Annotated in this window: 45 protein-coding genes; 16 read left to right on the forward strand and 29 right to left on the reverse strand. The window is 47.4% G+C overall.

Annotated features, from left to right (window positions below; genetic code table 11):
* The 13 genes from VIM72_RS02650 to VIM72_RS02710 form a co-directional block, all read right to left on the reverse strand.
* On the reverse strand, positions 1 to 1,523 hold a 1,523-nt coding region (locus VIM72_RS02650), incomplete at its 3' end, for a SusC/RagA family TonB-linked outer membrane protein (RefSeq protein ID WP_332001320.1).
* Positions 1,524 to 1,724: 201 nt separating this feature from the next.
* On the reverse strand, positions 1,725 to 2,921 hold the full coding sequence (locus tag VIM72_RS02655; RefSeq protein ID WP_332001321.1) for a FecR family protein: 1,197 nt from the start codon (positions 2,919 to 2,921) through the stop codon (positions 1,725 to 1,727).
* Positions 2,922 to 3,004: 83 nt separating this feature from the next.
* Entirely contained in the window at positions 3,005 to 3,598 is a 594-nt protein-coding gene (locus VIM72_RS02660) for an RNA polymerase sigma factor (protein WP_332001322.1), read from the reverse strand.
* Positions 3,599 to 3,691: 93 nt separating this feature from the next.
* Positions 3,692 to 4,099, reverse strand: coding sequence for an L-rhamnose mutarotase (locus VIM72_RS02665; protein WP_332001323.1), 408 nt, complete (start codon positions 4,097 to 4,099; stop codon positions 3,692 to 3,694).
* Positions 4,100 to 4,194: 95 nt separating this feature from the next.
* Positions 4,195 to 4,791 (reverse strand): RNA polymerase sigma factor, encoded by a 597-nt coding sequence (locus tag VIM72_RS02670; RefSeq protein WP_332001324.1) that lies wholly within the window; start codon positions 4,789 to 4,791, stop codon positions 4,195 to 4,197.
* Positions 4,792 to 4,920: 129 nt separating this feature from the next.
* Complete coding sequence (locus VIM72_RS02675; protein ID WP_332001325.1) at positions 4,921 to 6,522, reverse strand: SusD/RagB family nutrient-binding outer membrane lipoprotein; 1,602 nt, start codon at positions 6,520 to 6,522, stop codon at positions 4,921 to 4,923.
* A 37-nt stretch (positions 6,523 to 6,559) separates the two neighbouring features.
* Positions 6,560 to 10,297 (reverse strand): SusC/RagA family TonB-linked outer membrane protein, encoded by a 3,738-nt coding sequence (locus VIM72_RS02680; RefSeq protein WP_332001326.1) that lies wholly within the window; start codon positions 10,295 to 10,297, stop codon positions 6,560 to 6,562.
* 196 nt (positions 10,298 to 10,493) lie between these two features.
* Complete coding sequence (locus tag VIM72_RS02685) at positions 10,494 to 11,573, reverse strand: FecR family protein (RefSeq protein ID WP_332001327.1); 1,080 nt, start codon at positions 11,571 to 11,573, stop codon at positions 10,494 to 10,496.
* Positions 11,574 to 11,704: 131 nt separating this feature from the next.
* Positions 11,705 to 12,316, reverse strand: coding sequence for a sigma-70 family RNA polymerase sigma factor (locus tag VIM72_RS02690; protein ID WP_332001328.1), 612 nt, complete (start codon positions 12,314 to 12,316; stop codon positions 11,705 to 11,707).
* A 246-nt stretch (positions 12,317 to 12,562) separates the two neighbouring features.
* Positions 12,563 to 13,459, reverse strand: coding sequence for a DUF5017 domain-containing protein (locus tag VIM72_RS02695; protein ID WP_332001329.1), 897 nt, complete (start codon positions 13,457 to 13,459; stop codon positions 12,563 to 12,565).
* A gap of 17 nt (positions 13,460 to 13,476) precedes the next feature.
* Complete coding sequence (locus tag VIM72_RS02700; protein WP_332001330.1) at positions 13,477 to 15,042, reverse strand: RagB/SusD family nutrient uptake outer membrane protein; 1,566 nt, start codon at positions 15,040 to 15,042, stop codon at positions 13,477 to 13,479.
* A gap of 15 nt (positions 15,043 to 15,057) precedes the next feature.
* A complete protein-coding gene (locus tag VIM72_RS02705; protein WP_332001331.1) occupies positions 15,058 to 18,465 on the reverse strand; it encodes a TonB-dependent receptor in 3,408 nt (1,135 codons plus the stop codon).
* Positions 18,466 to 18,588: 123 nt separating this feature from the next.
* Positions 18,589 to 19,563 carry a FecR family protein gene (locus VIM72_RS02710; protein ID WP_332001332.1) on the reverse strand — a complete coding sequence of 325 codons (975 nt, stop codon included), beginning with the start codon at positions 19,561 to 19,563 and terminating at the stop codon, positions 18,589 to 18,591.
* 109 nt (positions 19,564 to 19,672) lie between these two features.
* Between VIM72_RS02710 and VIM72_RS02715 the strand changes: the two genes are divergently transcribed.
* Both VIM72_RS02715 and VIM72_RS02720 read left to right on the forward strand, forming a co-directional pair.
* The gene (locus VIM72_RS02715) at positions 19,673 to 20,191 is read left to right on the forward strand and encodes an RNA polymerase sigma factor (protein ID WP_332001333.1); all 519 of its coding nucleotides are present in this window, start codon (positions 19,673 to 19,675) and stop codon (positions 20,189 to 20,191) included.
* Positions 20,192 to 20,275: 84 nt separating this feature from the next.
* The gene (locus tag VIM72_RS02720; RefSeq protein ID WP_332001334.1) at positions 20,276 to 22,072 is read left to right on the forward strand and encodes a long-chain fatty acid--CoA ligase; all 1,797 of its coding nucleotides are present in this window, start codon (positions 20,276 to 20,278) and stop codon (positions 22,070 to 22,072) included.
* Here the strand turns inward: VIM72_RS02720 and VIM72_RS02725 are convergent.
* The gene (locus VIM72_RS02725) at positions 22,069 to 22,665 is read right to left on the reverse strand and encodes a VTT domain-containing protein (RefSeq protein WP_332001335.1); all 597 of its coding nucleotides are present in this window, start codon (positions 22,663 to 22,665) and stop codon (positions 22,069 to 22,071) included. The two genes, VIM72_RS02720 and VIM72_RS02725, sit on opposite strands and share 4 nt — an antisense overlap.
* A gap of 249 nt (positions 22,666 to 22,914) precedes the next feature.
* Here VIM72_RS02725 and VIM72_RS02730 point away from each other — a divergent pair, with 249 nt between their 5' ends.
* Positions 22,915 to 24,270, forward strand: a complete 1,356-nt coding sequence (locus VIM72_RS02730) for a vanadium-dependent haloperoxidase (RefSeq protein ID WP_332001336.1) — start codon at positions 22,915 to 22,917, stop codon at positions 24,268 to 24,270.
* A 117-nt stretch (positions 24,271 to 24,387) separates the two neighbouring features.
* Here VIM72_RS02730 and VIM72_RS02735 read toward each other — a convergent pair whose 3' ends face one another.
* Genes VIM72_RS02735 through VIM72_RS02765 form a run of 7 tightly spaced genes read right to left on the reverse strand, consistent with a single transcriptional unit; the run spans position 24,388 to position 28,394 of the window.
* Positions 24,388 to 24,957: a DUF6620 family protein gene (locus VIM72_RS02735; protein WP_332001337.1), complete on the reverse strand. Its 570-nt coding sequence runs from the start codon at positions 24,955 to 24,957 to the stop codon at positions 24,388 to 24,390.
* Positions 24,958 to 24,968: 11 nt separating this feature from the next.
* Positions 24,969 to 25,796, reverse strand: coding sequence for a hypothetical protein (locus tag VIM72_RS02740; protein ID WP_332001338.1), 828 nt, complete (start codon positions 25,794 to 25,796; stop codon positions 24,969 to 24,971).
* A 3-nt stretch (positions 25,797 to 25,799) separates the two neighbouring features.
* The gene (locus tag VIM72_RS02745; RefSeq protein ID WP_332001339.1) at positions 25,800 to 26,045 is read right to left on the reverse strand and encodes a hypothetical protein; all 246 of its coding nucleotides are present in this window, start codon (positions 26,043 to 26,045) and stop codon (positions 25,800 to 25,802) included.
* Between the two features lie 19 nt (positions 26,046 to 26,064).
* A complete protein-coding gene (locus VIM72_RS02750) occupies positions 26,065 to 27,027 on the reverse strand; it encodes an SPFH domain-containing protein (protein WP_332001340.1) in 963 nt (320 codons plus the stop codon).
* A 10-nt stretch (positions 27,028 to 27,037) separates the two neighbouring features.
* The gene (locus VIM72_RS02755) at positions 27,038 to 27,538 is read right to left on the reverse strand and encodes a hypothetical protein (RefSeq protein ID WP_332001341.1); all 501 of its coding nucleotides are present in this window, start codon (positions 27,536 to 27,538) and stop codon (positions 27,038 to 27,040) included.
* A 10-nt stretch (positions 27,539 to 27,548) separates the two neighbouring features.
* Entirely contained in the window at positions 27,549 to 28,022 is a 474-nt protein-coding gene (locus VIM72_RS02760) for a hypothetical protein (RefSeq protein WP_332001342.1), read from the reverse strand.
* 48 nt (positions 28,023 to 28,070) lie between these two features.
* A complete protein-coding gene (locus VIM72_RS02765; protein WP_332001343.1) occupies positions 28,071 to 28,394 on the reverse strand; it encodes a DUF4870 domain-containing protein in 324 nt (107 codons plus the stop codon).
* Between the two features lie 275 nt (positions 28,395 to 28,669).
* On the opposite strand from VIM72_RS02765, the gene VIM72_RS02770 reads away from it, so the two are divergent.
* The 7 genes from VIM72_RS02770 to VIM72_RS02800 all read left to right on the forward strand — a co-directional run bounded on the left by VIM72_RS02770 (position 28,670) and on the right by VIM72_RS02800 (position 35,358).
* A complete protein-coding gene (locus VIM72_RS02770) occupies positions 28,670 to 30,490 on the forward strand; it encodes a hypothetical protein (RefSeq protein WP_332001344.1) in 1,821 nt (606 codons plus the stop codon).
* Between the two features lie 93 nt (positions 30,491 to 30,583).
* Positions 30,584 to 31,378, forward strand: a complete 795-nt coding sequence (locus VIM72_RS02775) for an SDR family oxidoreductase (RefSeq protein WP_332001345.1) — start codon at positions 30,584 to 30,586, stop codon at positions 31,376 to 31,378.
* 17 nt (positions 31,379 to 31,395) lie between these two features.
* Positions 31,396 to 32,310, forward strand: coding sequence for a helix-turn-helix transcriptional regulator (locus VIM72_RS02780; RefSeq protein WP_332001346.1), 915 nt, complete (start codon positions 31,396 to 31,398; stop codon positions 32,308 to 32,310).
* Between the two features lie 71 nt (positions 32,311 to 32,381).
* A complete protein-coding gene (locus VIM72_RS02785) occupies positions 32,382 to 32,786 on the forward strand; it encodes a hypothetical protein (RefSeq protein ID WP_332001347.1) in 405 nt (134 codons plus the stop codon).
* A 79-nt stretch (positions 32,787 to 32,865) separates the two neighbouring features.
* Positions 32,866 to 33,744, forward strand: a complete 879-nt coding sequence (locus tag VIM72_RS02790) for a helix-turn-helix transcriptional regulator (protein ID WP_332001348.1) — start codon at positions 32,866 to 32,868, stop codon at positions 33,742 to 33,744.
* Between the two features lie 152 nt (positions 33,745 to 33,896).
* A complete protein-coding gene (locus tag VIM72_RS02795) occupies positions 33,897 to 34,955 on the forward strand; it encodes an NAD(P)-dependent alcohol dehydrogenase (protein ID WP_332001349.1) in 1,059 nt (352 codons plus the stop codon).
* A 1-nt stretch (position 34,956) separates the two neighbouring features.
* Positions 34,957 to 35,358: a (R)-mandelonitrile lyase gene (locus tag VIM72_RS02800; protein ID WP_332001350.1), complete on the forward strand. Its 402-nt coding sequence runs from the start codon at positions 34,957 to 34,959 to the stop codon at positions 35,356 to 35,358.
* Positions 35,359 to 35,399: 41 nt separating this feature from the next.
* Here the strand turns inward: VIM72_RS02800 and VIM72_RS02805 are convergent, their stop codons facing one another.
* The 5 genes from VIM72_RS02805 to VIM72_RS02825 form a co-directional block, all read right to left on the reverse strand.
* Complete coding sequence (locus VIM72_RS02805) at positions 35,400 to 36,038, reverse strand: class I SAM-dependent methyltransferase (protein ID WP_332001351.1); 639 nt, start codon at positions 36,036 to 36,038, stop codon at positions 35,400 to 35,402.
* A 21-nt stretch (positions 36,039 to 36,059) separates the two neighbouring features.
* Positions 36,060 to 36,785, reverse strand: coding sequence for a hypothetical protein (locus VIM72_RS02810; protein WP_332001352.1), 726 nt, complete (start codon positions 36,783 to 36,785; stop codon positions 36,060 to 36,062).
* A gap of 70 nt (positions 36,786 to 36,855) precedes the next feature.
* On the reverse strand, positions 36,856 to 37,449 hold the full coding sequence (locus VIM72_RS02815) for a Crp/Fnr family transcriptional regulator (RefSeq protein ID WP_332001353.1): 594 nt from the start codon (positions 37,447 to 37,449) through the stop codon (positions 36,856 to 36,858).
* Between the two features lie 17 nt (positions 37,450 to 37,466).
* Complete coding sequence (locus tag VIM72_RS02820; RefSeq protein ID WP_332001354.1) at positions 37,467 to 37,853, reverse strand: VOC family protein; 387 nt, start codon at positions 37,851 to 37,853, stop codon at positions 37,467 to 37,469.
* A 28-nt stretch (positions 37,854 to 37,881) separates the two neighbouring features.
* The gene (locus VIM72_RS02825; protein ID WP_332001355.1) at positions 37,882 to 38,163 is read right to left on the reverse strand and encodes a hypothetical protein; all 282 of its coding nucleotides are present in this window, start codon (positions 38,161 to 38,163) and stop codon (positions 37,882 to 37,884) included.
* Here VIM72_RS02825 and VIM72_RS02830 point away from each other — a divergent pair.
* Positions 38,138 to 39,115, forward strand: coding sequence for a hypothetical protein (locus VIM72_RS02830; RefSeq protein ID WP_332001356.1), 978 nt, complete (start codon positions 38,138 to 38,140; stop codon positions 39,113 to 39,115). The two genes, VIM72_RS02825 and VIM72_RS02830, sit on opposite strands and share 26 nt — an antisense overlap.
* 54 nt (positions 39,116 to 39,169) lie before the next feature.
* Here the strand turns inward: VIM72_RS02830 and VIM72_RS02835 are convergent, their stop codons facing one another.
* Positions 39,170 to 40,474 carry a hypothetical protein gene (locus VIM72_RS02835; protein WP_332001357.1) on the reverse strand — a complete coding sequence of 435 codons (1,305 nt, stop codon included), beginning with the start codon at positions 40,472 to 40,474 and terminating at the stop codon, positions 39,170 to 39,172.
* A gap of 167 nt (positions 40,475 to 40,641) precedes the next feature.
* Between VIM72_RS02835 and VIM72_RS02840 the strand changes: the two genes are divergently transcribed.
* Together VIM72_RS02840 and VIM72_RS02845 are read left to right on the forward strand one after the other, a co-directional pair.
* Complete coding sequence (locus tag VIM72_RS02840) at positions 40,642 to 40,863, forward strand: alpha/beta hydrolase (protein WP_332001358.1); 222 nt, start codon at positions 40,642 to 40,644, stop codon at positions 40,861 to 40,863.
* Complete coding sequence (locus tag VIM72_RS02845) at positions 40,814 to 41,248, forward strand: alpha/beta hydrolase (RefSeq protein WP_332001359.1); 435 nt, start codon at positions 40,814 to 40,816, stop codon at positions 41,246 to 41,248. The genes VIM72_RS02840 and VIM72_RS02845 overlap by 50 nt, the downstream gene beginning before the upstream one ends.
* 16 nt (positions 41,249 to 41,264) lie before the next feature.
* Here VIM72_RS02845 and VIM72_RS02850 read toward each other — a convergent pair whose 3' ends face one another.
* Positions 41,265 to 41,615: a nuclear transport factor 2 family protein gene (locus tag VIM72_RS02850; protein ID WP_332001360.1), complete on the reverse strand. Its 351-nt coding sequence runs from the start codon at positions 41,613 to 41,615 to the stop codon at positions 41,265 to 41,267.
* Positions 41,616 to 41,785: 170 nt separating this feature from the next.
* Between VIM72_RS02850 and VIM72_RS02855 the strand changes: the two genes are divergently transcribed.
* The 3 genes from VIM72_RS02855 (at position 41,786) to VIM72_RS02865 (ending at position 44,354) form a co-directional block, all read left to right on the forward strand.
* Positions 41,786 to 42,520, forward strand: a complete 735-nt coding sequence (locus VIM72_RS02855; protein ID WP_332001361.1) for a helix-turn-helix transcriptional regulator — start codon at positions 41,786 to 41,788, stop codon at positions 42,518 to 42,520.
* Positions 42,521 to 42,586: 66 nt separating this feature from the next.
* Entirely contained in the window at positions 42,587 to 43,129 is a 543-nt protein-coding gene (locus tag VIM72_RS02860) for a dihydrofolate reductase family protein (RefSeq protein WP_332001362.1), read from the forward strand.
* Positions 43,130 to 43,340: 211 nt separating this feature from the next.
* Positions 43,341 to 44,354 (forward strand): alpha/beta hydrolase family protein, encoded by a 1,014-nt coding sequence (locus VIM72_RS02865; protein ID WP_332001363.1) that lies wholly within the window; start codon positions 43,341 to 43,343, stop codon positions 44,352 to 44,354.
* 119 nt (positions 44,355 to 44,473) lie between these two features.
* Here the strand turns inward: VIM72_RS02865 and VIM72_RS02870 are convergent, their stop codons facing one another.
* Positions 44,474 to 45,208: a type 1 glutamine amidotransferase domain-containing protein gene (locus VIM72_RS02870; protein WP_332001364.1), complete on the reverse strand. Its 735-nt coding sequence runs from the start codon at positions 45,206 to 45,208 to the stop codon at positions 44,474 to 44,476.
* Positions 45,209 to 45,405: the final 197 nt, after the last annotated feature.

Below are 45,405 nucleotides of genomic sequence, written 5' to 3' on the forward strand. Positions count from 1 at the left end.
TCCATATACTGTTGCGGGTTAATGGCATTGGGGCTTTCATCATCTGTATTCCTGCCGCCATAGCGGGTGACGCCGTCTTTGGTCATAGTAGGCGTTACGCCGGGCACGGAGTTCGCGCTGTAATACAACAGGGTGGTTACATCAAAAGGCTCATTCACCTTGTTCCAGTAGGAAGTGAGGATGGCCCCGATCTTTACCTTATCACTGATCTTATGATCCATATTCAGGCGCAATGAATATTTGGTATTGTCTGTTGACTCCATGATACCTTTGTTATAGAGATATCCCATAGAGAGATAGTAATCTGTTTTTTCATTGCCCCCGCTGACAGAGAGGTTATGCCGGGTGATGATGCCCTGTTTGAAGATCACATCCATCCAGTTGGTATTGGGAAACAATACCGGGTCTTTGGCATTCTTCCAGGCTTCTATGGTGGCCGGTTTGAAGAGATCTGTATTATCGGGGTTATCCGCTTTCTGGATGCGGTTCATCAGCTGCATATAGGTAACATAATCCGTTACCGGTTCAAAGAGATGAGTGGCTTTTTGCACGCCGGCAGACCCGTTGTAGTTGATCACGGTTTTTCCTTTCTTCCCTCTTTTGGTAGTAACGAGAATAACGCCGTTGGCGGCGCGGGAACCGTAAATTGCTGCGGAGGCGGCATCTTTCAGTATGGAGATGCTGGCCACGTCGTTAGGGTTCAGGTTATTCAGCGATCCCACGATGCCGTCGATAAGCACCAGCGGGTCTGAATTGTTGAGCGTACCTACCCCGCGGATGCGCAGTACGGCCCCATCGCGGCCGGGTTGCCCGGAAGTTTGCGATACAGAGATGCCCGATGCAGCGCCGGACAGTGCCTGGGATACATCTGTAATGGCGCGGTTCTGCATCTGCTGATCGTAGTTAATGGAAGATACGGAACCGGAAAGATCTTCTTTTCGTTGCGTACCATATCCCACTACTATCACTTCGTTCAGGCCGGTATTGGAAGGAGAAAGGGCCACATTTACCGTAGTTTGCCCTGCCAGTGATATTTCTTTCTTTATATAACCCAGGTAAGAAAATACCAGGACGGCATTATCCGGCGCGCTCAGGCTGTAGTGGCCTTTTTCATCCGTTGCAATACCGGAGGAAGTCCCTTTTACCTGGATGCTAACGCCAGGCAGTGGTTTCCCGGTAACAGCATCGGTAACGGTGCCGGTTACACTGACTACAACCGGTAGTACAGGCGCTTTCGGTTTTACAATAATTATTTTTTCCAGGATGGAATAATCCAGCGGCTGACGGGCGAAGCAGATGTCCAGCACATCGCGGAGCGCTGCATTCTTTACATCCAGTGTTACAGGTACAACGTGTTGCAGGTCTTCGTTGGTGTAAATAAAATTGTAGCCGGTCTGGCTCCTGATCTCAGTAAAGATCTCCTTTAGTGATACATCTTTGCCGGATATGGTTACCTTTTGTGCACGGGCTGTGGCACATACCTGCAGACATGCGGCGAGCAATACAATAGCGGTGAGTTGCATAACCTTTGCAGTTGTGGAAATGAGATGGCACAGGACTCCTCTGCCTTTGAAATAAGCATTCAAATACATACATTTGATTTGGGATAAAAGATTACGGTTACCAGAAAGAATTGTTTTCTTTTGCCTTACTGACCGGGAGCATTAGGCCGCTTCCGGTTTTTTTGGCGCTTGTTACAGTCAGGTGCTCATAACTAACATGTTTTAAGGTGTGACAATTATTTTTCCATTGTTCATTGTAAAGTGCACTCCGCCTGTTTTCTGTAATACTTCAAGAACGGTTGATACATTCACATCGCGTGGAATGGAGCCGGTAAAATGACGTTGGATATTACCCCGGATCTCCACTTCTATATTGTATTCTCTTGACAATTGCCGCATGACGGTATGGATATCATCCTGCTCAAACCAGAACAGACGGTTCTTCCAGGCCATTACTGCACGTATATCTGCTTTCTTTGCCACCCGGATATTTCCCTGCTGCCCCAGCTGCGCCTGTTCCCCGGGTTTCAACAGCGTGGTGGTATTAGCGCCTGTCAGGCTTACAGCGCCTTCCAGCAGCGTAGTATTGATGGTCTTTTCGTCCTTATAGGCCATGATATTGAAACTGGTGCCAAGCACAGTAACACGCAGGCTATCCACTACCACCACGAAAGGCTTTTCTGTATTGACAGCTGCTTCGAAATAGGCTTCCCCGGTTAATGTCACCTGCCTGTTGGCCCCGGTGAACGATGCGGGGAAACGCAGTGTGGAAGAGGCATTCAGCCATACCTTTGTGCCGTCGGACAGTGTTACCTGGTATTGTACGCCCTTTGGCGTCATGATGGAATTGTACAGCGGCTCAGCGGAAGCCCCTGCAGTGGAGGAATACACCAGGTTGCCGGCGGCAGGTTGGATCACCTGTGCCTGTCCCTGTTGGGCAAGCAGGCCATTGGCAGCGCTGTCCAGGGCTATAGCTGTGCCGTTTGCCAGGATCAGAACGGCCTTATTTCCGGCTGCAGCGGTATCATTCATTGGCGTATGTGCCGCTACATTAAGCGCGGGCGTTGGGGTATGCGAACGGGAATACCAGCGCCAAACGCCCCCTGCCAGCAGCAGTAGCGCCACTGCCGCCGCTACGCGGTAAGGCAGCCACCTGCGCACCGCTTTTCCCGGGGCAGGTACCGGTGGTGTGATCTGTGTGCTTACCTCATCAATTACGTCTTTATGCATGGCGTACAGCGATTCTTCCTCCGGGTGGTCTTCAGCAACCGCATGGCTTATCATCCCGGAAAATAAATCCCGGTATTCTTCTTTTTCTGCATACGTCATCAACAGGCGGATCTCCTCTTCGCTGCAGCGGTTCTCCAGGAACCTGGCAAATAATTCTTTTAAAAAAGATGCATCGGGATCTTGGTTCATACAGCTAATACGAATGAAGGGAGATATACATTTACCCGGAAGAAAAAAAATTTCTAACCGGCTTCCGCCATAAATAAGAGAAGTTAATGAAGGATGAGGTAAGCCAGCAGGATACCGGCAACATCCCGGTTGGCCATCAGCTTTTTTTGTATGGCGCTGGTAGCTTTCACGATCTGGCTGTTGACTGTAGCGGGTGAAATGCCCAGCAGCTGGCTCACCTCTTTATAGGTCTTGTTTTCCAGCTTGCAAAGCGTAAAGATGATCTTACGTTGCGGAGGAAGCTCGTCGATGGCTTCCTGTATCAGGTGCCTGGTTTCTTTTTCGTGCAGCCATTCTTCTGTATGCAGGTAATATTCCTGTGCAGCAGCAAGCAGCTTGTCCATTAAAAGCTTGTCACGCTTTACTTTCCGGTAAAAGTCGACCACCAGGTTATTAGCGGTGGCAAACAGGTAGGAACGGAAGGATTTCTCCGGGTCGATAGTGCTGTGCCGGAGCCAGATGTTTACAAATACCTGCTGCAACAGCTCCTGCGCCAGGTCGGCCGACTTTACCAGTTTCAATAAATTGCTGTAGATACGTGGACTGTAATGATAATAGAGGGCATGAAACGCCTTTTCATCTCCGCCGGCAACGCCGGCCAGAAGCTCTTTTTCATTGTATAACTGAACGAATGACAAACGTACCGGTTTGATTACAGGGTATAAATTTAATCAAAAACCGGTATGGGGTGTATTAATTTTGTGTTTCAGCAAAATGGCTGCACCCATCGTTTACTCCACGTGAAAAACCTCTTCCATACCTGACCAGGTTTCTCCTTTCGCCGCAGCATCCGGCAAAGGCAGCTGGCAGGGCGCTGTTACTTTCCACCACTGTTGAGTGATACTGTCCTTCTTCATCTTCTCCATATCTCCATTAAAATCTTTACCGGTATATTCAAAATAACTGAACAGGTACCAGCGCTCATCTATATTTTTCAGGTAGATGGAATAATTGTGGATATGACAGGCTTCAATCGTTTTCAGGACCTCCGGCCATACTTTAGCATGCAATGATTTGTACTCGTCTATTTTTTCAGGCCGGAGGCCGGTAACCATTCCGTACCGGATGCCCTGGTGCGGCGCATCTTTACAGGAAAACAACAACAGCCATGAAAACAGCAACAGGTGATGGTACTTCATAATCGTGGTTTGAACAACGAAGGTAGCAGGCAGGCAGTAATGTTAACCTTACTTCCTTGACTTATTTCAGCACAATATTGACAATTTAAAAACATTCAGCGGGTGAGCAACCACACCACCACGGCGGGAAAGAGGTGCCCTGATAATTCCAGTTGCTTCCGGATAAACTGCAGCGATCTTACCAGGGAGTTTTTAACCGTGCCGGGCGCAATGGACAGCTCGCGGGCGATCTCCGGTATTTTAAGCCCTTTCTCCCTGCTCAGAAGATAAATGCGCTTTGCCTGGGGCGGCAGCTGCGCTACTGCGGCGCCTACCTGTTTCATCATGGCATTGTATACCATCGTTTCTTCCGTATTGCTGGCTGGCTCGTCAGACGTATAACGGGAAGTAATGGTATCAATGGCTTTGTGATGCACTACCTGTTTGCGCAACCAGGAGAAGGAAAGATGGAAAACGATCCGCAGCAGCCAGGAACGGGGCATGTCTATTTCAGGCAGTTTATCGCGGCTGATCCACAGCCGGAGAAATGTTTCCTGGATAATATCATCTGTAACAGCAGCAGTTTTGGTAAGATGCAGGATAAGTGGGCGCAGCTCCGGAACATACCGCCGGAAAAGCATCCGGAAAGCGGTTTCATCGCCTTCCGAAATCAGCCGGAATAGTTCTTTATCGTCATATAGCTGCGCATGCATAGGAAGTGGCCCCCTGCTAATGTAGCAAAATTTAATTGCGAATTAATATTTTCCTGCAGGCGGTACCATAAAGAAGCCCCGGGGAGATGACGTCCCCGGGGCTGTTATTATTCATCTAAATTCACAGTATTATTTCATCCACCAAACCTTCACGGTGTTGGAATTACCACCCATCTTGTCTGATTGGGCCTGGTAATTGGCAGTATTATTAACCGATTCCTGTGTTGGATATTGCAGCCTGTTAAAGTTCACATAAGTCGCAGGATTGCCATCGCGGGGAGTGCGGCCGGTTCTTCTCCATAAATTGTAAGCGAGCCAGGGCTGACGGAAAAACGATAACCATTCCTGTGCATAAATCTTATCCAGCTTCTGGTCGTCCGTACCGGTGAAGGCTACTTTCGGGTTGGCAAGGAAAGCGGCCATCTGTGCAGGGGTTGGACTGGGAGGCGCTACGGTGGACCATGCATCGTTAGTTACATTGGTAGTGTGCGCAATGAAATACCAGAAATTCACCGCAGAGGTGATGCCTGCTGTATACTCTGTAGCCGCTGTTGCCATGTTCTTAGCCACACCAAGACCACGCGCATACGCTTCCGCTTTCAGGAAACGTACTTCCGCAGCTGTCATAAATAACTCTGGCTGGTAGTAAATATCCCGGACGATGTAATAATTGAACGGAGAAAATTTACAGTTGTCCTTGTTGGCAAAATCCGCATCCCGCTTATCCTGGTATGGGTTGGTGTTATCGCTTGCAGTGCTGCCCGGCTGTAACGGGGCCCACTGGCCTGCCTGGTTGGTTTCAAAGAACAGCACGGCCCGGGGATCAAAGATCTGCGCGGTATTGGTACCATCTGCCATCATGTTCCAGCAGGTAGTGCTTAAGCGCACAAATTTATGCGAAGTGAAAGACCAGAAGCGGCTGTCGTTCAGCACATAGCCACCCAGTTTGCCAGGCCACATACCGGCATCTTCCCCTTCTCCTATCAGCGGGATACCGCTCAGGGCGTATTGCAGGTAAGGCGTAGCAGTAGCCGCATCTTTCTCTACTATCTGCATGGCATAACGCAGCAGCAGGGAGTTACCAAACTTCTGCCACATGGAGATGTTGTTGGCAAACAGTGTTTCGGAAGCACCGAGCGACTGGTAAGGTTGTCCGCCTGGTGTTGTTGCAGCCGTGGTAAGATGCTGCGACGCCCATTTCAGCTGCTCCAGCAAACTTTTGTAGATGCTTTCCTGGGAATCGTATTTTGGACGGTAATTAGCCGTGTTATAGGTGTAGGCAAGACCCGCCTGTGAGTAAGGAATATCTCCGAACTGGTCGGTGATACGCAGCGTTTTATAGGCGCGTAAAATGTAGGTGATGGATTGTATGTTATCCATTTCCGCTTTATCGCCGGTATACGCATTGATCTTATCCTGGATCTGGTTCAGGTTCTGCAGGGTGGAATAATAATCATTCCAGATATCCAGCGCGCCATTCTGTACCAGGTAACCGGAACTGCCGCTGATGGTAGCCAGCTGGGTTGCCGGGTAGTAATATTCATTATGAATAGCGGCCTGCTCCTGTCCTTTCAGGAACAGGGTACTGATCACCCCGTTGACCATTGGCGGTATGGTGGTGCTGGTAGGCAATCCCGGCGTGGTATTGATCTCCTGGAAATCTTTGGTGCACGCGCCAAGTGTTACGGAAATACCGGCTATATAGAGAAATATTTTCTTTGCGTTCTTCATGTTTTGCACGTTTTAATCGGTGAGATGATCTGTTCCTTTAAAAAGAAACCCTTACCTGGAAACCTAAGGAGCGGAAACTTGGCATAGACATAAATTCCAGCCCCTGGGCATTACCTGCACCGTTTACACCTTCCGGATTGATATGATCCGGCAAAGTAGTGTAGAGGTAGAACAGATCCCTTCCTACAAGCGAGAGGGAAGCTGCCTGGAACACTTTTGTTTTCCTGATAAAGCTCTGCGGCACCTGGTAGTTCACAGAGATCTCTCTCATCTTCACCCAGGTATTTTCAAGCACAGCGCCTCTGTTGATCCAGTCGCTTCCTTTCACACCGGAACCCAGGTCGGTACTGCTCCATACGCCATAAGGCATGTATTTGTAATAGTAATGCACTACATTATCATTCACCTTCCCATCAGGGAACACACCGGGCAATATTACGCCCCAGTTGGTTTTTGTACCATCGGGTGTAGTATAGGGTAAGCCGCCGCCATTTCTTTCTTTCAGCGTTTCAGGCGCTTGTCCCTGTTGCATGATAGTGGCATAGGTGCCCGACCAGATGTCGCCGCCGATCTTTGCATCAATGAGAGTGCTTACAGAAATACCGCCTTTGAACCTGAAGGTGTTGGTGATACCGCCGGTTAATTTAGGGGTGGCATTACCCAATGGCACCAAACCGTCTGTAGCCTGGTACAGGGTACCATTCATAGCTGGGTTGCCAAAAGGATCCTTTACCATCAGTGGCAGGCCGGTAGTTTTATCGTATTTATAATCATAGCCGTAAATAGTACCGAACTGGTCGCCTACATGTGCGGATATAACCGGGCCATGCGCGCCGCCATCATTCCAGGCGCTCGCCATATCTACGCGGTCGGTACCGTCTGACAACGACAACAGTTTATTATTACTGTGCGCCAGGTTAAGCGACACATCCCATCCGAAGTCTTTACTGTCAATCACTTTAGCACGCAGGATCAGTTCCAGTCCTGAATTTTCCAGCACGCCGGTATTCACTACAATGCTGCTTACACCGGAGCTCATCGGCAAAGGAGAGCTGAGTATCTGGTTCCTGGATTTTCCTTTGTAATACCTGAAATCGGCATTCAAACGGTTGTTGAGAAAACCGAGCACCAGTCCGAAGTCGGCGGTGGTATTAATAGCCGGTTTGAAATTACTGGCCGGTAATGAGCCTGGCAACATGGTAGCCGCCTGGCCTGCAAATGTTACACCGGAATAGTTGTAGTTGATCTGGTAAGGCGCGGGGTCTACTGCAGCCTGTGCCCATGCTACCCTTACTTTACCAAAGCTGAAGATGGCCGGGTCTGTCTTCAGCAGGTCGGAAAATACAAAGCTACCTGCAAAGGACGGGAAGAAATAAGACCATTGTCCTTTAGGTAAAGCAGATGACCAGTCGTTACGGCCTGTTACATCCAGGTAAAGGAAATCCTTGTACGACAGGTTAATGAAACTGTACACAGAATTCATGTGTTTACGCAGCTGGCTTTCTGTTACCGGGTGCGGGTTGCCGAGATAGGTACCGGAATTCAGCGAGTATACATTTGGAATAGCCCAGTTATCGTTGTAATTGAACATGCCATACATTTCACGCTGGTAAATGGTTCCACCCAATGAGAATTTTGCATTGAGCACACCGTTCAGCAGTTTGTCTTTATGCAGCGTTCCGATGAAGTCCATGTTGGAAGCATTGTCCCGCTCCGTACCATGACCATAATACCCTTTGGTGATGCCTATCACATCAGTGGGCCTGTTCTTGATGGTCATCTCATTGGTATTATTATCCAATCCTCCCCGGAAAATAAAATCCAGGAAATCGGTGGCTTCATAATTCAGTTGTACGCCTGCCAGTAATTTCCGCCTGTTCTGGTTTGTATTATTTTCATAAATGTTCCACACGGTAGCGCCGCCGTTTCCTACCCATGGGAAACCGGACAAGGTATTTTGTGAGCCGTCTTCGTTTTTGTAAATGGCGATGTCTTCACCGCGGTAGTTCCTGCCGGCATTATATACCAGCCGCTTCATCCAGGAATTGGCATCGTCGTTACCCAGCTGTGGGGGGTTGTGATAATTATTAACGATATAGGAAGATGTAAGCTGCACATTTACCCTTTTCGTCAGCTTCATATTGGCGCCGAGGTTAAAGGTATTACGGTAGTAATCACTGTTGGGCAATACTGCGGTGTTATCCAGCCGGGAAAAGGAAGCCCGGATAGATCCCCATTCATTACCGCCGGAAAGGGATACATTATGCGTGGACTGTGTACCGTTGCGGAACAACAGTTTGATGTTATCCGGTTGGGGTACATCCGCCTGTTGGGAACCATCCCACCAGGTGATCATTTTACCATCCATTTTCGGTCCCCAGGAAAGGCCCGATCCGGCCCATCCCACCTGGTTGTAGGTGTTTACGCCATAAGGGCCGGAACCGGTTTTAGGATCCACGTACAGGCCTGTCCAGCCCTCTGTGAGTTTGGGATTGCCGTTGGCATCCTTGAGATATTCAGGTGCATTTAAAGACACCATACCGCCGGCGCCGTATTCATTCTGCAATTCCAGGAAACGGTAGGGATCAATGTTTTTGTACCCGTAAGTATAATCTACACCCAGGCCGGTGCTTTTAGTGCCTTTTTTGGTAGTGATCAGGATAACGCCATTAGCGCCTTTACCACCGTACAAAGCGGCGGCGGTAGGGCCTTTCAGCACGCTGATGCTTTCAATATCCTCCGGGTTGATCATGTTGATGGGACTACCAAAATCCTTTGGGGAGCTGGTGTTGGAAGCATCCGCATTGTTGCCCGCATACATGGCGCTACCGGTGGGCGCGTTGCGCACATCGTAAGGCCTTGCAAGGTCGTTGGCCATTGGCATACCATCCACAATGATCAGGGGCTGGTTATCGCCCTGGATGGTGTTGTTACCGCCAATTACAATGCGGGTGGTACCGCCATCCACCCCATTCGGGCTGGTAATGTTCACACCGGCCATTTTTCCGGCCAGTGCATTTACAATGTTAGGTGCATTGGACCTGGCTACTTCTCCTCCTTTCACTTCTTCCTGGGAGTAGCCAAGTGTTCTTACATTTCTTTTAATACCCAGCGCCGTGATGGCTACTGCATCGAGGGAGGTGGCGGATGCCGCCATCACGATGTTCAGCACGGAATTGGCGCCTACGGTTACGCGTTGCTGCGCAAAACCGATAGAAGAAAAGATCAGTACATCCCCTTCTTTTGCTTCCAGTTCAAAATGACCGTCAACATTGGTCACCGTTCCGCGATTGGTACCGGCCACCATTATATTTACGCCCGGCAAAGCAGCGCCATCGCCTGATTTCACGGTTCCGCTGATCTTCTGGAAAAGCACATTCAACCCTTCTATATTCATGCCTGCTTCGTTGCTTTTCTCTTTCTTCAGTACAATCTGTTCGTTGATCACTTCAAACGTGATGTGCAGTGGATTGAGCAAACGCGGTAACAGCTCACCCAGTTGCTCATCGCTGGCTTTCAGGGCTACCCGCTGCCTGGAAGGCAATGTGCTGTTGTTGTAGGTGAAGTTCACAGCAGTTTTTTCCGTGATAGCCCGGAGGATATTACGCAGGTCGGTGGGCGGCATGTTCAATGACACCTTTTTGCTCAATACCTCCTGGGCATGCACATTCCGGCCGAAAGTGCAGGTGATCAGGCAAAGCAGAAAACCTATTTGTAGCAAAGTAACCCTCATAAAAAATATGACAGTCCGGTTGGAGTTTGCAATTTTGTGCATAACTTCAAGTGTTTTGTTGTGATTAATGAAAACGTTAGTACGACAAATCCTTTCCTGTGGCAGTTGTCCAGACGTTGCAGGAAAAAATTACAGGTGGCGGTGTTAGCGCATCGCCACTTTTTTTGGTTGATAATTTCAGGTAAACTTAATAACAGGGAACATTTTAGCGGAATTACAAGTGAACAATACTTTATTTTCAACTGCAGGGCTTCCCGGTAATATATACCTGGCCCCCGCTGATCTTATAGCTGGCATTAATGGCCGCGCAGATTATTTTCAGTTTATTTTCAAATGATTCATTCGTGATGGTAGTGGTGATCATGCACTTTCCAAACACTTCCTCGCTTGCATTTATTTTTATACTGTAAGCTGTTTCCATGGCGTGGAAAATATCAGTTACAGCAGTATTGTCGAATACGAAAGGTTTTGGTTGCACAGCAGGGCGCAGTTCCGCCAGCTCGCTGTTGTCAAGTGAATCGGCTACAAACGCCGAGGTAAGGGTATTAAAGCGGATCTTATGGTTGGGCGTTACCACGTAGCTGCGCTGCTTTTTATCGGCCAGGTTATACACGGCTATTTTGCCGGTTTTTACGGTCACGGTCAGGTTGCCGTTTTCTTCAGACACCCTGAAACTGGTGCCCAGCACCCTGATCCCTACTTTCGGTGTATACACTATAAATGGCCTTGCAGCATCTTTGGCGATATCAAAAAAAGCTTCTCCTTTCAGGAATACTTCCCGTTTGTTTTGCAATAAAAATGCATCGTGCCGGATGGAGGCGCCGGCGTTCAGCACCACGGTAGAGCCATCTGTAAGCCAGGCTACCTGGCTGGCATTGCTGTTATTAATGCGGGTAAGCTGCTCATTTTCCATATGGCTGTTCAACGCTGCAGCTACCGGTGTTTTACTGTCTTTTTTCAGGTAGATGGATACCAGGGCTATTCCTGCCAGCACTGCAGCCGCTGCGCCCCACCATTTGTAACGGCCTATGCTCCTTATGCGGGCCGGCGTTTGTTCCACTGCCGGGCGCTCTTCTTCCAGGTGCCTGTCCAGACTGGCATACAGCTCTTCCAGCAAAGCCTCATCTACCGCCGGCTGTGGCACTTTACCCAATGCCATGATCATATCACGGGCCTTTTCAACATCCCTCACTCTTTCCGGATGGGCCGTTATCCACTGCTCCCAGCGGGCAGTGCTGGCCTCGTCCGGGCGTAACACCCATTGAACAAAACTATCGTCCCGGATAAATTCCCAGGTATCCTCTCCAAAATGCTTCATGCAGCTGTTTTTTAAGCGGCAATCAGTTGCCCTTTGATTATAAATGACAACAATGCCTGTTTTATACTCAAAAAAAATAAAGTTTTTTTAACTTTTCTTTGAAACGCCCTGTCATGGCGGTTAGAGGAGTATCAGAAAAAGAGGTGGAAAGTTTCCAGCAGGCGCCGGGCAAACGGGGTGGTTTCCAGCGTTTCTTTAATCCGGCCAAGGGCGTTATATAAGAGGTTACTTACAGACTGGTATTTCATGTGCATCAGTTCCGCGATCTGGGCATTGGTAAAGCCCATATAAAAACGGAGCGTGATAATTTCCTGCTGCCGCCGCGATAACTTTCTAATGGCATTATCCAGCAGTATGCTGCGGGAATCACTGATCTCGGCATCAATGATCCTTTCTTCCACGGTAGATTCCACCTGGAGATGCTCGTGAACGAATTTATCCTGCTTATCGATAACGGAACGGTATTGATAATTGGCCCGGATCAGTTTATATTTCAGGCTACGGCATAAGTAAAAACGGATGGCCACTTCTTCGCTAACAGTGTCCCTGCTGTTCCATATCTCTATAAAAAGATCATGGATGATGTCTTTCAGCTTTTCCTGGTCGGCACAAAACCTGGAACCATATTGGAACAGGTGCCTGGTATATTCGCGGTAAATCAGCGTAAAAGCAGCTTTATCGCCACCTTTAAATCGCTTCCATAAAGCAGCTTCCTCAAAACAGACGTCTTTCTTTGCAGGCATGCGTGGATCTTTTACAGCAAAACTGATTTTGGTATCAATTGGTTGGCTAAAATTTTTTGGATGTACCTGAAATGTAAATATTTTTTATCAATCAATCAAAAATCATTCAAATACCATAAAGGAAATACATAAAAATACCAGTAAAACACCCCTGCCCGACTGATTTTTAATTGTTCAATATACACCTGAAAACAGTAAGGCGCCAAAAAATGGCGCCTTACTGCATTAATTATTTTCAAAGAAAAATTATGGTGTAACTATAATAGTTACTTCTTTATAAACGGATTTACTATCATATACCGTCGTATTGGAGGCTTCAAATACCGCTTTATAGGTACCGGCTGTTTTATAAATATTGTAGTAAGAAGAAATGGCATTGGAAGAAATATTCTTTACCGATACGCCAACATCCGGTATGGCGCGGTTCATGGTGAGCGCCTTTGTGATCACCCAACTTTCGGCTTCATCGCTATTGGCGGCGCCGCCGGTTACCTTCAGGCTGGTGGCGGATACCACCCATTTCACCTTAGGGTTTTTCATGGCTACTACGGCGAAGGCGGCATCTGCCACGGAGGCGGCTACGGGCATCTTTGTTGTCCCGTCTTCCAGCAGGTTGGTCACCGTGAAGCCGGGAATGGTCCATGTGCGCTGGGCGGAATTGTTTTTCTGGCCGGTGTATTTAAAGGCAATGTAAACAGGTTTGCCATCGTTTACAAAGTCCGCCAGGTTTACCACACCCGAGGGTGTATTATTGGAGCCGGTGGACAGTGTTGCCCTTTCAGTAATATCGGTCCAATGCGTATTGGGGCTGTATACGCCCGCTGAATCATACTGGCCGTCAAAGTCTTTGGAGATCAGCAGCGCCAGCGAATTGCCCTGCGATCCGGTTTGCATATAAGAGGTGAACTGGAGCTGCGGCGTTCCCGGTGCGGAAGTCCGCTTGCGATACTCATACTGGTGGGCGCTGTCGCCCGCATAAAACGTAATATTATACGGGTTGCCTGTGAGATAAAAGGTAGCAGTATCACCCAGTGCAACGGTACTGTTTTTCGGTGTTACCGAAAAACCCGGGTCGGGTACATCCTTCGAGGTACAGCCGGTAACTGCGGCCACTGCGGTGAGTATATATAATAGCTTCTTCATAAAATTATTTTTATTGGTTACCAGCCGGGATTTTGTACCATGGCTTTATTCAGGGTCATTTCATTGGATGGGACCGGGTACAGTAAATGTCTTTCTGCCACACGTTCCGCTGCAACAGCGGCATACTGGTAAGTGGCAGTAGCATAAGTTTTAATTTCTATAGCCTGATCCCTCATCGCCGTGAGATACAATCCCCAGCGGATCAGGTCCTGTTTGCGCAGCCCTTCAAAACAAAGCTCACGCGCCCTTTCATCCTGTACTGCCTGGAGAAAAGCGTTTTTATCCAGCCCGGAAAGATCGGTAACAGGATCCGGTGTATTAGCGGGTTTACCATATCCCCTTCTTCTTACCATATTAATATACTGGTAAGCATTGGCAGGACCGTTCACGGCATTTTCCGCCTCCGCCAGCATCAGCAATACATCTGCATAGCGCAGGATAGGAAAATTGGTAGGCGTGTAATTTTTATTCAGCGGGCGTAACAGTTCATACTCCCTGCGCCATTTGGCGCAATTTCTTGCGTAAATATTGGTGGCGGCAATAGCTGACTTAACGCCGCTGGCATTGAGGGTATAGGTAGAAATGGCCCAATCACGGCGCTGGTCGCCGGTTTCATAAAGATGATACAACTTATAGGTAGTGCTGTTAAAACCATATGCATAACCAATTTCCTGGTCGTTGGAGGAAGAACATTTCACCCCGTTTTCATTCCCGATACGGCCACCAATCCTGTTGGCATCGCTGTTATTGCCCCAGTTGCCGGTTTCCCAGATGCATTCTTTCCAGTCGTCTATATCCTGGCACTCGTTAATATATATCTGTTTGAAATCAGGGTTCAACGTATGTACGCCGGATTCCACCACTTTCAGCGCCCACTTGCGCGCGTCTGCATATTTGGATTCCTGTTTCAGCGGCTGTCCGGCCCATTGCAGGTATACCCTCGCCAGGATGCCCTGCACGGTTGATTTGGAGATACGTTCCGTGTTGTTGATATCAGTTACCGCTTTCACCAATCCCTCCGCTGCTATCATCTCTTCTTCAATAAAAGCATATACATCTTTCGCGGGCGTACGGGCAAGGTCTACATTATTCACAGAGGCGGAAGGCGCTGTTTTCAAAGGCACATCGCCCCAGTATTGTACCAGTGTAAAGTAGTAGAACGCACGGAGAAAACGGGCCTCTCCTTTTATCACGGATCGTTTGGTATCATCCATCGCCGCTTTATCGATATTGGCCAGTAACATGTTGGCTCTTTCAATGCCGGTGTACAGATAAGTCCACATTTCAGTGACCACCGGGTCGGATGCATCGTAGTTAAACCACCATACACCTACAGGCTGATTGGTAACGGAATAGAAAGACTCATCTGTACTGGCATTATGGCGGATAGGGATTCTTCCGCCCCACATAAACTCCATAGCGACAGGGCTATAAACACCGGCCAAAGCAGCATTCACTTCTGCTTCATTGTTATAATAGTTGGAAGGAGATACCGTTGAAATGGGTTGCTTATCTAAAAACTTACTGCACCCGGATGCTATGATCATTAACAGGAAACAGGAAAAGAAAAGTATCTTTTTCATACACAAGCATTAATATTATAAAGTAAGATTAAGACCAAAAGTGAGGGTGCGCGCTCTCGGGTAAGAGGAATAATCGAACCCTGGTGTGAGCGCGCTGTAGCCAATCGCCACTTCCGGATCAGACCCGGTGTACTTGGTCCACGTGTAAAGATTCTGCGCAGCTGCATACAGGCGCAGGCTTTTGATCTTTACCCTTTTCAGCCATTCAGAAGGTAAGGTATAGCCCAGCGAAACTGTTTTTAAGCGCAGGAAAGAACCATCTTCCAGTGTGCGGGTGGAATACACATAGCCAAACTGGCCACCGGCGCGGGGAATATCGGAGTTTTGGTTATCCGGCGTCCACCTGTTCTCAAAGGTTTTGAACTGGTTGAGATAACTTTTATTCCCTGTTTCAAAATTGATCCGGTTGCCATTCATTACCTGGTTGCCGTACGACCATTGAAAGAACACGCTCAGATCCAGGTTGCGGTATTTAAAGTTATTGGTGAAGCCGCCTATGTGCACTGGCAGCCCCCGGCCGATAATGGTACGGTCGTCTGCATTCACTACGCCATCGCCGTTAAGATCTTTGTATTTGATATCCCCCGGCTTAATAGCCGCGCGGGTATTGCCATTGGTGGGCCTGTCGTCTTTCAGCAAATAGTTGCCGTTGGGAAGTGCATTGAAATCATCGTACTGGTATACGCCGTCCCAGATGTAACCGTAAAACTGGCCTACCGGTTGCCCTATCTTCGCCAGGTACAACGGTACGGAGCTATACCAGGAATCCCAGCTCATAGTGGAAGCAAGCGACTCCTGGTTCTGTGTAAGCGCCAGTACTTTGCTCCTGTTAAAGGAGATGTTAAAGCTGCTGCTCCAGTTGAACCCGTTCTTACTTTTTATGTTCACGGTGTTCAGCGCTATTTCCAGTCCTTCGTTACTTGTTTTACCTACGTTCTTGAAAGCGCTGCCATAGCCGGTGGTAGGCGGCAGCTTTGCATTCAGGAGCAGATCGGAAGTGGTTTTCTTGTAGTAGTCGACCGACAAAGAAATGCGCGACTGAAAGAAATCCACATCCAGTCCCAGATCTGTTTGCGCGGTGTTTTCCCATTTCAGGTCTTCACTGGCCAGTGAAGTAGGCACGGCGCTTTGCTGCAGTTCATTGTTAAAAGAATAGTAAGCATTACGTACCGCGAAATCCAGCAACGCATAGGTAGCATACTCGCCTACCCGGTTATTTCCTGTAATACCCCAGCTGCCGCGCAGTTTGGCATCAGCAATAAAGCGGATATCCTTCATAAAGTTTTCGTTCTTGATACGCCAGGCCACCGCTCCTGATGGAAAATAACTCCATTGGTTGCCGGCCCTGAACTTGGAAGAACCGTCGGAGCGGAAGGAAGCGGTGAACAGGTAACGGTCTTTATACGTATAGTTCAGTCGTGCCAGCATAGAAGCCATAGACCATTCGCTGGCGCGGGAAGTAATAGGCTGTGGTACGCCCTGGCTTAATCCGCCGAGACCTAATTTTTCATTGGGCAGCTGGTTGGCCGCCATGCCATATACGCTGCTTTTGTTGCCCTGCGCAGTAAAGCCTGCCACTGCATTGAAGTGATGATCTTTTCCTGTCTGCTTATCGTATACCAGCGTGTTTTCGTTCAGCCAGGTGCTGGATTCATAATACATAATAGAACCATTCACCTTATACACTGTAGAAGGATTACCGCTTCTTGTCTGCGAGTTGTTAAACGCATCATTGCGTTGGGTGTTTTTATTAATACCGCCGGAAATACGGAAAGTAAGATCCTGCAGGATCCTGTATTCTGCAAAGCCATTGGCCACCAGGTTATTCACGTTGCGGAAGCGGTATTCATTTTCTGCGCTCAGGAAGGGATTGATGCGGTAGTCTGTACCCGAGTTCACCATATCATCTGTCAGTTCATCTTCAAAGTCTTCATTGATGGGCTTTGATGAATTAAGCGGTCCCACGGGCCGGTAGCCCCATGCGCTGTACAGGAGGTTATTCATGGAAGACAGGCTGAGAGATGAAGGCGATGTGCCATAGGTACCGGTATTTACATAGTTCATATTGCCACCTACTTTCAGCTTATCATTGATCTGCTGGTCGATGCTCACTTTTCCCTGGTAGCGTTTGAACCCTGAATTGATAATGATGCCCTGCTGATCCAGGATCTGGCCGGATATCGCGTATTTGGTTTTATCCGTTCCGCCGGAAAGGGACAGGGAATGATTCTGCATAGGCGCAGCCCTGTATAATTTATCCTGCCAGTTGATAACAGGTAGGTTCTTATAATCTTCCGGTTTTGTACCGTTGGCGAGATAGGTAAGATCCAGGTCGGGCGCCTTGATTTCCTGCTGCAGTTTTACAAATTCGTATGCATCCATTACCGGGATGGTACGGATATTCTGCATCACGCTGTAGGAGGGGCTGTAGCGGATCACAGGGCCGCCGGTTTTACCTCTTTTCGTGGTAATGATGATCACGCCATTGGCGCCTCTTGCCCCGTAAATAGCAGTGGCGGAAGCATCTTTCAGTACGTCGATGGATTCAATATCATCCGGGTTCAGGATATTATTTTCAGCGTTTTCAATAGGAAAACCGTCTATCACATACAAAGGTGAATTGTCTTGTGTAAGCGAGTTATTTCCGCGGATGATAATGGTAGCAGCCGAACCCGGTTGTCCTTCTGAAGACGACACCTGTACCCCGGCTACGCGGCCTGCCAGCGCTTCATCGAAAGAGGCAACCGGCGCCTTGTTCATATCGTCCATATTAACGCTGCCTATGGAGCCGGTGAGGTCTTTTCTTTTCCGGGAGCCATACCCTATCACAACAGTTTCGTTCAGCTTACTGGCCACGGTTTCCAGCGCCACCTGGACGCGGTTCTGGCCGTGCACCGGTTCCTCGCGACCGGAGTAGCCAATGATGCGGAATACGAGCGTGGCTTTTGGTGGAACATTGCTTAATTCGTATTCGCCGTTTTCATTAGTGGTAGCGCCAAGGCGGGTGCCTTTGGCTGATACGGATACGCCGGGTATGGCTTCACCGGTGCGGCTGTCCACCACTTTACCGCTTACTTTTAACCCCGGCTCCTGCGGTGTTTGCGGCTTTGCTTTTTCGATCAGTACTTTCCCGGCTACCAGCTGGTAATCCAGCTGCAAAGGAGTAAGTATCCGTTTGAGCACCGTTTCCACACTTACATTGGCCGCAGTATAATTCACTGCAGCATTAAAGGCAACATCATTGGAGGTATACGCAAATGCTACCCCGGATTCCCCGGTAATTGTTTTCAACGCCTGCTTCAGCGGCGTGTTCTTAAAGCTGACACTGATCTGTTTGGACAGGTTTGCCTGGCCCCTGCTTTCCAGGGACGCAGCCATGATCATAACAATAACAGGTAAGGCAAGGAATAGTTTCTTCCACATAGTTTTGATTGATTGTAATGTCGGACATGATAGTAATTGCAGGATTGTGCAGGCAATGCGCAACCATTCACATTTTTACCAGGACTCTTTTAGCATAGCAGATTGTTGACAGTTAATAAATAATCATTTACGGTAAAGCGCGCCGTTACTGAAAAGCCGGATAGTATCGCCTTCCCGTTGAACGTTTGTTTTTGTTAAAGTGCTGATGATTTTCAGGATATCATCCAGGGATTCTGTTTCGAATTCGCCGTTGAAACGGTAGTCCGATAATCGTTTATCCATCAGGGTGATATGAACATTGTATTTATTGGAAAGCCTTACTGCTACTTCCGGCAGCAGCGTTTCTTCAAACACTAACCTGCCTTTGCTCCAGGCCATTGCATTTTCAGGCTTATCCGCTGCAGTGGTAAGCAGCGTAGCTGTAGCCGGGTTAAAAGTCGCTTTCTGTTTGGGCAGCAGCGTTACACTTTGTTGCGATAAGGTATCCGTTACTGCCACCTTTCCTGTTAGTACTGTTACCGATAGTTGCGCCAGGTGTTTATACGCCGTAATATTGAAAGAAGTCCCCAGCACCGTAGTGTTCAGCGCACCGGAATGGATAATGAAAGGCTTCAGCGGATCGGGAGCTACATCGAAGAAGGCCTCTCCTTCCAGCGTGATTTCCCTGGTGTTACCGGTAAAGGTTTCCGGATATTTCAGGGTACTGCCTGCGTTGAGCACAATGACCGTGCTATCCGGCAGGATAACTTTTTTCATGGTGCGCAGGGGCGCTTCTATAGCGATATCTGCCACCACCGGGGCTTTACGGCTTTTTACAAAATAGAATGCGCCACCCGTTATGGCCATCATCCCCGCTACCATGGCCGCAATGCGGGCTACCCGCACGATAGAGAACACAGGCCGCACCCGGTTCATCACCTGCCGGATAGCAGCTGATCTTTCCTCCGGTGTAAGTACCGGTGTTGCATCTTCCCAGCCCTTCTCCATAAAGTTTTCCAGCCAGTTCTCCGGCTGATCTTCCAGCCATTGTTCCACCTCGAGGCGTTCCGCTTCCGTTACTTCTCCCTTTAAAAATTTATCCAGTAATACAGGATCCATGGTCGTGTTTCGATTTGCATCCTATACAACACGTTTTTTAAAAAGAATGCCTATACACTCTTTCGTTTCTTAACATTTTATTAACTTGGGAGATGTAGATTTGCCCGAAATGAAACCAATTCGAAACAAAACGCAACATAGGTTTAATTGTATCGTAGAGGAGACTTTCGACCGGTTATATTCGTCACTATATCTCTTGTGCAACGATAAGCAGCGGTGTGAGGACATTATACAGGAAACATATATCCGGTTATGGAAGAACATCGACCAGGTGCAGGACGATGAAACCATTATCCGTTTATTAAAGCTTTATGCAAGAAATATATTCCTGGATGAAGTGAGAAGCGCCGCTCGCCGCAAAGCCTCGCTGGCGCGCCATATCCGGGAAGAGGAAATGGATTCCCCGGCAGCGCATATGGAAGACCGGGAACTGTATACAACCATTCAATCCGCCATTAATAAACTCCCCCCGCAACAGCAGCTCATTTTCCGCCTGCATAAAGAACAGGCATTGAGTTACAAACAGATCTCCGCACGTATGAACATCGGCACCGGCACTATAGAAGCGCATATGAACCGGGCCTTGAAAACTTTAAAGCAATTGCTTTCCCACCTGAAAAGAAAATAATCCTTCTCTTTTATACTTCTTTCGCGAAGCGAAGTTTCATACCGGTTTTTTAGTATATTTAAAGAACATCCTTAATTTTCACGTATGAACAATGTTTCCCGGAGCAGGCTTTTTGATGCAGTTGCATGGCAGTTGGCCAAATTCCCTAAACCTGATATGCTTGCGGCTAAAGTAAACGGAGAATGGAAAACCTATGACACCGCCGCCGTCAGTGAAATTGTAAACCGTTACAGCGCAGGCTTGTTGCAATTGGGTGTGGGCGGCAACGACTTTACCGCCGAAGGCGCTGATAAAATCGCTATTATCAGTAACAACCGCCCGGAATGGATCTTTACTGACCTGGCTGTGCAGCAGACCGGCGCCGTGCTGGTGCCCATCTACCCTACCACCAATCCCGCTGAATTGCAGTTTATCCTGAAAGATGCCGCGGTGAAATATATGTTTGTGAGCAGCAGGGAATTATTGGATAAGGTGAACAGTATCCGGGAAGGGGTTCCATCTTTACAACATATTTATACATTTGATGAAATACCCGGCGCCACGCACTGGTCCGCTATCCCGGCGCAGGCTACCCCCGGGTTGCTGCAACAGGTGGAAAGTATAAAAGCAGGGATTGATCCCGGCCACCTGGCTACCATTATTTATACATCCGGTACTACCGGCACTCCTAAAGGAGTGATGCTTACGCACAATAATATTGTGTCGAATGCTTTTTTATCCAAAGAAAGTTTTCCTTTTGAAGATTCACCGCAACCCTGTAAGGTACTGAGCTTTTTGCCATTGAACCATATTTTCGAAAAGTGCGTGACCTATATCTACCTGTTCAGCGGTATCAGCATTTATTATGCAGAAAGCATGGACACGCTCAGCGCCAACCTGAAGGAGATCGGTCCCGATGGATTTACCACCGTTCCCCGTCTCCTTGAAAAAGTATTTGAAAAAATAATGGCTACCGGCAGCGGGTTAACCGGTATTAAACGTAAACTGTTTTTCTGGGCGGTATCCCTTGCAGGGAAATACGACAACAACATCAGCGGTGGCGCATGGTACAACCTGCAGCTGGCCATTGCCAATAAACTTATATTCAGCAAATGGCGCGAGGCGCTGGGCAATAACATCCGGTTTATTGTAACCGGTGGTGCGGCCTGCCAGGAAAAACTGCTGCGCATTTTTAATGCCGCGCGCATCCCGGTGTATGAAGGTTACGGACCTACAGAAAACAGCCCTGTAATTTGTGTGAATCGCAAAACGCCGGGCGATACAAAGTTTGGCACCGTTGGCCCGCCTATCAACGGCATAGAAGTAAAGCTGGCGGAAGATGGGGAAATATGCGTGAAGGGACCTTCCGTTATGAAAGGCTATTACAAACGTCCTGACCTCACCGCGGAAACCGTGATCGATGGCTGGCTGCATACCGGAGATATAGGATTATGGGTAGATGATAAATTTCTGAAGATCACCGACCGTAAGAAGGAACTGTTTAAAACCAGTGGCGGAAAATACGTGGCTCCGCAGCCGATAGAAAATAAATTCAAGGAAAGCCCCTTTATTGAGCAGATCATGGTAGTGGGCGCCGGGGAAAAGTTTACGGGCGCATTAATTGTTCCCGCTTTTGCTTACCTGAAATACTGGATGAACCAGCAGAACATTCCTTTCAGCACCAATGAAGCTGCAGTGAGCAACCCTAAAGTACTGGAGATGTACCAACAGGTGGTGAACAATTACAACCAGTATTTCAACCACGTAGAACAGATCAAAAAATTTGAACTGCTTACGGAAGAATGGAGTATTGCCGGTGGTGAAATGACGCCCAAGCTCAGTTTGAAAAGGAAAGTGGTAACAGAGAAGTTTAAAGATGTAATCGCAAAAATTTATAGTTAGGAAGATGATTTCCGGAATTCCTTTACGATGCGGATCACTACAGGAACCGTTACCGTAACAATAATTACCGCAATAAAATATTTGAGATAAGGTTTCAGGAACGGCATGCTTCCGATGAGGTAGCCGGCCAGTGTAAAGCTGAAGGTATACGCAATGGAACCAATGGTTACAAATAAAAGGAAGCGGCGGAAATCGAGTTTGATCATTCCCGCAACAATTGGCGCAAATGTACGGATGAGGGGAAGGAAAACGCCTGCGGTTAGCGCGGTGGCGCCATGCTTTTTATAAAAGGTTTCGGCCGATACCAGGTATTGGCGGCGAAAGATCCCCGAGTCCTTTTTGTTTTTCAGCAGGTGGCCGGCGCTGCGTCCGAACCAATACCCGGTAGCATTGCCTGCTACCGCGGCAACAGCGCACAAAGCGCAAATCACCAGCACATTGTTATCAAAACTTCCTGATGCCGCCAGCACGCCGGCGGTAAACATAAATCCCCCGCTTGGAAGGAAGAAGCAGAAGAACAATCCTGTTTGTCCGAATACAGAAAGGCATACAATCAGCAGCCCTCCGTAGCTGATCCACGATTCAGCGTTCATAGTTTATATTATTTTAAGGCTCGCCGGGCGTATGCAGCACCAATGGGGCGAAGCGAAACAGCTACCGTAAATATAAGGCCATCTTCTTATGATGTGCATACCAGTATTATCGCGGGGTAATTTACAATTAAAACTTTTATACTTTAAAAAAAGCATTCACTACGCGGATTGGCTGCGTAATGAGGCGGTAATTTAGTGGAGTTGTTTGTAACCATATATGTGTTAACCTTAAAAATTAAAAGTAAAAAAATGAAAACCTATTGTTTGTTGGCCCGTACTGTTGCTTTCTTATTTGTAGCTGGTATGATGGCATGTAAAAAAAATGATGCCCTGGTACAAAGTATCCAGGGTACGCCCACCGCATTAGCAGCGGGGACACTGACTCCCGGCGGGGATGTAGCTGTTCCTGTTTCCTGGTACAAACTGGAACTGAAGCTGATAAAAGAAACACCGGGGTTTAGTCCGCCGGTTGCTGCCAGGGCTATTGCCTATACCGGTATCGCACTCCGGGAAGCCGTATTGGGCGGCATGTACGGGGCGCCTTCCCTGGCAGGACAGCTGAATGGCCTCCGTCGTTTGCCCGCACCGGAAAGAGGCAAAAGATATAACTGGGCCATTGCCGGCAACAGCGCTATGGCACAGATCATCAGGAACCTGTTTAGCAATGCAAGCGCTGAAAACCTGAACCTGGTGGCACAACTGGAAAGTGATAACCTGCAGGCGCATAGCGACACTTGTTCACCGGAAGTAGTGAGCCGCTCTATTCTTTACGGCCAGTCGATTGCCAGCGCCATTTACCAGTGGTCGGCTTCAGATGGTGGTAAAGACGGGCAGCTGAACAATTTTCCCACCGATTATGTGCCGCCTGTTGGCCCTGGCTACTGGGTGCCCACACCACCGCTGTTCCAGCGGGCCATGCTACCCTATTGGGGAAAGAACCGCCCTATCGTTAAATTCACTGCGTCGGATTCAGCCAACATTCCGCCACCCGCTTTCTCTACAGATACGGCCAGTGCATTTTACAAAGCAGCCTATTTGGTTTACCGGAAAGGGCAAACACTTACGCCGGAGGAAACCCTCATTGCCCAATACTGGGCAGACGGCGCCGGTACTTTCACTCCTCCCGGGCACCTGATAGCCCTTACCACACAGCTGGTAACGGATCAGCAGCTGAGTCTCGGCCAGGCTGCCAACCTCTTTGCACAGGTGGGAATAGGCCTGAACGACGCGGGGATCCTTTGCTGGAAATACAAATACCAGTACAACCTGGTACGTCCTATTTCGTATATCCGTTCCCGTATAGACAGCAGTTGGGCGCCGCTGATAGGTACTCCTCCTTTCCCGTCCTATACATCAGGGCACGCCTCCTTTACCAGTGCGGCAGGCCATATCCTGGCGGCGCGTTTTGGCAGCAACTTTTCTTTTACAGACAAACAGAAGGTACCGGAAGGCTTTGCGCCACGTTCCTTCAGCAGCTTCTCACAAATGATCGATGAAGCGGCTATTTCCAGGGTATACGGCGGTATTCACTACGAATACGATAGTGAAACCGGTAAACTCACGGCCAAAAGCCTGGCACAGAGAATACTCCTGCTAAACTATTAATCCCTAACGCAGCCTGCATTATTTGTATGCTCCGATCTATGCCAGAATGAGAAAAGGCTGTATCGAATCTTGATACAGCCTCTTCTCTTACTAACCCTGCCCCCTGTGAGGAAGCATTTAAAATTGAATGTCGTCTGCTACGTTTCCACCCTGCTTTTCTGCAAACAGTTGCTGGTACTTTGCCTGGTAGGCTGCCTGTTTTGCGTTGTACCCGGCATAATCAGCCTGAATATCCCGGTGGATCTGGTCGTTCCATTTAGAAGCCGCCATCTGGAAATCGCCGAGGGAAATCCCATACTTGTCGGCGATCCACTGCGCACCATCCAGGCCATAATCGTACGCCACCTGCCGGGCTACTTCCAGCTCCTGGTAGAAGTCTTTGTCCGTCTTGATCTTTTCGGTATTGCCCGCGCCTTCTGCAGATGTTCCCGCCTTTAAGCCACTGAACTTCGGATGCTGGTCCGCCTGGCCAAAATACTGGCCAAAGAGCGTTACAATATGAAACGTAGCATCCTGCTTCATACGTTCAGGCCAAAGCAAATTGGCTTCCTGCCATACGGGTAACTCTACCCCCAGGGCTTTTGCTACATCGTCTTCACTAAGACCGCTACCCAGCTTTGCACAGGCAGCGCTGTAATCTTCTAATGTAATACCATGAATTGGTTCTAATAATGGATTGCCGGACATATCGTTATAGTTTAATGATGATTAATAGAGTAATCGCTTAATAATCGTTCGTAAAATTTCTCGTTTTCGCCTGCCATATCGGGTACTATCTTGTTCCATTCATCAAACATCGCCCGCAGGTAATGCCGGTACAGCGCCGGATCTTTTGGCGTGGTTGCCTCGTAGTTCCTGAGTAAATGGGCAGTACGTTGTTCCGCCAGGCTACGCGCCTGGTGCAATACCATCCTCGCCCCGGTTGAAGGGCTGAAGGTATTCTGCGACTGGCAGAACGGACAGGTAATGTAAGTATCAATAAAAAACATCTTTGGAATGGTAATATTGCCGCCGCATTGTTTGCAACTGAACTTATCCCTTATCTTTTCAAAGGCCACCAGTTCTTGCTGGTAAACTCCTTCCAGGTCCTGTTCTCCTGCGGCATTTTGCAGCAGTGTAATCGCCTCATTGATCTTTTCCTCGAAAATAAAATGCCGGTTAAGGCAGGCCATCCTGAAAGTGTGCAACTTCATGTGATACGCATGGCCTGCGGCAGTAGTAATAGACGGAATCATTGATTCCGCCTGGTACACAAACGAAATGATATTATCATCTTTGACATCATTGGCCTTGTTCCTCATCTGGTTAACCTGTCCTATAAGCCCCTGCACCATGTTGTGATGCGCCCGTTTATACGGGTCGGGATCTTCCCGGAAAACCTTTTGCAGTTCAGGTACCGCGGCGGTGGTCATTTCCTGCATACGGGCTTCCAGCTTATCCAGGAAAACAAACCATCTCTCCTGTCTTGTGCCCATCTCTGCAATCAATGCAGGGTTTTCATACTTCTTGCCAAATAATCCGAACATTATTTATGAATTATTTTCCTTTTTGATATGCACCCCATCTGTAAGTGTTGTATCCATAAATACAAAGCCGCAATAGGCACAGGCAGTGAGCCCCTTATGGTAAGCCCGTCCTGCGCCGCATTCAGGGCAATCACGGATATCCATCTTCGCTTCTTCCTTCTTTATTTCACCACCATAATGTTCCTGGGTTTCCACCTTTTGCTTCAGCTGTTCCAGGAAGCTGAGCACCCGTTTTTTTTCTTCCGACATGATGCAAACCGGTTAAAGTTTAAAGTAATTTCAGCAACTCTTCTTTTTTGGCAGCATACTCCTGCTCCGTGATGAGCTGTGCATCAAAAAGCGCTTTCAGCTGCTTAAGCCGTTCTGTAATATCCGCAGCCGGTGAGGGCTGTTGCGGTGGTTGCTGCATGGCCCCGTTGGTGATCATATTGGTGATCATGCCCATGGTGACCGCCTGCCGCGCAGCGTTGCCTATATCCGAGCCCTCTTTATCCATTGCATTCGCAATGCTGTACTGAGAAAATTTATTCATGTCCGTTACCATATTCATGCCGGTAACCTTATCGAATTGTTTTAAGACATCTTCCGGCAGGGTAATACTGGTAATGGTAAAGCGGGTAATCTCCAGGCCAAAATCAGTGAAATAAGGCTGGATCAACGGCTGGATCTTTTCATTGAGCGCGGAAATATTTCCTGCCGCATCTACCACGGAGATACCCGCCAGCGCCAGCACTTCTGCAAATTTTGGCGCAATAAAATCGCGCAGCTGCAGTTCCAGCTCTATGATATCCAGGCGGGGAAAGGTGCCGGCATATTCCTTAAAGAACCGCGACACATCTGCGATGCGGATATTATAGGTACCAAAGGCCCTTACGCGCACCTGCCCAAAGCCGGGGTCTTTCATTAACACCGGGGCCGGGGTGCCCCATTTGAGGTTAACAAACTGATGGGTGTTAAAAAAATAAATATCCGCTTTAATGGGACTTTCAAAACCGTATTTCCAGCCCCTAAGCCTGGTAAGTATAGGGATATTTTCGGTACTCAGTGTGTGCTTCCCGGCCGGGAACACATCGGCCAGTTGCCCTTCATTGAGGAAAAGCGCATGCTGGCTTTCCCTTACGGTTAGCACTGCTCCATTCTTAATTTCTTTATCTGCGTCTGCAAACTTCCACATCAGGGCATTGGGATCTGGCGTTACAGACTCAATGATCTCTATAAAAGGTAATCCCATATTGCAAGATTTAAACATCAGGCACTTTTGCCTTAACTATCATGTCTTCTAAAACTTCCAGTATCTCTGCTTCAAACTCCTCCTGCCGTTTCCGTCCTTTTTTTGTATCGGGGAAATAATCGCTGATGATATAGTTTTTGCCAAACCTGTTTTTCTTATTGGAGATAACATAACAGAGGTCTCCATTGGTGGTTTCCTGCAGAAAATAAACCTCTTCAAACGACATGAGTTTCCTTGAATACAAACCGGGTACCTGCTGGTACACTTCCCGGGTTAACTGGTCAAAAACAAATGTAAGGTTCAATTTAAACAAAAAGTCGTACACCGCGTAAAAAGCACAGATGCCTCCTATGCACATCACCAGCCTTGACACCTCGTATGGCAGCTTCCATAGCGATGGCACTACAAACGCTGCAGCCGCCAGTATTAAACAAATAATAATCCTGGCTTTATAAACTTTGTTGGGCTGGAAGCTCACTTGCCTATCGGTAATTTTCCTGTTGTGTAACATCCCTGTAGTTTTAAGCAACCTGTTCATCTTCTATCCCCATGATGGCAGCCGTTTCCGCTGTTATTTTCTGCAAGGGCTTTGTTAAGAACAGGGTCTGGTGAAGCATCACCGATCTTTCCCTGCCATTTTTATAAATGATCATCGCCACTGTGGCATTCACCGTAACGATGAAGGTCTGTTTTGAAACCAGGAAGTGCTGAAAGTCTTCAAACCGGAATACGGTCACCGGCATAAAGAACGCCGGTTGCACAGAAATGGTGCGGGCATCCGCATCTATCTTGAGCCTGGCGGTAGCCCTCAGTAAGATAACGATACCCAGCACCCCTATGAATAAACTACCCACCTTTGCGCCACGGGCAGGGTTATTATATAACATAAATATCACCAGGCCGGCTAAAAGAAGGGCTAACAAACAAAAGAAGGCCGTCTGATTTTTCTTTGTATATACATTCCCTTCCCGGGTAAAATACTGGAGCGACTGCATGTGGTAATTCTAATATGGTTATATAAAAGGAAGGTGGCTCACTTTCCGTTAATTGATAAAGTCAAATTTATCTTCGAATACTTTCCCTATTACCGGTACTGGTTTTTCTGCCTGGTTAGCGGCATTGATGATACCCAATACCCAGAAAATGAGGATAACATATCCTACCAGGCCCAGGAAAGAGAGTGCCGGTACCAGGTGCGCTATAACGCTCAAAGCAATATTGAGCACAATGCTTACAATGGCAAGGCCAAGTGATTGTTTCAGGTGATACCTGAGCAGGCTGTCTGATTTCTCTTTTCCGGAGAAGTAAGCGATCAACCATCCGATAAGGGTTACATACGACAAAATAGATAGCGTTTTGCTGTTCATGGATTCAAGGTTTTTCGTTTGGCGTTATTGCCTCAGCAAATTTGGGAGGAACAATTGTGAATCCGGCATCCGTCTATGCTACAAAACGACTACCCCGACTACATATAGCGTCTACAATATGACTACAACATTTTCAATCATCTCATTATTAATATTTTATAAATACCAACAATTACATCTTCAACAACTTTTACCAGTTTACTTTTAGCGATTTGTAGTAATTTGCCCGCATGAAATCAATACCATATCTGCCATTTGTTTGTATACTTCTTTGTATGTGCGGCTGGTTTTCGAAGGCATCTGCACAAATTCCGCTGGCCGACAGCCTGCAATCCGTAATAGCCGATCCGGCAGTTAATGAGCAGGAGAAACCGGCCCTCCTTAACCAGCTGGCGGAAATATACCGGGCGGGTAAAAATTATACCCTGGCGGCGGCTGCGGCCAGGCAAAGTGTTACAATATCCCTGAAGCACCGGGATTACCGGGAAGCGACCAGGGCTTATGCCATGCTGGCAAATATCAAATTCAACCTGCAACAATATGCCGACCTGAAAAAAGCAGTGGATTCCGTATTTACCATTGCGCAAACGGTTCCCGACCCCATCGCCATGGCATATGCCTGTTACGCTAAGGTGTTATTGTACAAAACCCTGGATAATTCAGACGATATGGTGAAATACTGCCAGCTGGGGCTCAGGCAACTGGACAAGGAGCCGGATCCCTACATTGCCGCTAAGATATTATACCAGCTGTACGTGGTGTATTCAGGCTGGAATAATGAAGAAAAGGTGGACTATTATGCCAGGGCTGCTACAGAAAACGCCCTTAAGACGCGTGACTACAACCTCCTGAGCAATTGCTATACGGCCTTGTCGGTAGCCCATGAGTATAAATACAATGCCACCAAAAACAAGCTGGAACTGGACAGCATAATGCTTTACCTGAACAAACCGGTAGCACTGTACCAGCAATTTCCGGGCAGGGTGGCCAATAACACCTATGCTATTGCCTGTATAAACATTGCCAACACCTACCTGAAATATTTCCCGTCCGATGATCCGGGGGCAAAGGCCCAGGCCATCCACTATGCCGGTGCAGCGAGGGCCGTATTAAAAAATGCCGGCAACAGCGAAGACGTATTTGCCAGCAGCCTGGGTATACTAAGCGAATTTGCCAAACGGGAAGGCAATACAGCGCAGGCGGAAAGCTACCTGCTGGAGGCATATGAAGTAATAAAAGCCGCCAATCCCCCTTACTATTATACGATGATCAACGTGGTGCAGTCGCTCTCCGGCTTCTACGAGCAAAGCGGCAACTACCAGAAAGCGCTGGAATACCAGAAAGAAGCCACCCTTTACAACAACAAGATCTTCAATCAGCAACAGGCGCTCAACACCCAAAAGCTGGAGATACAATACGAAACGGAAAAGAAAAACAATGAAATGCAGATCCTGAAGGAAAAGGAAAAAAGTCGCACCATGCAGAATTATCTATACGCCTGCATTGCCGTAGCCTCCTTCCTGGGACTGATATTCATGTTCCGCTCCTACCATTTCAGGTTGCGTCTTTCACTTCAACGGGAGAAACAACTGGAGCTGGAAAAGCACGAGTCGGAAATGCAGGTGAGGCTGGAAAAGGAAGAACATGCAAGGCTCCGGGCAGAGCAACAGCTGCTGGCCACCCAACAGCAGCAGCTGAAAAAAGAAGTAATGGCCAATGTGCTGCAACTGGAGCACAAAAATCAAACCCTGCAAAGCATCCGGAACAAGCTCACAGAAGGCGACGCCGTCAATATGCAAAAGATCCTGAAGGAACAGATGGTGATCGACAACGACTTTGAACATGCCAAGCTGCAAATCCAGCAGGTGCACCCCGATTTTTTTAACCTCATCAATGATAAGGCCCAGAGAAAACTTACCTTACTGGATCTGAAACTCTGCGCCTATCTCTATCTTAAAATGGATACCCGCCAGATCGCCCAGCTGATGAATATTGAAGCAAAAAGTGTGAGAATGAGCCGTTACCGGATCAAACAGAAACTGGGACTGGATAAAGATGATGACCTCAACGGATTTTTACAGGGGCTGGGCAGCTAACACCCCATCCGTCATTTTGGCTACAAGCATCTTCAATATGGCAACGTAGCAAAACTCCCCCTGGTCGATTTTTGTGTTATAAAAATGAACAACATGAAAACGATCTTTATTACCGGCGCTTCTACCGGTTTAGGCAAAGCAACCGCTAAATTATTCCAGCAGAAAGGATGGGCAGTGATAGCCACCATGCGCCAGCCGGAAAAGGAAACGGAATTATCAGGGCTGGACAATGTAACCCTTTTGCCACTGGATGTCACCAACCCCGAACAGATAAACAACACCATTCAGAAAGCCATACAATCAGGTGTAGACGTGGTATTCAATAATGCCGGTTATGGCCTGGTAGGCCCTATGGAGGCCTTCAGCGATGAGCAGATCATAAAACAGTTAAATACCAACCTGCTGGGAGTGCTCCGGGTAACCCAGGCGTTCATCCCCTATTTCCGGGAGAAAAAAAGCGGCTTGTTTATTACCACTACCTCTATGGGCGGACTGTTTGCTTTTCCCCTGGGCTCTGTATATCACGCTACCAAGTTTGCCCTGGAAGGCTGGAGCGAAAGCCTCTCCTTTGAATTGGGACTGTTTAATATAGGCGTTAAAACTGTGGCGCCGGGCGGTATTGCTACCGACTTTGCCGGCCGCTCCATCGATGCTCCTACACATCCTGCCTATGACGATGCTACTAAAAAACTCTGGGCGCTTTTTGATGTGGATAATTTTTCAACGGCAGAACAAATAGCCGCCGTTGTATATGAAGCCGCCACAGATGGCAAAAACCAGGTACGCTATGTAGCCGGCCAGGATGCGCAGTCTTTATATGCAAGACGCCTGGAAATCGGCAACGAAGCCTTCAGGATAGAGATGGGCAAAAATGTATTAGGTTTGTAACAGCTTAACTCAGCAACATGAAAAAGCATCCTTCTGTTCCTTTTAAAATTGACTCCATCACCGGGTTGCATCGCATGCTGGGATTGCCCGGTCCGCAGCACCCGCTGATAAGCCTGATCGACAACACAAAAATTGCCGTGGCCATTGATCAGTTACCGGAAACATTCCTGCTCAGCTTTTACAAAATATCATATAAGAAATTACAAAACGGAAGGATCGGGTACGGGCAGGGATATTATGATTATGATGAGGGCGGACTGGTATTCACCGCTCCTCATCAGGTCATTTCCATTATCGGCGACCAGGAATTTTATGGCGCTACATTGCTGATCCACCCGGACTTTATCCGCAATTACCCGTTAGGCAAAACCATAAAAAATTATGGCTTCTTTTCTTACGAAGCCAATGAAGCCCTGCATCTTTCTGAGAAGGAAAGAGTAACCATTATGGAAGTGCTGGACCACATCACCAGGGAGCTGAACAACCCCATAGATGATTTCAGCCAGGATGTAATGATATCTTATATAGAAGTATTACTCAACTTCAGTAACCGGTTCTATAAACGTCAGTTCATCACCCGGAAGGCGGTGAATAATGATCTCCTGTCGAAAATGGAACAGCTGCTGAACGATTACTTTGAAACAGCACATGCCCTGAATAAAGGATTGCCTACCGTTGAATTTCTGGCCTCGCAATTACATCTTTCCCCACGCTACCTGAGCGATATGCTACGTTCACTGACCGGACAGAATGCACAACAACATATCCATGAAAAGCTGATAGAGAAAGCCAAGGAAAAACTGTCGACCACCGGTTTAACAGTCAGTGAAATTGCTTATGAGCTGGGCTTTGAGCATCCCCAGTCTTTCAGTAAATTATTTAAAATAAAAACCCATCAATCTCCCCTGGAATTCCGGCAGTCGTTTAACTGATCATCACTCTCCGGAATTTTAACTATCTTACTTTTACAAACCATGTCATCATCTTGATTTAAATTCCGCAGATGATCCGCATATTATTAATAACAGCAACGGCCTTGCTTCGCTTTACCGGTAGCAACGCCCAGGTAACTACGCACAAAAGCTATTATGACAACGGCCGTCTGAAACAGGTGACCCACCAGGGTAACTATAATGGTTGCGGCGTACCAGTGGGCACAGACAGCCTGTTTGATGCTTCCGGGAAACTGGCGGAAACCATTTCCTATCAGCACAAAGGGAAAAGTAACACCGGCTGCCATGACATCATCACCCGAAAAACAATTACGACCTATTATTCCAATGGCCGCCGCAAAACACTCTCTTTCCAGGAAGAATGCTATGAATGCGAACCAAAGTCTTATGGTGTGTGGAAATGGTATGACAGGAACGGGAAACTGATTAAAAGTGAGAAAAAAGATCTGCCATAAAATTAACGGCAGGTGTTTGTTGTTACCCCGGAAATAAAGAGCCATTTCCTCTTTGTTTTGATTTTCTTAACTTTGGGAGATGAAAAAAAGCCAGGTACGTTCCTTATCAGCATTCAATAACGATCTGCGGCTGAAAGGATTTAATGCCTTCCAGGTTGAAAGTGACAGCAATGCTACACGTTTTTACAGCCGCAAGGATTTTTATAAGATTTGCCTGACCACCGGTAAAAGTATTATTCATTACGCCGACAGGAGCTTCCAGGCGGAAGGTACGGTCCTCTTTTTCGGGAACCCACACATCCCCTACTCCTGGGAAACCATCTCCACCACCTATAAAGGCTATGCCTGTCTTTTTTCAGAGGAATTCCTCAACGCTTCTGAACGTACGGAGATCCTGCAGCAGTCGCCTTTCTTCAAAATTGGCGGTACGCCTATATTAACCATCACAGAGGAGCAACGGATCTTTCTGAATACCATTTTCGAGAAAATGATCGAGGAACAGCAAAGCGGTTACACCTTTAAGGATAACCTGATCCGCAATTACATCAACCTGATCCTGCATGAGGCCATGAAATTACAACCCTCCGGGAACTTTGACCAGCATAAGAACGCCGCCAACCGGATCTCAGCTGTTTTCCTTGAACTGCTGGAAAGACAATTCCCCATCGAAAGCCCTGATAAGCCCCTTCAGTTAAAAACAGCACAGGACTATGCGCAAAACCTTGCCCTGCATGTCAATTACCTCAACCGCATGATAAAAACAGTGACCGGCAAATCAACCACCACGCATATTTCCGAGCGGATCATCAGCGAAGCAAAAGCCCTGCTGCAGCATACCGACTGGAACGTGGCTGATATTGCCTATGCGCTTGGTTTTGAATACCCCAGCTATTTTAATAATTACTTTAAACGGATCACCGGCACCAATCCCTCTTCACTCCGCACGCTGGAAGTTTGAAATTCTTAATCATTGGTTTGATAATCATAACCGGCGAAAAACGGGCCGCCCTACCTTTGCGCTATGAAAAATATTTCCGGAAAGCTGAAAGCCGGGAACCAATAAGCTATTCTTTTTGTTAAACACGTTAACTTACCTTCAAGAAAAAAAATATGAGTACAACACAAGTAAAAGCCTATGGCACGCCTGCTGCCGATGCGCCTTTGAATACGCTCAATATCAAACGGAGAAAAACAACTCCGCACGACGTGGAAATTGATATCCTGTATTGCGGGGTTTGCCACTCTGATCTGCATACCGCCCGTAATGAATGGCATTTTACCGTGTACCCCTGTGTACCGGGCCATGAAATTGTGGGCAGGGTGGTAAGCGTAGGCGATCATGTTACCAAATTCAAAGTGGGAGACGTTGTGGGTGTAGGCTGCCTGGTCGACTCCTGCCGTGAATGCCAGTATTGTAAAGAAGGCCTGGAACAGTTCTGCGAGCCCGGTGCTACCCAAACTTATAATTCGCCGGACAAACACCTGGGTACGCCCACTTATGGCGGGTACTCAGAAAGCGTTGTGGTAGATGAGAACTTCATACTGCATATCCCCGAAAACCTTGATCCGGCAGCCGCGGCGCCGCTGCTTTGTGCAGGCATCACCACCTACTCTCCCCTGCGCCACTGGAATGTAGGCCCGGGTAAAAAAGTAGGCATTGTGGGCATTGGCGGATTGGGCCACATGGGCATTAAAATAGCCAAAGCAATGGGCGCGCATGTGGTAGCGTTTACCACTTCCGCATCAAAATTTGCCGAAGCCAAACGCTTAGGTGCAGATGAAGTAGTACTATCCAAAGATGAAAAGCAAATGCAGGCTTACCGCGGCAAACTGCACTTTATCCTTGACGCCGTTTCTGCAGAACATGATATCAACGCTTATCTGAACCTCCTCCGGGTAGACGGTTCCCTGGCTTTGGTAGGCGCTCCCGAATACCCGCTGCCCGTAGCCGCTTTCAGTTTGATCGTAGGCCGTAAAAGCTTTGCAGGGTCAATGATTGGCGGCATCGCAGAAACCCAGGAAATGCTGGATTTCTGCGGACAGCATAATATCACCGCCGATATTGAAATGATCAATATCCAGGAAATCAATGAAGCCTATGAACGTTTGCTGAAGGGCGATGTAAAGTATCGCTTTGTGATAGATATGAATTCTTTAAAAACTTCCTGAGATGGAAATAACAAGAACAGGTACCAAAGCATCTGTTAAAGGACCTGCCGACTGGTTCAGCGGGGCTGTGCGTATAGACCCTTTGTTCGACCCTAACAATACACGCCGCGCCGCCGCTGCAACGGTCACTTTTGAACCGGGAGCAAGAACGGCCTGGCATACCCATCCGCTTGGCCAGACCATTATCATTACATCAGGCCTGGGCTGGGTGCAACGTGAAGGCGGTCCTGTGGAAGAAGTGCACCCTGGTGATATTGTATGGTTTGAAGCAAACGAAAAACACTGGCATGGCGCTTCCGCCACCGTGGGCATGAGCCATATTGCCATACAGGAAAACCTGGACGGTAAAGTGGTGGATTGGCTGGAACAGGTAACGGAAGAACAATACAGCTTTAACAGATAGGTATATATGGCGAACGGTGAAGCTGGTCTTCACCGTTCCTTTTATTTTTTTTCCGCCCAGATATAAGCCCTCCTGCTTTGATACTCCACTTCTTCATAAGGGCGTCTTTCTATGGCGTCAATGATATTAAAACCCGTTTCATCGAGTAATGCAATGATATCCTCTGTTTTAAAAAAGAACAGGTCAACATCTATTTCTTTGTCGTGCGCCTTATCAAAATGAACAATTTCATCGCCCACATGAAAGGAAAATAAAAAATCTCCTCCTGTTTTCAAGACCCTGTTTATCTCTTCAAAACATTTCCTGACCTGGTTACTGGTAAAATGTACGATGGCGTAAAATGCCACCGCACTTCCAAGATGCCCGGATGGATAACTGATATGGAGCAGATCGCCGGTCTCAAACTTAATCCGGGGAGAAAGTTTCCCCGCGGTATCCACCATAGCAGGCGACAAATCAACGCCAACAATGTTCTCTACGCCATGGTCGTAGAGGAACCTGGTGGTTTGCCCCGGACCGCAGCCAAAGTCGGCGCATAGCCCTTTATCTTTATTAACAAATGCAAACTCCTTCAACAACAACCGGTCAAAATGTTTTTTAGACAGTTCATCCCACCGCTCAGCGGCATAATCGCCGGCTACCTGGTTGTAACAGCTTAATACTTTTTCCTGTGAATTCATTTCATTCGTGGTTTTCCAATGTTAGCGGATATTTCCTGCTTTCTTCAGCTGGTGTAATTTCCTGAACACCGCTGTATGTAAAAACAAGATAGTTGCCGGGGCAAAGGCCGGGAACCATACAAACGGGAATATAGTCATTTCCCGCAGATTTCCATTGGCGCCTGTCATAACCGCTATCACCAGCAGGTCAATGATGTCGATAATGCCCAGGATATTCCAGGCATAAACGGCGGTAAAGCGTCCCGGGCTTCCCTTCGTCACCATCCTCGCTACCGGCAGCGCCAGGATAGCGGTGATAATATCTCCCAGGCCGGCGGCAAAAGCAAACCTTGCCGGAAGAAGATGATAGCAATACAGAAGGATGAAAAATATACCAAGCACCCGGAATACGTGCACGGCAATTAATGATTCCAATGTAGCGGACCGCAGTAGTGTTTTAAATAATTTCGTATTGCCGGTAAATCCAAACAGGATAACAAGCAGTGGTAAACCGCCCCAGATCATTACTTTAGGCGGTATGGCATCTACATCAAACACTCCTTTTAAAGAAAACACCGAAACATAAACGAGATAAACCATGTAAAAGCAAAAAATACCCACCCGGATGTTCCGTGATTTCCCTGGAGCGATACCGGCAGTAAGCGCCGCCTGTTTTACCGGTTTGGTAATAAAGAAAATTGAATAAAGAAAGCTTACAATAAATAGCAGGATAGCCCAAAGAGGCATACCCGATACATGATTTTCCATTTGACCCGTTGTTTTAATAAGACAAAGGAAAATTAAATGTGCCAGCTTGCGCTTAGCAAATGACAAGAAATCAGTAGCTGGCCGTTTTTCTGGCAAACTCCTTCCTTATCCTGCTCAGCGATGTATCAGTGATACCGAGGTAAGAAGCGATGTATTTTAAAGGTACGCTTTGAAAGATGCCCGGGCTTGAATTTACCAGGTGGCTGTACCGTTGTTCCGCCGTTTCCTGCAACATCGACAACATCCTTTCTTTCAGTGTGCTGTACTGGTTCACTATGTTCAGCCGGCCGAACTCACGAAACTCCGGGATAGCGTGGAAACTGGCCTGCATGTCTTCATAAGTAATGTACCAGGTTTCACAGGCGGTAACTGCCTGCAGATATTCTTTTGCGGGGCTTCTCTTAAAGAAAGAAAGGAGATCGTTGGTAAAAGTGTTTTCCGGGTAAAATGCAGTGGTCACCTCGTTGCCATTCACGTCAAATGTAAAAGACCTGATAATACCCTTCTCTATAAAATGAGATTCATAGCAAACTTTACCTGCTTCCAGCATATATTCGTTTTTTTCAAATCTCATTGGTTGGAATTTCTCCACCACCTGCCCTGCCTTATCCCGGCTCATTGGCAATACCTGCTGAATAAACTGCACTAAACTTTCTTTATTCATTGTTTGCGTTTGTAACACTACATCTGGAATACATTAAACTTATGCCCATCAGGATCTGCAAATACAAAACCATTATACCCGTCCCTGGATTCTTCCTGCCGGGAAACGATGCTTCCCCCGGCCTCTCTCACTTCTTTCTCCCAGCTGGTAACCTCTTCCTTAGTATCAGCGGAAAGGGTGAATATGATTTCATTCCCCGTTTTTGTATCAGTTATTGGCCCGTTCATGGCGCTCTTCAGCATGTTCTTCAAAAAGAAATGGATTACAAAATTTTCCTCTCCAAAGAAAAAGCTGGTCAGCTGATCCGATGCCCCGTTTTGTTTAAATCCAAGTCGTTTATAGAAATCAGTGGTTCGCGCCAGATCTTCTACACCGAAATTGGCCCAGATTTTTTTTGTCTTCATAAACTAAAAGTTTTCTTTTGGATACTCCTCAAAAATAACCCATAAGCAGGTCATATAGGGTGGCTATTCGCGAAATTCTCCGGGGGTATTCCTGCCATTCTCCTGGTACAGCGCCATAAAAATGCTGTTCAGTAGACGTTTTGTAGTCACCGGTAACAGGAGTTGTAGTAAGACTGTAGTCGCCCGAAGATATGAAGAACCGCGCCAGCCGGTTATCTTTGAATATCCGGGTAACCCCGGGGCGACTCATTTCTCCCAAACCCAACATCAACAAAAAGTAAAGAATGATCAGGAAAATTAAACGATTCACAGGTCCGTTGTTATTATTACTGGCCGTCAGCTGCATGCTCCGGGCCCAGTCTGGCCCCTCGCTACTCTTTGTATATGACGACTATTCAGGTAAAGAACCCGGCCTCACCTACTGGAAAAATGGTGAAATACTGCGGCTCACAGATGGCAAAACCAATGCGGGAGCATTAGCCATTGTTATATCCGGCAATGATGAGTATGTAGCGGGGTACCAGGACAACGCCGCCGGAGAGCCCGTTGCTACCTACTGGAAAAACCGGCAGGCAGTAACCCTTACCAATGGGGAGACTTATGCAAAAGCCGTCGGCATTAGTGTATCCGGTCAGGATGTACATGTGATTGGCAACAACGGGAAGCAGGCCGTATACTGGAAAAATGGGAAGGCCGCCGCTTTGGGGGAAGACACAAAATTAGCTGCTATTTCCACCAGCGGGAACGATGTTTATATAGCCGGTTACAGACCCAATGAGGAAGGGGAATATGTGGCCACCTGTTGGAAGAACGGGGAGCCCCAGGCGCTAACCGATGGTAAAAGAAGCGCGGAAGCCGCCGCCATTGCCATATCCGGCAATGATATTTATGTGGCGGGGTTTGAAGTGAATGCCGATGGAAAAGAAACCGCCATGTATTGGAAAAACGGGTCGCCTGTTATTCTTCCCGGTGGTTGCCGGGCAAATGCGATTGCCGTTTCCGGCAATGACGTTCATGTGGCAGGTATCGACAGGAACGAGGCAGGCGCCAATATTGTTGTTTACTGGAAAAATGGCGTAGCTGTGCGGCTTACCAGTGGCGATGAGGCCGCGGGCGCCGGGGTCAAAACCATGGCTGTTGCAGGAAATGATGTGTACCTGGCCGGTTACCTGGATGGTAAAGCCACCTACTGGAAAAATGGCAAACCGGTAACTCTGAAAGATATAGTAGGAGGAATAAACGGGATGGCCGTTAAACCATAAAAAAAGCCGCATACACTTCAATTCAGGTATGCGGCTTTTTAAAAAATTATATACTCAGGCGCGTGTTTTCTTAAGTTTCACGTCCACTTTTTCATCCGGTTTACTCACTGTTACAACCTTTTTCACTACCGCGCCGGCGCCGGTGCTGTAGTTCCTGTTCACCGTATTGGCGCTGGTACCCTGGAACATACCATTGATATAGTGATCGGTATAACCCACCACTTCAGTTTGGGTGTAGGAATGGTCGTAACTAAACTCGGTATATAACAGGTATTCACCGGGCATGAGGTTTACAAATTCGAAATGCCCTGCATCATCATACACCCTGGTGGTTTTGATGCACTGGGCCGCTTCATCGAGCAGCGCAATACCTTCCCTGCCCTTTTTACGTTGTGAGTCATTTGTTTTGATCCATTCCTTGAAGTAATCGTTGTAAGGGATGAGGATCACCTGTGTACCGCGGGGGGCCACCTGTTTGGCCTGGATATTCATCACCTGCATTTTGGCCCATATGGTACCATTATCATCGAAATCGCGGGCAAATACCTGCCCGGAAATGATAGCCTTACCACCTTTCACCATTTTCATAGTAGCATCTTTATCAAAGGGCGCTTTGATGGAGTTGAAATCTGTTTCCAGATCCACCATCCTGATCTGCTGCCCGTTGGCCCACATGTCTATCTGCCACAGCCGGCGGGTTTTCTTATCAATATAGGAAACAGATCGTTCATCCGTAGAAGGTTCCACCACCGTCACTTCCCATACATCGTGCTTACCGGTGAATTTACTGATCCAGGTGCTGTTCTTCACTTCCTCTACAACAGCTTTCTTCAGGTTTGCTGTATTGGTGGGCTTGTACTCATATACCGGCAGATCGGTGCTGTAGCCGGACGACAGCGGCAGCAACGACAGGATGAACGGATAGGTATAGCTGTCTATGAAATATTGGTTACCGGCTTCTTTGATCTGCGTTTTCTCACCTGTTTTCTTATCTACATAATAACCGGTAACGTTGTTGCCAAAGTGCAGCACCATGTCTTTCAAAGTGCTGTGCGATGCCCGGTAAACAGGTTTAAAGTCGTTAAGATTGGATATAGAGGTATCTTTCCACTCTTCCATACCGGTAAGCGCCATCACCGTAGTTAATGCCAGTTTATCGCTGGTAGTGTTAATACCAATGGTAAAAGTACCGATCGCCGTTTCATCGCTGCCATTTACACTGTAACAGCCAAGCGTATATTTTCCATTCTTCAGCAGCTTACTGTCGAATTTTTCCTGCGCCTGGCTCTTGCCTCCAATAGCGGTTAACAGCAGCAATGCAGCGGGAATCAGGACCGATTTACGAAATTGAAAAAGCATAGTTCTTATAGTTTATCAAACAACACAAAAATAGGTTATTCCGCAAATCCGGCGCATACTGGGATATGGGGAAGCAAATATACCTGCTTTCAGGTAGATGCAATACTTTACAACCCGATAATAAGATTAACTTTACCAGGATTTTTTACTACAGGGAGAATAAACAAATGACCAACTGGAAAACCGCCTTCTGCGAAACAAATAAGATCAGCCTGCACTATACAAGAACCGGGGGTAACAAACCGCCTTTAATCCTGCTGCATGGACTAATGACCAATGGCCTGTGCTGGACAGATTTGGCCCGCGCCCTCGAAAATGAATACGATGTAATTATGCCGGATGCCCGCGGACACGGCAGATCAGGAAGTGCAGCGGGAAGTGCGCGATAGTGATGTTGCCGATCAGCACCGGAAAATACTTCAGCTGTCACTGGAAGAAGTGATGGCGGCAGCCCGTACCCGGCACCCGGACCGCTCGCAGGAAACCATTGAGCTATTTGCCCGTGCCCGGCTTCAAACCAGCATGAGCGCCTTCGATGTGCTTACGCCGCCCAACCCCGGTTACAAACAACTGGTGAGCAGCATGGATATCCCTGCCCTCCTCCTGTTTGGCGATAAAGGCGTGGTTACACCCGCTGTTGCAGAAGAGCTCCAACACCTTAATCCCCGCCTGCAGGTTGAACAGATCCCTGGCGCTGGTCATAGTCTTCATATAGACCAACCCCAACGCTTTGCTGCCGCCGTAAAAACATTCCTGGAATACGCGGGGAAATAAATCCTTACCGGTTGTTTTATTTTGAAGGGCGCTCAATAACAAAAGCCTTTAATTCAGCCATCTTACCATCGCGAAAGCGCCATACATCACAGTAAGCATAATCAATCATTTTGCCGGTTTCATCTTCCATGCTGATGCTGCCAACCGCCGTAACAAATTCACCTTCTGCGATCAGGTGGTCGACGATGAACTTTGGAGGCGTCACATACGCCTTTGCCATATATTGCCGGACAGCTTCTTTTCCCCGTAATGTTGTATCGCCTACAAATGTCCACACTGTATCATCGGTGCAATGCAACAGGAACCCTTCGTTGTCGCCGGCAGCGACCGCCGCATTGGCCTTTTCCAGTATTGCTTTATTATCCATGTTCGTATTATGCTGATTTAGTATGCAGATTAATATCTCCCTAAACAAATTTACTACCGCTTATAAAATAAACAAAAGTCACCTGGTTCCTTTAGGAGGTTTTCGCGTATTTTGTGTGCTCATAAAAGCGGCAGGATCATTACTGCTAACAAACTTACATCACGTAACCCATGAAGCATAAAGAAATAAAACCTTGCCCGGAGTTAGCGCCTTTTATTCATTCATTCTGGGAATTAAAGGGAGAAGATAAGGACGGACAATGGGAAAGAAACTTTCCTGACGGGTGCCCGGGGCTGGTGATAAATTTAGGAGATAACTGTATAACCGATAACGGCGCCCTTACTATGGCATATGGTAAAACGTATCTTGTGGGCGCTATGACTTCCTTTAAGGATAGCTTTATCGGTGCTGATACACATTTATTAGGCGTGTGCATAAAACCGGGTTCTTTTTCAAACCTCTGTAACTATGTATCCCAGGCTGAAATAACAAACAGCACCGTTGAATTTGATCATGCGCGCGCGTTTAATGTTGATAAAATCATCAAAGATCCTTTTAATTATCTCAACCGCTTTTTTATTGACAGCATTGAAAATAAGCATAAGCCGCTTCAACCTGTTATAGAAGACATTCATCACGCCAACGGTCAGCTCAGCATTCATGAAATTGCCAGAAGAAACCATACCACAGTAAGGCAGCTGGAAAGAAGCTTTAAAGTCCATATAGGTCTTACGCCAAAAGAGTATTCCAATATTGTCCGCTTCCAGCACGCATTAGCCATAATAAAAAAATCTGCTGAAGAACGCAGTTTATCAGACATTGCTTTTGAATGCGGATTTTACGATCACTCACATCTTACCAGCGAAATAAAAAGAAACACCGGGCTTGCACCTTCCCAGCTTTGATTTTGTCGCATTTTTCCAAAACATGAACATCGCACATCATTTAACTTTGCTGAAAAATAGATTTACATGAGAAAAGTAATTTTAAATTTAGCAGTTAGTTTAGATGGATTTATAGAGGGCCCCAACGGGGAAATCGACTGGTGCATCATGGACGATGATATGAATTTTGATGCTTTCCTGTCAGGTATAGATACGATGTTTTACGGCAGGGTGAGCTATGATGCCTGGGGAAATTTTCAACCGGATGAAAATACACCCCCGGCAGAAAAAGCGATGTGGCAAAGTATACACGCTAAAAATAAATTTGTTTTTTCAAGCCAGAACAGGCAGGACGACAAAGCTACTTTCATCAGTTCCCACATAGCAGAAAAAGTAACCGCCATTAAAGAACAACCCGGGAAAGATATTTGGCTGTACGGAGGGGCCAACCTTATAAAAACATTTATTCATTTAGGGTTGATTGATGTATATAAAATGTCTGTGCACCCCGTGGTGCTGGGAAGTGGCAAACCTTTGTTTGAAGATTTAAAAGAGCGGATTGGGTTGAAGTTAACAGGTACCAATGTTTACAGATCAGGGGTTGTAGAACTTACTTATGAGCCTGCATAAATGTTGTGTTTTTACATCCGTTGTGCAAAGGAAAAAGGGACAAATCAGTTACTGGCTTGTCCCTTTTTCTTTGCAGGCGCGCACCCGGGATCCTAAACTTTCTGCCATGCTGATTTTGTCAATCAAATTGCAAATAATATGTTAAATCAATCTATCATACAATAAATAGCTATAGCAATAAGATATCTTAGTAAACAAACGATGCTTCTTTATGATCAAAGCCTATATAACAGTATTGCTAGGGTTGCTGATGCTTTGCTGCGCCTGCAGGAAAAAGGATCCCCTGGCCGGTATTGATAAAAGCGCCCTGTTTGCACCACCCACAAAGGAAGAACTGGATGCGGTACAAGCTGCGTGGCAGGCAAGAGATCTGTCTCCCCGGAACATCACCACCGAAGCAACGCATGTAATAGATAACAAGCTTCGTCTTGTCATCATTTCCTTCCGGGCATCCGGCAGTAAGCAATATGCAGGCGTGTTGGTACCAACTACGCAAAAAACGCTGCCAGTCCGACTCTATATAGCCGGATTTTCCCTGAACGATGCTGTTAGTCGTCAAAGTATCCAAATCTCTTCTTCAGCTACCGATACGCTCCCGTTTGTATATGTGGTTCCCGCACTGAAAGGACAGTCTTTAAGCCTTTCAGTCAACGGCGTGGAATATAAAACGCCTGTTTCAGAAGGACAAAGGAATGATGCCTTTGACGGTGCAACAGACGATGCTATTGCCTGTCTGAATGCGGTGGGAAAAACCTTTAAGGAAGCAGATACTTCCAAAGTAATGACACAAGGCGGCAGCAGAGGAGGAACAGTGGCGCTTTTGATGGCGGAACGGGACCAACGGGTAAAACTGGCCGCAGCGGTTGCCTTCCCTGCCGATCTGCTGGCGCTGACAGCAGCGAATCAGCATGACCCTACCTATAAATTCCAGTTCCTGGATGCACTGATAAATGGTAGTGCTACATTGGAAGAAACCAGGAAAAAATTGCTGGCTGCTTCGCCGCTCTATTTCTGTAATCATCTCCCTGAAATACAAGCCCACTTCGGAGATCAGGATAATATTACGCCACCTGCGCAGGGAGAGCTGCTACGGAATGCCATGAAAGATGCAGGTAAAGAAGCTGATATCGGGCTTTTCATTTACAAAGGGCGCGGTCATGAAAACATTGGTAATAACAACCTGGAAATGCAGCAAAGGATCGAAAATTTCTTCCGGCAGATTTAGCATAAGGTGCTGTATACTTAACCCAACAGGTCAGCATTTCAATGGTGGGTAACACGATTATCTCCATAAAAAAAGCCTCCGGATATTATCCGAAGGCTTTTGGCGACTGCCCTGCTCACTCATTTTTTAACCAACCAATCTTCCACGGCTCTTGAAAAATCGGCTACATCTATCGGGTGCCTGCTGGTAATGAGATTGCCATCAGTAACCACGGGTTCATCAGTTACAGTTCCACCGGCATTTTTCAAATCAACCTGGATATTCCAGTAACCCGTTAACTTCCTTCCTTTCAGGATATCAGCCGATGCCAATACCACCGGCGCATGACAAATGGCCGCGATCAGCTTTCCCGATTGGTTGAAGTCCCGGATGAATTTGATCACGTCTTTATCATAGCGAAGATTATCGGGGTTCCATGCGCCACCGGGAATAAATACCGCATCATAATCGCTCACCTTTACCTGGTCGGCTGTATGGTCAAATTTGATCCATCCTACAGGTTGCAGGTATTGAATAGCCATGATATGTGTTTTTGACATTTCCGGGTAGCTCAACCCGTATCTCGCCGGGGCGGGATTAAACTTAGGCGATACAATATCGACGCTGGCTCCCAATTGCCTGAAATACCAGACAGGGCCTGTTAATTCGATTTCCTCAAAACCATCCGCTGCTATCACGGCGATTTTCTTTCCCTGCAGTGTTTTTTCCTTCACCGGTGTAAAGAAAAAAGCTTTCAATGCCTCATTGCCCGGCGCGTTCAGCAGTTGGGATACAGGCATATTGACAACGGCTGCTGAAGTAGTCAGTTGATTTACTACTTCCAGTTCATGCGACTTTGCTTGTTCAGGTTTCATTTTTGTCTGGGCTTTTATGCCGGTTACAGCTGGTATGCTTAAGAGAGCTGCCATCAGCATTTGATAAATCGGTTTCATTTTTTGAATGTTTTGATATTAGTACAATAGAGTTTAATTACTGGCGGTCAACCGGCGCCAACTCCACCAACCTGTGAAGACCTGCCTGGAACGGTTGTTTCCTGATACTGGTATTCAGG

Source organism: Chitinophaga sp. (genome assembly GCF_036569185.1).
In the GTDB taxonomy this organism is placed as follows: Bacteria; Bacteroidota; Bacteroidia; order Chitinophagales; family Chitinophagaceae; genus Chitinophaga.

Excerpts from the sequence above, each read along its gene's own strand:
- VIM72_RS02655 (WP_332001321.1), bottom strand. The coding sequence starts at position 2,921 with ATGAACCAAGATCCCGATGCATCTTTTTTAAAAGAATTATTTGCCAGG.
- VIM72_RS02665 (WP_332001323.1), bottom strand. The coding sequence starts at position 4,099 with ATGAAGTACCATCACCTGTTGCTGTTTTCATGGCTGTTGTTGTTTTCC.
- VIM72_RS02670 (WP_332001324.1), bottom strand. The coding sequence starts at position 4,791 with ATGCATGCGCAGCTATATGACGATAAAGAACTATTCCGGCTGATTTCG.
- VIM72_RS02675 (WP_332001325.1), bottom strand. The coding sequence starts at position 6,522 with ATGAAGAACGCAAAGAAAATATTTCTCTATATAGCCGGTATTTCCGTA.
- VIM72_RS02680 (WP_332001326.1), bottom strand. The coding sequence starts at position 10,297 with ATGCACAAAATTGCAAACTCCAACCGGACTGTCATATTTTTTATGAGG.
- VIM72_RS02685 (WP_332001327.1), bottom strand. The coding sequence starts at position 11,573 with ATGAAGCATTTTGGAGAGGATACCTGGGAATTTATCCGGGACGATAGT.
- VIM72_RS02690 (WP_332001328.1), bottom strand. The coding sequence starts at position 12,316 with ATGCCTGCAAAGAAAGACGTCTGTTTTGAGGAAGCTGCTTTATGGAAG.
- VIM72_RS02695 (WP_332001329.1), bottom strand. The coding sequence starts at position 13,459 with ATGAAGAAGCTATTATATATACTCACCGCAGTGGCCGCAGTTACCGGC.
- VIM72_RS02700 (WP_332001330.1), bottom strand. The coding sequence starts at position 15,042 with ATGAAAAAGATACTTTTCTTTTCCTGTTTCCTGTTAATGATCATAGCA.
- VIM72_RS02705 (WP_332001331.1), bottom strand. The coding sequence starts at position 18,465 with ATGTGGAAGAAACTATTCCTTGCCTTACCTGTTATTGTTATGATCATG.
- VIM72_RS02710 (WP_332001332.1), bottom strand. The coding sequence starts at position 19,563 with ATGGATCCTGTATTACTGGATAAATTTTTAAAGGGAGAAGTAACGGAA.
- VIM72_RS02715 (WP_332001333.1), top strand. The coding sequence starts at position 19,673 with ATGAAACCAATTCGAAACAAAACGCAACATAGGTTTAATTGTATCGTA.
- VIM72_RS02720 (WP_332001334.1), top strand. The coding sequence starts at position 20,276 with ATGAACAATGTTTCCCGGAGCAGGCTTTTTGATGCAGTTGCATGGCAG.
- VIM72_RS02725 (WP_332001335.1), bottom strand. The coding sequence starts at position 22,665 with ATGAACGCTGAATCGTGGATCAGCTACGGAGGGCTGCTGATTGTATGC.
- VIM72_RS02730 (WP_332001336.1), top strand. The coding sequence starts at position 22,915 with ATGAAAACCTATTGTTTGTTGGCCCGTACTGTTGCTTTCTTATTTGTA.
- VIM72_RS02735 (WP_332001337.1), bottom strand. The coding sequence starts at position 24,957 with ATGTCCGGCAATCCATTATTAGAACCAATTCATGGTATTACATTAGAA.
- VIM72_RS02740 (WP_332001338.1), bottom strand. The coding sequence starts at position 25,796 with ATGTTCGGATTATTTGGCAAGAAGTATGAAAACCCTGCATTGATTGCA.
- VIM72_RS02745 (WP_332001339.1), bottom strand. The coding sequence starts at position 26,045 with ATGTCGGAAGAAAAAAAACGGGTGCTCAGCTTCCTGGAACAGCTGAAG.
- VIM72_RS02750 (WP_332001340.1), bottom strand. The coding sequence starts at position 27,027 with ATGGGATTACCTTTTATAGAGATCATTGAGTCTGTAACGCCAGATCCC.
- VIM72_RS02755 (WP_332001341.1), bottom strand. The coding sequence starts at position 27,538 with ATGTTACACAACAGGAAAATTACCGATAGGCAAGTGAGCTTCCAGCCC.
- VIM72_RS02760 (WP_332001342.1), bottom strand. The coding sequence starts at position 28,022 with ATGCAGTCGCTCCAGTATTTTACCCGGGAAGGGAATGTATATACAAAG.
- VIM72_RS02765 (WP_332001343.1), bottom strand. The coding sequence starts at position 28,394 with ATGAACAGCAAAACGCTATCTATTTTGTCGTATGTAACCCTTATCGGA.
- VIM72_RS02770 (WP_332001344.1), top strand. The coding sequence starts at position 28,670 with ATGTGCGGCTGGTTTTCGAAGGCATCTGCACAAATTCCGCTGGCCGAC.
- VIM72_RS02775 (WP_332001345.1), top strand. The coding sequence starts at position 30,584 with ATGAAAACGATCTTTATTACCGGCGCTTCTACCGGTTTAGGCAAAGCA.
- VIM72_RS02780 (WP_332001346.1), top strand. The coding sequence starts at position 31,396 with ATGAAAAAGCATCCTTCTGTTCCTTTTAAAATTGACTCCATCACCGGG.
- VIM72_RS02785 (WP_332001347.1), top strand. The coding sequence starts at position 32,382 with ATGATCCGCATATTATTAATAACAGCAACGGCCTTGCTTCGCTTTACC.
- VIM72_RS02790 (WP_332001348.1), top strand. The coding sequence starts at position 32,866 with ATGAAAAAAAGCCAGGTACGTTCCTTATCAGCATTCAATAACGATCTG.
- VIM72_RS02795 (WP_332001349.1), top strand. The coding sequence starts at position 33,897 with ATGAGTACAACACAAGTAAAAGCCTATGGCACGCCTGCTGCCGATGCG.
- VIM72_RS02800 (WP_332001350.1), top strand. The coding sequence starts at position 34,957 with ATGGAAATAACAAGAACAGGTACCAAAGCATCTGTTAAAGGACCTGCC.
- VIM72_RS02805 (WP_332001351.1), bottom strand. The coding sequence starts at position 36,038 with ATGAATTCACAGGAAAAAGTATTAAGCTGTTACAACCAGGTAGCCGGC.
- VIM72_RS02810 (WP_332001352.1), bottom strand. The coding sequence starts at position 36,785 with ATGGAAAATCATGTATCGGGTATGCCTCTTTGGGCTATCCTGCTATTT.
- VIM72_RS02815 (WP_332001353.1), bottom strand. The coding sequence starts at position 37,449 with ATGAATAAAGAAAGTTTAGTGCAGTTTATTCAGCAGGTATTGCCAATG.
- VIM72_RS02820 (WP_332001354.1), bottom strand. The coding sequence starts at position 37,853 with ATGAAGACAAAAAAAATCTGGGCCAATTTCGGTGTAGAAGATCTGGCG.
- VIM72_RS02830 (WP_332001356.1), top strand. The coding sequence starts at position 38,138 with ATGATCAGGAAAATTAAACGATTCACAGGTCCGTTGTTATTATTACTG.
- VIM72_RS02835 (WP_332001357.1), bottom strand. The coding sequence starts at position 40,474 with ATGCTTTTTCAATTTCGTAAATCGGTCCTGATTCCCGCTGCATTGCTG.
- VIM72_RS02840 (WP_332001358.1), top strand. The coding sequence starts at position 40,642 with ATGACCAACTGGAAAACCGCCTTCTGCGAAACAAATAAGATCAGCCTG.
- VIM72_RS02845 (WP_332001359.1), top strand. The coding sequence starts at position 40,814 with ATGCCCGCGGACACGGCAGATCAGGAAGTGCAGCGGGAAGTGCGCGAT.
- VIM72_RS02850 (WP_332001360.1), bottom strand. The coding sequence starts at position 41,615 with ATGGATAATAAAGCAATACTGGAAAAGGCCAATGCGGCGGTCGCTGCC.
- VIM72_RS02855 (WP_332001361.1), top strand. The coding sequence starts at position 41,786 with ATGAAGCATAAAGAAATAAAACCTTGCCCGGAGTTAGCGCCTTTTATT.
- VIM72_RS02860 (WP_332001362.1), top strand. The coding sequence starts at position 42,587 with ATGAGAAAAGTAATTTTAAATTTAGCAGTTAGTTTAGATGGATTTATA.
- VIM72_RS02865 (WP_332001363.1), top strand. The coding sequence starts at position 43,341 with ATGATCAAAGCCTATATAACAGTATTGCTAGGGTTGCTGATGCTTTGC.
- VIM72_RS02870 (WP_332001364.1), bottom strand. The coding sequence starts at position 45,208 with ATGAAACCTGAACAAGCAAAGTCGCATGAACTGGAAGTAGTAAATCAA.